Source organism: Hymenobacter taeanensis (genome assembly GCF_013137895.1).
GTDB lineage: Bacteria > Bacteroidota > Bacteroidia > Cytophagales > Hymenobacteraceae > Hymenobacter > Hymenobacter taeanensis.
Genome location: NZ_CP053538.1, coordinates 4,802,642 through 4,860,312, shown reverse-complemented (window position 1 = coordinate 4,860,312; position 57,671 = coordinate 4,802,642). Strand labels below are relative to the sequence as shown.

Below are 57,671 nucleotides of genomic sequence, written 5' to 3'. Positions count from 1 at the left end.
TGATTTCGCCGGCGCTGAATACGTCTTCTTTTGCCTATCCGCTGCTGTCGTTCTACAGCCGCGTGGCCTTCAGTGGTGCCCCGCTGCAGCTGAAAGTTTCCACAAACTATTCCGGTACCGGCAGCCCCAACGCCGCCGGCGTAACCTGGACAACCGTTGATGCCGCCTTCCCGGCTATTGGCTCCGACACCTGGACGCTGACGGACAACGTAGACCTGTCGGCTTTCAAGTCGGCTACGCTGTACGTGGCTTTCGTGTATAACTCTACTACTGATGAAGCCGCGCGCTGGACGCTGGATGACATTCGTGTGCGCAACTCTACCACTGCGCCGCCGCCATCGCTGGCAGTAAACACCTCTACACTGGCCTTTGGCTACCGCGCTCCTAACACGGTAACCACCCAAACGCTGAACGTAACCCTACGCGACCTGACGGCCGCCGCCACCATTACCTCCTCTAACCCAGTTTTTCAGCTGTCGAAGGATGGTACCGCTTTCAGCAACTCTATAAGCTTCGACGCTATTGAAGCCAGTAGTACCCCCAAAACAATTGCTGTCCGCTTCAGCCCCACGCAGGCCAGCACCAGCTACAGCAGCACCCTCACGGTGGCCAGCACAGGCGCAACTTCCCTCACCATTGATGCTACCGGCAACACCTACAACGTGGCTAACACGTTGGAAGTAGTAAGTTGGAACATTGAGTGGTTTGGCTCGCAGGCAGGCCTGGGTCCCCAAGACAAGGCTCTGCAGCAGGAGAACGTAAAAACCATGCTCACTAACCTCAACGCCGACATTTTTGCGCTGGCTGAGGTAGTTGATACGGTGCGTTTGGGTACGGTTGTGCGCCAGTTGGGTGGCTACCGCTACATGGTGTCGCCGGCCGCATCGGGCGGAAGCTCGGCCGGGAATAACTCCTTCTATGCCACGGCGCAGAAGCTGGTATTCGTGTACCGTACCAGCGTTATCAAGAACCCCACCTTCAAGGTGCTGCTGGAGTGTGATAACCAGGCAACCAACTGCGCGGCTTATTCCGATTGGTCGTCGGGCCGTTACCCTTATTCCATGGAGGCTGATGTGGAGCTGAACGGCACCACCAACCACATGCTGGTAGTATTGATTCACGCTAAAGCCAACACCAGCCCGGTAGTTGATGCCTATAACCGCCGGAAAGCGGGTGCTACGGCTCTGAAGGCTAAGCTTGATGCCGATTACCCCACCACCAAGTTTGTGATTGTGGGCGACTATAACGACGACCTCGACGAGACTATCACCGCTGGTGCTCCCACTACGGAGTCTTCGTATAAGGCGTTCGTAGATGATGCCGCCAACTACCAGGCACTCACATTGCCCCTGAGCTTGGCCAAGAAGAAGTCGACGGTGAGCTACAACGACGTAATTGACCACGCCGTGGCTTCAAACGAACTGGCTGCTAACTACCTGACCGGTTCGGCCGAAATTCAGACTAGCCTCGCTGCTCTGATTCCGAACTATGCCAACACTACTTCTGACCACTACCCAGTGCAAACCCGGTACGTGTTCGGCACGGTTACTTCAACTAAGTCGGCTCGTCTGGCGCAGCAGCTGTCCATCAGCCCCAACCCGGTGCACAATACCCTGAGCCTGCAGCTGCCTACGCAGGTAGGAGAGCTGACCCTGAACGTAACCTCTACCGATGGTCGGGTGGTGTTTGTGGGTACTGGCCGCGCTGAGCTGCTCACGCAGCAGCTCAGCCAGCGTGTAGGATCTCTCAAAGCTGGCATGTACCTGGTGCGCGCTACCAGCGCCCAGCAAGTTTACTTTGGCCGCTTTGTGAAGCAATAAGCGCTTTACCAGAGCTAAGCAAAAGGCCCCGCACTACTGTGCGGGGCCTTTTTGTTTGTCACATACTAAGGTGGCTGCTCTAGGCTTGCTGCATGTGTACCTGGCCTAAAGCCACTGGCTCTGCAAAATCAGGTTTGGGTCGGGGCAGAGAGCGGCCCATTTATCCCGCTCTGCAGGGAGGGCTACGCCGGGGAAGTCCCCCGTTAGCCCCAGCATATCACTGATAACCTGAAAGTGCAGGTGCGGGGGCCAGTCACCGTTTTCAGGGGCCGGACCTACTTCCGTAAATACTTCGCCTTTTTCAATGGCCATACCAGGGCGCAGCAACAGGGTTTCGCGGCGGGTAAGATGGCCATACAGGGTATAAAAAGTCGTGTCCTCGAGCTGGTGCTCCAGAATTACGGTGGGGCCGTAGTCGCCGAAGTTATCGTTGTCCTGCACGCTGTGTACCACGGCATCAAGCGGCGCCAGTACGGGGGTGCCAGCGCGGAGCCACACATCTACGCCCAGGTGGAGCGAGCGGGAAGGCACCGCCGGATCGGGCGCGCCAAACAAGCCGCTGCGGCGGTAAATAACCCGGTTCTCGAGGTAGCCGCCCACGCCAATGTGCGCATGTTGAGCTGCAAGCAGCTGGCTCACCAGCTCTTCAAAGGCGGCAGTATCGCGCAGGTTGGCATTCTGGAGCAACGGGTTGGCTGCCGTGAAATCAAGGCGGGCTACATCGGGGGCATTGAGGTCAACGGGCAGCACGGCGGCAAATTCGTGCTGATGAGTTTCCAGAATTTGAGCTAGCATAAAGTGGGAAAGAGATGAACAGACTGCCAAAGTGGCCTAGCGCGTAGCATGAAGCACCGGGGCCACTCCTCCAACGCAAGATTTTACACTCCGTTGAAGTCCGGCGCAAGCTAAGCTATCCGGCACAGAATCCCGTACTTTGCGTAGCAGGCCAACCCTAGGCCACCTTCATTGTTACTAGTTTCCCCATCTCCCGATTTCCAGTACCCGTACCACCCTATGAGCAGTCAGTACCTCACGCTAAACGTAGTCGAGCTCACCCAGGAAACCTCCGACGCCGTTACCATCCACTTTGAACGCCCAGACCGCCAGCCCGTGACTTGCGAGCCTGGCCAGTTTCTGACCCTTATTTTACCTTGCGGCCCCGGCGGGAAGAAGGAGCGCCGGGCGTATTCTCTGAGCAGCACCCCCGGTGAGGCGCCCCGGCTGGCCGTAACAGTAAAGCGGGTGCCGGGCGGGCTGATGAGCAATTACCTGCTTGATACGGTGCGCGTAGGCCAGCAGATGGAAGTGATGGCGCCCATTGGCAACTTTACCCTGAAGCCTGCTGCTAACTCCGCTCGCTCTTTTGTATTGGTAGGAGCCGGGTCAGGTATCACGCCTCTCATGAGCATGCTGAAGGCTGTATTACAAGAGGAGCCCAAGAGCTACGTACTCCTGATTTACGGTAACCGCAACGAAGAGTCGGTGATTTTTCGGGAGCAACTGCGCCGTTTGGAGCAGCAATACCCCAACCGTTTTCAGGTGGAGCACGTGTATAGCCAGCCCACGGGCCCGGTTGCGGCGCACCAACACACGGGCCGCCTTAACCGCACCATGCTTCTGCGTATTCTGGAGCAGCGCCACCAGTTTCCGGCCGAACAGGCAGACTACTATCTGTGCGGACCAGAAGGCTTAATGACGGAAGCAAAAGCTGCCCTGGAGCTGCTGGGAGTACCGGCCAGCCGCATCCGCCGCGAAAGTTTTGTGGCCGCCGCCGATACCGCCGAAGCCACGGCCGCCCAGCCTAATGGCCACGGTGATGTATCAACGGCAGACGACGAGGGCCAAAGCGTAGCCCGCACGGTAACTATCAACTATGAGGGCTCAGAATATAAGATTGAAGTAGAGCCCAACCAGACCATTCTGGAGGCGGCCCTCGATCAGGATATTGACCTGCCTTATTCCTGCCAAGCAGGCCTGTGCACCGCCTGTCGCGGCAAATGCCTGTCGGGTAAAGTACACCTGGATGAGCGCGAGGGCCTATCAGACCGGGAAATCAGCCAGGGCTACGTGCTCACCTGCGTAGGCCACCCCCTTACGAGCGATGTGGTGATTGAAATTGATTAGCAGGAAGTAGGCCACTGTAGTTGGCTTTTTCTAATCTGTTCCCCAAGTTTTCGCGTACAGAACCTTTCTATGATACCAACTTCTGACACTACTGCTGCCGACTTGGCTACCGACACGCAGCGTCCGCCCCGGCAGTACCTGCCCGAGTCGTTTACCGTGACCGACTGGGCCGCAATTGAACCATATTTCGTTGAGTTGCGCGACCGGACCATTGACTCAGGGCAGGGGCTGGAGCGCTGGCTGTTAGACCGCTCAGAGCTGGAGTCGGCGTTGAGTGAAGATCTGGCCTGGCGCTACATCCGCATGACCTGCGATACGCAGGAGCAGGCGCGGGCTGAGGCCTTCCAGTACTTTGTAAGTGAGATTGAGCCCCACGTGGCGCCCTATGATCATGCTCTGAACGAGAAACTGATAGCCTCTGCGTACCTGCCCGAACTAGATCCGGCGCAGTACCGGGTGTTTATTCGCTCAGTGCGCCAGGCGCTGGAAATCTACCGTTCTGAGAATATTCCTCTCAAAACCGAAACCAGCACCAAGCAGCAGCAATATGCCGCCACAGTAGGGGCCATGACGGTGACCCTGGATGGGGAGGAAATCACTTTGCCCCGCGCAGCTGATCGTCTGAAAAATACGGATAGAGCAGTGCGTGAAGAAGCCTGGCGGGCTATTCAGGCGCGCCGGCTGCAAGATGCAAAGCCCCTTGATGCCCTGTTCACGGAACTGATTGGGTTGCGTCATCAGATGGCTCTCAATGCCGGCTTCGCCAACTTCCGCGACTACATGTTCGCGGCCCTTGGCCGCTTCGACTACACTCCTCAGGACTGTTTTGACTTTCACCAGGCCATCAGGGAAACCGTGGTGCCTCTGATTGATGATATTGACTTGGAGCGCCGCCAAGATTTAAACCTGCCTGAGCTGCGCCCCTGGGACCTGGATGTAGACGTATCGGGCAAGGCCCCCTTGCGGCCCTTTGAAACGGGTGCAGAACTGCTGGAGAAGACCATTACGGTATTCCAGAACCTCGACCCCTTCTTAGGGGACTGCCTACGCACCATGCGTCAGATGGGCCACCTCGACCTGGAATCCCGGAAGGGGAAAGCTCCCGGCGGCTATAACTATCCGCTTGATGAAACCGGTGTACCGTTCATTTTCATGAACGCCACTAGCTCTCTGCGTGATGTAGTAACTATGTTGCACGAAGGAGGCCACGCTGTACACAGCTTCCTGACGCGCCGCTTGCCACTGTCAGCTGATAAGCACCCGCCATCTGAAGTAGCAGAGCTGGCTTCTATGAGCATGGAGCTGATGAGCATGGACCAATGGGATGTGTTCTTCACTGACCCCGATGAGCTGCGCCGGGCCAAGAAAACTCATTTAGAGAGTGTGCTGGAAACCTTCCCCTGGGTAGCCACTATCGATAAGTTTCAGCATTGGGTGTATGAGCACCCGCAGCACTCGGAGGAAGAACGCCACCAGCGCTGGACAGAGATTTTTGATGAGTTTAACCAGCGCACCGTGAGCTGGAAAGGCCTGGAAAACTTCAAACCGTATTTGTGGCAGAAGCAGCTGCACCTCTATGAGGTGCCGTTCTACTACATTGAGTACGCCATGGCTCAATTGGGCGCTATTGCGGTGTGGCGCAACTACCGCCAAAACCCACAAGAGGGTCTTGAGGCTTATAAGCGTGCTTTGGCGTTAGGCTATACTGCTCCGATTGGCGAGATCTATGCCGCGGCAGGTATCCGTTTCGATTTCTCAACCACGTACCTGCGCACCTTGGCCGACTTCGTGCACGAGGAAATGACCCGCCTCTAGGCCACTTAGCTTGCCTTAAAGCAATGAAAAAGGCGACCGATAAACCGGTCGCCTTTTTCTATAGCATAGCACATGCTCTGAGTAAAAACAGCTGGATAGGAATGATGGAAGGAGTAGGATTGTGGACTAATAGGTGAATGAGCAGGAAGTAGCCCAGAAGGTTGCATGGGGGATGGGGCTTTTCGCGAACCGCTGAGTACCAAGCAAAAAAAGATCCGACGTAGTTCGTCGGATCTACTGATGAAGGGGCAACCACGCAGGCTATTCCTGCAGAGTAAACAGCGGTAATGGTTTCAGTTTACTGTATTGGCCACCTAGTTGGTCAAGTTCAGCGGTGTGTACCTGCAGGTAGTTGTTGAGGCGCGTGGCAGCTTGGTCGTAGCGCACCCTGAACCCAACTAACTGGCCATCTGCATCCTGAATTTTATCGGTGAGGGCTTTAACAGATTCCGTTGGCTGACGATCGGTGGGTAGGGCAATGCGGTAAACAATCTGCAACAAGGAGTCCTGAGCGGAATCGTAAGCATCAATCCGCGCCGACTCGGCCATGGATTCCTGAGTGTAGCGCCGGTCCTTCAGCCGGGCCGTGGCGCGTTGCAGGCCTTCCAGCTGAGCGCGGTCGGTGCCGGGCTGTGCTTCGAGAGCCACTAGCACCTGTTGCACGTTCCGGATTTTATCGTCGTCGCTGGTCACCATTTCTGACCACCGGTCACGCACGGAGTCGCGCAGAATATTGACCTGCGTTTTTACCGCTTCCTTGGAAGCCGGATCAATAGCTTTGGGTTTGCGGTTACAACTAGTGGTTGCCATAACCAAGGCTACCAAAAGCCAGATAATGTTTTTCATACAAACGAAGTGAAGTTGCAGCAAGATGCCAACGAAAATCTTGGCAAAAACAATCAATCCACCAATAGTAATTCTACAAGAAATAGCGCAATAGGTAAGGCACTGAGTTCTACGCATAAACTAAGTTGGCAGGCTGAGGGTTGGAGGGCATAGTGTAGGCCTAACCTATAGGGCACACTCACAGCGTAGAGCTACATAGTGCATCACTATAGGCCACCGTTGTACCTTTGCTGCCCATTAGGTGGCCTACTGCTTGCCTCCTCAATTCCGCATCTTAAGCTTTCCAGCATGAGTGATATCACCCCTCTCAATAAACTAGGTGAATTTGGTTTGATTCGCCGAATTCAGAATACAATTACTCTCAATCAGCCCAGCACGGTGTTGGGCATCGGCGACGACGCCGCCATTCTCGCGCCCCCAGCCGGACAGGAAGTTGTTATCAGCACTGATTTGCTGGTAGAAGGCGTGCACTTCGACCTGACGTTCTGCCCACTCAAGCACCTGGGGTACAAGGCAGTGGCCGTAAACGTGTCTGACATTGCCGCCATGAATGCCATGCCCACCCAAATTGTGGTGGCGCTAAGCGTAGGGGCCCGGTTTTCAGTGGAAGCCGTGGAAGAACTGTATGATGGGATGCGCCTGGCCTGTGAAGCCTATAACGTGGACCTAGTAGGCGGCGACACCACTGCCAGCCGCGGAGGGCTCACCATCGGTATCACGGCGCTAGGCCAGGTTGAGGCCGGCAAAGCTGTGCGCCGCAGTGGTGCCCACCACAACGACCTCATCTGCGTAACCGGCGACTTGGGCGGTGCATTCCTGGGGTTACAGATTCTGGAGCGGGAAAAGCAAGCCTGGCAAGCCGACCCGGAAACGCAACCGGAGCTGGAAAAATACCCCTACGTGCTGCAGCGCCAGCTCCGTCCGGAAGCCCGCATGGACGTAATTCATGAGCTGCGCGACCTAGGCGTGACGCCCACCAGCATGATTGATATTTCGGATGGGCTGGCCTCCGAGGTACTGCACCTCTGCCAGGCCAGTGGTACAGGGGCCCGCATCTTCACCGAAAATCTGCCCATTGCCAACCCCACGCTGGAAGTAGCCGAGGAGTTTAACCTCGACCCCATTATGTGCATGCTCAACGGCGGCGAGGACTACGAACTGCTCTTCACCGTGCCGTTGTCTGCTCACGATAAGCTCAAAAACCACCCCGATATCACCATCATCGGACACATGGTGGACAAGAGCGAAGGCGCTAATCTTATCACGAAAGCTGGCCAGCCCGTACCGCTTCGCGCGCAGGGATTCCAGCACTTCGAGTAATCAACGAAACCGCCAGTGTGAGCCAAGCGAAGTAATCTATTCTATTCTTCTCGCGGTTAGCAAGCGTCAACAGAACAAAAGCCCTTACCTCCGCACGGGAGGTAAGGGCTTTTGTTCTGTTGACGGTTCGCGCTTTGAGAAGGGAACCTTGCTTCGTTTCACTCGCAATGACCCTAATCTTCCGGGTAGGGGATGTACACGAAGTTGGTGAATTCCTCATCGAGCACAAACAGGCAGCAATACTCATCCGCGTCGCGGTAAGTACTCTGGAAGGCCTCAATGCCCTCCTGACCTACGATGCCCTGCTGCACGAACAGCTCCAAGTAGCTGGCAAAAACGTGCCACTCCAGGTTAGCTTCATCGGCGTTAATCAACAGGCCACCTAGCGGCACCTCTTGGCGAGCAAAAACAAAAATGGGGTACTTTGAAATGTCCCGCTTGCGGATCTGGGAGGACGCTTCGCTGAGCGTATCAGAAACGGCCGCAAAGTCTTTGGTAATGGTGCCGAGATATTTGCCGTTGAGTTCGGGGTCGTTGGTGTAGTCCATAGGGGAGCAGAGTTAAGAAGCGTGCTGGATGCGCAAAGCTCGGGGGTAAGACGGTCAGAGAGCTTACGCCCCAACCGGATAGCCGGCCGCTCTACCAGCACATTGAACACTGTTGCGGTAAGAAGGGTGCTGACAACCGTAAGGCCAAGCATACCCCAAAAAGATTGAGTAGGGCCGGGAAGGTGAACCGTAAGTTTGTTCCAGTGGTCCATCACGTAGGCCACAAAGAACCAGTGTACTAAGTACACACTATACGAGATGCGCCCCAGAAATAGCAGCGGCCGGACCGTAAGCCAACGCTGTAGCTGCGGCCTGTTAATTATAAAGGCCAGCATGAGCGCCGACGCTAGGCCAGTGAAGTGAAACAAATCCAGCCTGAAAATGCCCATCCAGTAATTGCCAATGTCACCGATAGGGTAGATGCGAGTGATATGCCGGATGGAAAACAGCGCGAGTACGGCAATGTACACGAGGTAGCGGTACCGATACCAGGAGGCTTGCCGCATATCGTAGGCCTCTATCTGACGGAAAAAGTAGGCTAGGAGCATGCCTAAGCAAAAGTGTTGGATGCCCCAGAAGATCAGGCCTGAACCAATGAATAACACAGCCAACATAAGCCCCACAAACAACTGCCGGCTGTGGCGAAGCAGCAACGCCAGAAACGGTACAAACAGCGAAGCTGCCATTTCCACCTCTAGTGTCCAACCGGGGCCGTAAATGTCGTGCTTGCCCCGCACCAGCAACGCCTCCTCAAACCAATGGTAGGTGTTTTTGAGAAACTCAGTTACTAACTGCCGCAGAGGGTCATGGCGGTGGCCGTATACATAATACACCGTCAATGCAGCTAAAAACGGCAGGTACAACCGCACCACTCGGTTTATAACGTAGGGGCGGTAATGCGCGGCATTTATGGCCAATGACTCATCAGGGTGGAAGTACTTCCAGGAAAGCACCAGCCCACTCAGCACGAAGAACAGAGATACGGCGTCGGCGCCGTTAAACACGATGGCACCCAGTTTGAATTCCATCGTCTCGGCCCACCGCCAGCCAGTGAAGTGATAAATAACCACCGCAAAAGCAGCGAGTCCGCGGACACTATCGAGGTACTCAATTCTTCGCATGAAGCAAGATGGATAAAAGTCGGGCAGTATAGGGAGGTCTAGTAGGTAATGCTGCCGTTCAGATTAGAGGCGTTGGTGTAGCATTTTTAGAAATAGGCCGCTTCCAGAAACGTGGAAAGCAAAAGCCATATCCTAGGCCAATAAGTGCCGCATCTATATAAACTACCCAAAATTCAGTGCTTAGGAAAAGCCAGCCAATCAATGTGAAGAAGCATGCTATTGCATAAGTTACTGCGGCAAGTAAGAAGTTAAGTCGAGTATGTGAAAGACAGTACCGGCTAATGTATTTCTCTGGCCATTGAACGAAGAGCCCATTCGCCAGCATCATGAACAGGAATGACCAAAACGCTACAACAATAGTATCAGCACTTTCCAAACTGCCTCCTGTTACTACTGAAAACATGCCATGGAAAAGTATAGCTATACTCCAGCCTACTAGTAAAGCAATAGTAGATGCTAGAGTATAGCTCTTCATCCTGCTTAGCGTAGCTCCAGCAACACCACGTTCTCCACGTGGTGGGTATGCGGGAACATATCTACGGGCTGCACTTTCACCACTTTGTAGGCCTCATCCAGTAGCTCCAGGTCGCGGGCTTGGGTGCCGGGGTTGCAGCTGACGTACACGATGCGGGGCGCGCGCATTTCGAGCAGGCGAGCTATTACGTCGGGGTGCATGCCGGCGCGAGGTGGGTCGGTAATGATAACGTCGGGGCGGCCGTGCTTGGCAATGAACTCGGCGTTGAGCACGTCTTTCATGTCGCCGGCGTAGAACTCGGTGTTCGTTGTGCCGTTGATTTCGGAGTTGATGTAGGCATCCTTCACCGCTGACTCTACATACTCCACGCCTACTACGTGCTTGGCCTGCCGCGCCACAAAGTTGGCAATGGTGCCAGCGCCGGTATACAGGTCATACACCAGTTCTGAGCCCGTCAGCTGAGCAAACTCGCGCGTAATCTTGTATAGGTTGTAGGCCCCTTCAGAGTTCGTCTGGTAGAACGACTTTGGCCCCACGCGGAAGCGCAAGCCTTCCATCTCCTCATGTATGTACGGCTCGCCCTTGTAGCACACCACCTCCAAGTCGTGGAAGGTTTCATTGCCCTTGTCGTTGAGCACGTAGTTGAGTGAGGTGATTTGCGGAAACCGCTCGTAGATATAATCCAGCAACGGCAGCAACGCGTCGTGGGCGTAGTAGCACTGCAAAATCACCATCAGGTCACCAGAGTTGGTCGTACGGATGATGAGGTTGCGTAGGAAGCCTTCCTGCGTAACCAGGTTGTTAAAGGGCAGGTCATGCTCTAGGGCATAGTCGCGCACCGCCAGGCGGATCTGGTTGCTGGGGTCGGGCTGCAACCAGCAGTGGTTGATGTCGAGGATCTTATCGAAACGGGCCGGGGTGTGGAAGCCCAGCACGCGACGCTCGTAATTGTGGCCGCTGGCAATCTGCTCATTCGTAAGCCAGCCGTTGTGGCTGAACGTGTACTCTAGCTTGTTGCGGTAATACGTTTGGTCGGGCGAGGCCTGAATGGGCAGAATTTCGGGCAGGGCCACTTTGCCAATGCGCTGCAGCGTGTCGGCTACCTGCTGGTGCTTGAACTTAAGCTGGGTTTCGTAGGCTAGATGCTGCCACTTACAACCTCCGCAAGTACCAAAATGCTCGCAGAACGGCGTCACGCGCAGCTCCGAATACTTATGAAACTTAGTGGGTACGGCTTCCAGAAAGTTCTTCTTGGCCTTGGTTACGCGCAGGTCTACTACGTCGCCGGGGGCTACCTGTGTCACAAAAATGACCAGGTTCTCGCGGCGCACCAGGCATTTGCCTTCGGCCACCATGTCGGTGATTTCAACTTCGCGGAGCAGCTCCGCCGGGATGTTCTTTACTGATTTCCTCACAAACGCAAAGGTAATCACGGATTGAGACGGATTTCCCCGATTTTACGGATTTGTATCTGGCCCGCTGGGTGGCTTCTAGGCCAGTTAGCACTGGACTAGGGCACAGCCTGTAAGGGAGTAGAAACCGGAATGAATAGCAGGGCATCAAATTCTCGCCTGATCTCGTGGCGGAGGAAAGTGGAGGGAGTGGGCGAGTGGCCTACATCGCGCAACAGCAGGTTTTGGTAAAGCCACTGGGTACCGGGCAGGAGCGCAGGGGCACGAAGATCGAGGTAGGAGAGAGGTAGTTTGGCCGTTTGGAAATAGTACTCGTAGCTACCAGGCATGGCAGCCACTGCGGGTGTAACGGTTGGTTTCCCTCCAAATCCATTGTCAGTCAGGAAACTACCCGTGGCGAAGGCCGTGCCCAGCGTTACGTACTCGGGCCCGTACGTAGCGCGCAACAGCTGGGCTGTAGTGCCAGTAGCCGCTACTACATTGTTATGCGCCAACACAAGCAGCTTACCGCCCTGCTGTTGGCTGCGGCACCAGTAAATGTTCTCGGCTAAGCTAGCAGCCCGGTAGGCAGAGCTCAGGTCAGAGTCTAAGGTTTGGAAGGTGGCGTACTGGTCTAGCATCTGCAACAGCTGGTGCTGGATGGCGGCATCCGTTAGGGTAAACTCAGAAGCACCCCGCAGGCGGTTGCGCTCATCAACCCCCAGGCGAATTTGTCCGATGATGTTTCGCACTGCCTGCAGGCGTGGCTCTGTGGTACTTGGTGCAGTAAATGGGTTCAGGCGAATACCAGCGCTGGGTAGTTCTTGCAGTTGCACAACCAGCTGTTTTAGCAGAGCCTGCAGTACGGGCGCGCGTTGCGGCAAGAGTTGCCGCAGCCAGGCCACTACCTCGGCCGGGCGTTGGCATTCTAGGCCTCATACCTGCACCTTAGTAGTAGCTCGCTCATTATAGGTCCGCAGCCATTGTATCAGCGCCAGGGTTTCAGCAGAGTTGTAGGGGCCCAACTGGCTCAGGAGCTGGCGCGGGTTGCCTCGCCCGGTTTACACGTACTCGTTCAGGACTAAGCAGGCTCCCATATCAGCTTCCAGCATTAGGCTCCTGACGCCCTGTTGCTCAACCAGGTAGCGCGTAAGGCGGTGCCGAAGCTGAGCTACTTCCCGAGAGCCATGGGTCACTTCGCCCAGCGCTATAATTTGCGCTTTGCCAGTCAGGGCCCCAAAAGCGGCTAGGTCTTTTACGTCGCCACCGTCGGGGGCCGCGGTGCGCAGAGGCACGGCCGCCTGCCGGAGCCAAGCCAGCTCCGCGGCAGTAGGCAACGGTACGGCAGCAGCATCGGTGGGAGGGGTGTAAGGCTTGCCATCCATCAGTAGGCGCAGGTCATCAACCCACAGCTCGCCCGTGTTGCCTAGGTGTACCCCAAGCGCCAGTTGAGAGAAGTCCTGGTTCCAGGTAATGGGTATCGACACGCTGAATGCCCTCCACTCCGCAGGGGCGGCGGCGGCAGTGTGTAGCGGTAATTCCCGGAGTAAGCTTCGTGCACCGCGGCGCTGGCCCGTGCGGTTGTCCTCAATCAGGAGGGTATAATAAAAGGAGGCTACCGGAGATGTTGCCCCACGGAGGTACCCTTGCACCACCAGCGTTTTGCCACGCAGTGCCGTGTCAAGCGGCACCTGGCCCAGGTAGGCATAGGGCGCAACAGCGCCGGCGGTTGGCTTGAGATGCAAACTGCGGCGGCCGTGGTGGGCCGGAGTTACGGAGTCGGACAGGGCCAGATAACGTGGATCGGGAAGGAGTGGCCTAGGTTGCTCAAAATCCCAGTTGGGGCGGCGGGCGGCAGCAGTAAGCACCAATGGCTCAGTGCCGGGTAGGAGTTGATCATGGTAGCGCTGTCCGTTGCCCCATTCTACTCGCACATCATCGAGCCATACCTTGCCTTGGCCCTGAAACCGTAGGCCAAAGAGCAGGTTTGTTGTGGCAGTTGGAACGGGTAGCTGGATTTGAACCCGCTGCCATCCAGAGCTAACTGGTGGGGGCGGCGAGTTGAAGTTATCATTGCTGGCCAGGCTTTCTCCATTTTCTCCGATGGTTGCCGATTGGGCGTAGGCGTATAGGAATGCTTTACCCGTAAACCCTTCTGTGCGCAGGCCGGCGCTGATGGTTACTGTTTGGCCTCGCATAGAATCTGCGGGCGTGATGCTGGTATAAAAAGCCCCATTCACGGGCTCATCAAACCGGCTGGCATCAACAAGCAGGCTGCCCCGACCACTAGCCGCTTTAGCTACCGTATCTACCCTAAGTAGTTGAGCTTCCTGCGCACCCGTTCCATTGTAGCGACTTAGCCACAGTAGTAGGGGCTGATGGCGGTTCACCTCCGGCTCAAAGTTCAAATTGAGGCGAGCCTGGGCCAATACAGCGAAGGGTAAAATGACGAGCAGTAATAGTAGAAAAGGTACCCGCATAAACTAGATAACACAACAGCTGGTAGAGAATAAAAAAGGCGCCGCCCGGCTACTGCCGAACGGCGCCTGCCGGTAGGTTATTGCGGCTTACTTGGCTATTTCAAACCACCCTTTGTACGTAGTGCCATCTTGCAGTTTGAACAGATAGTAATACATACCAGCCCCCTGATCCTGCCCACCAAATGTGTTACGGTAGTTAGTTGCAGAATACACTTCTTTACCCCAGCGGTTGAAGATGGTGAGTGTGTTGCTGGGATACAGGGCTACGTTGTCGATGGTCAGAACATCGTTTTTGCCGTCGCCATTGGGCGTGATGATGTTGTAGAAAGCTAGCGGGTTAGCGAAGTTCACGCAAGCATCGTTGGAGTTAGAGGTGCGCGGTGTAGCGTCAGTACTAACGGCCTGCACCCGGAAGCACTGGTTGAACCCAACGGTGCTTGAAGGCAACGCAAACTGTAACGTAGTGGCCGGTACAGTAGCAATGAGTTCGGCGGAGCCATTATCTGCTGAGCGGAGTACGCGGTATTCCTTCACGCTGAAGCCTTGGTAAGCCGACCAGGTAACCTGTGCCTCGCCTACATCGCGGCCGCCCGTGCTTTGGGTGGCCGTGGCTTTAGCCAAGATGGTGGTATGTTCCTGGCTGTTGAGCACGGTGCCGCAGGCATTAACCAGGTCAATGCGGTACTGGTAGGCTTTGGCATCAGCATCTACCGCGTTATCAGTGAACGTGGTGGCGGTGTTAGCGGTATTGCCCACGTTGCTATACGCGCTGGTACTGCCCGCGTCGCGGCGCAAAATCTGCACCCGGTTGCCGTTGCCGGTAGTATTGGGCACGTTTAGAGCCAGCGTGATCTTGCGGTCGTCGCCTAACTCTACTGAGGCCGAGTTAAGGGCTACCGTTGCGTTATCTGGCCGAATGGTGAGCGTTGCGGCGCAGCTGGCACCGGTGGTTTCCGTCACGGAAAGGGTGGCGTTGGTTGAGCCCGCTGGTATATCAACCCGCACGGCGCTGGTTCCTTGGCCACTGGTAATGGTGCCGCCCGTAATCGTCCATTGGTAATTACCCCCAACTACTGCAGTCGCCGCGTAGGCCAGTCCGGTGCGCGCCTCAGGGCAGTAGCTGGGTGGCCCCGTAATGGCTAGGGGTGGTACTACCAGGAAAGTTTTAGTGCAAGGCTGGCCTACGCAGCCATTCGCATTCGTTTCCCGAATGGTTACGGTATAAGGCGTAGCGCTAACCGCCGGAGTAGGTAGGGTTATGGTATTGCCCGTGCCTGTAAGCACGGCTCCATTCAACGCAAAGGCATAAGTAGAAGTAGCCGCACCCGGCAGCGAGAAGCTGATTGTGCCGCTGCCCGCGCAAATGCGGCTGGGGCCAGCAATGGCCAGAGTAGTAGCGGGCGAAGGCAGCACATTAACGTACAATGTATCGCTCTGCCCGAAGCAGCGCCCCCCCGCCGGGTTGCTCGACTCCGTTACAACCAGCTTCACCAGGCCGGTACGGGTCCAGTTCACTAGCACCGAAGCCTGATTGGTGCTCACCTGTGTGCCTCCAAGTATCTGCCAGGCGTAGGTTGAGCCGTTGGTGTAGCTGGTTTGGTACGTGAAGGGGCCATCTCCCTGGCAGACCTGCAGCGGGCCCGTGGGCTTCTGAGTAGTCAGCTGCTGATTCACGCGTACGGGCAGCGTTACGGTGTCGGAGGAGCAACCTTGGGCATTTAGCCGGAATACCTTTACTGAGCCCGTTGTAGTAGCTGCTCCCCAGTTAACGGTGATGGCACTGCTGCCCTGCCCGCTGGCAATAGTGCCCCCCGTCACAAGCCACTGGTAAGCCGTGGCACGCGGGTTCTTGATGGCGTAGGCCACTCCCTGAATAGTAGGACACACTGATTGGCTACCTTGAATGCTATCTGCCTCGGGGCGCGGATTAACGGTAACAGTTACGGTGCTGGTAGCTGCACAGGTTTGAGCGGCGCTGGCCGTAAGCACAAAGGTGAAGGTTACAGGAGCCTGCGTGCGGTTAGTAGCCGTGAATACTGGTTGCGCCACTGAGGTGCTGCTGAGACCATTTGCTGAACTCCACTGATACGTATAGCCTGGCAGTGCCGGTGTGCCCAGCGTTACGCGCTGCCCGTCGCATACTGCCGCGTTTGGGCCGGCGTTGGCAATTGCGGGTGGGTTTACGGTAACTCGTACCGTCCCAGTTGCCGAGCACCCTTGAGCGGTAGTGGCCGTGAGCGTAAACGTGTAAACCTGTCCGGCCGTAGCGGTTGCCGGAATAGTGAATACTGGCTGGGCTGATGCAGTACTGCTCAGGCCAGGTGCCGGGCTCCATAGATACGTATAGCCCGGCAACGCTGCGGCACCCAGGGTAACCGAGCTACCGGGGCAAGCCGTTTGGTCTGTGCCCGTGTTAGCCAGGGCCGCAGGGTTTACAGTCACGGTAGTTTGGCGCGAGGCAGTGCACACGCCATCGGAAGTAGTAACGGTGTAGGTGGTGGTTTGGGCCGGCGAAACCGTAATGCTGGGCCCTGTAAAGGTTTGCCCCCCGCCCGTCCAGGTGTAGGTGGTGCCGCCGGTTGCCGTGAGGGTAGTGGCGCTGCCAGGGCAAACGCTCACTCCCGGCGATACAGCCAGCGCTCCGGCAGGCCGCAGGTCAATGTTTCGGACTACAGAATCAGAGGTGCAGCCGAAGGCCGATACCCCACGTAGTACTAAGCGCCCAACGCCGGTTGTGCCCCACACCACTTGCACTGCGGCTCCCGTGTTACCCCCCTGGATGGCGCCGCCGCGGATCGACCATAGGTAGCTATAGGCGCCAGGGCCGCCGACAGTATAAATTAATGTTTGGCTCCGGTCGCAGATAATTGTGTCGCCGATAATGCGATTTGGGCCAGCTGCTTTCGTAACATAAATCTGAAAGACATCAGCCACACTTTTCGCCCCACAAGCCACATCCGTGGCTGTAACAACTACATCATAAGGGGTAGTCCGGGCATTGCCGCAGCGCGTGTTAAACACAAACTGCGCATTTACGCGTCCGCCCGTGCCCTGAATGGTCGCGCTGCCGGTAGGGTTGCCCGGTACCACCGTGCCGGGGTTGCCCCCAAAGGTGGCATCATAGCCGCCAGAACCATCCAGCAGCACACTGGTTGCCTTCAGGTTGATGGGGTTGCCATCGGGGTCTGTGGCTGATAAGTTGAAATTTACGGGCTGGCCTTCCTGCACGGTGTATACATGCGTGGTTTGAGGGGCCGCTGTAAACACAGGGGCATTGTTCGCTGGGCAGGTTCTCACAACCAGTTGTATCTCGCGGCGGGTTGAGCCAATTAGCACCTCCTTGCCATTGATAGTGCGGTATTCTTTCACCTCCACAGCTACTACATAGGCTCCTAAGCGCGGAGCCGCGTAGCGGCTCAAGCCAGTGCTGGCATTTAAAAAGGCATAGCTGCCCGGGCCGGGACCAAATGGGTTGGTTTGGCTGTAGCCTGCGTTGTAAGGCACAACAGGCGGGTTTCCCTGAAAGATGTTGGGCAACGTAGCGCCCCCACCCGCTTGGGTGCCACCGTAGGGCCGGCTAAAGGAGTAGATGAGTCGGTCACCATCCGGGTCAACAGCGTTGTTAACGAGGAGGGTGGTGTCGCCCTGGCAGATTACAGCTACAGCGGTGTCTGAAAAAGTAGGAGAGGAGTTTGGCAGCAGAGGAGGGGCCATCTCCACGTAAATCTGCTGCGCATACTGTTCTGAGTTCAGCAGGTTGGTAATGCCCGCATTTCGGTTGCCGTCGCTATACACGGCATAGTACCCATCAAAGGAAATGGGCAGGTTCACGGTAGCTTCATACCGGCACAGCCGCACTACCAGCGACTGAGTGCCCGGCGTAGTGCACCCGCCGGGTTGAGTGGGCGTGACAATGGAATTGCTGCTGAGCGGCAGCGAAACCCGGGAAATAAGATTCCCACTCTGCGACTTGTTGTAAAAGCCCACATCTATGGAAGGGCGGCCATTGGGCACCTGAGAGGTAGCTGGGTCAGCATTCACGTAAATAAGCACCGTTACCCGGTACCGGTAGGGCGCATTGCTCGGGCCAGTGGCATCCAGATACCGGTAACTCATCTCACCCCCTAATAAGTGAGTAGCCATAGCGGGTAAGGCTCCTGCCACTACCCACAAAAACAAAAGCAGGCAGCTACGGAGTAAAGCTGTACGCATAAAATTAAAGAAAACGAATGGAGGGTAGGCCTGTAGCTGCCGGCCAAAACCGTCAGGAGCATTGAAGTTCAGAAGGAGCTAGAAAGGGTTAAAGCTTAATGGCGTACAAGGCGGCGCACAGTAGTGCGGCCAGCCGGCCCCTGCAGACGCACCATGTACACTCCCGCGGGTAAGCTCTGTATGTCCAATACCGCGTCTTGCGCTGGCTGTAGCCGCACAGTAGTTTTGAGTACCAGCGCACCCACCACATCCTCTACATGCACCGTGTACTGGCCGGCAGCTGTGGCGTCTGGCAGGCGCAGGTGCACTTGGTTGGAACTGGCTGGGTTAGGAAATACTTCTAGGCCTGTTAGCGCCTGTGCCGCAGCGGTGGCCGTTACTGCTGAAGATATAACTACCGTGTAGTCTTCGGTTTCAGAGTTGGCTTGGTTGGTCAGGCAGGCAGTGGCTTGGTTGGCATTTAAACGAGCCACTATGCGCATACGAGTGAACCCCACCAGGGCTGCCTGATTGGGCACCGTTAAAGAAACGGAAGTAGGGTTAGTGCCAGATGCAGAAGCCACTAACTCGCTGGAAGCAAACACGCCATCCCGGTTCCAGTCAATCCAGACCGAAGTATAACGCTGAAAGTTAATGCTCCCCGAAACGCTCAGTGTGGAGGTCTGGCCTAGTTTAAGGGGCACCTGCTGGCTGACGTAGTTCCCGTAGCCACTGGCATCAGCGCCCGAGGTATTACTGAATACTGTGGCGTTGGAGGTAGTTAGCGCCACATTGGTAATCCAGAAATTCTGGTTTTGACCCGTTGAGGTGCAGTACTGCAGGCAAGGCAACGACACAAGCGCGTAGTTCGCTACCGTTTTTGTCTGGGTGCCAAAAGCATTGGTAGAGGTCAGAGAAACCGCATAACTGCCTGAGGCGGAGTAGGTATGACTAGGGTTTTGCAGGGTGCTGGTGGTGCCATCACCAAAATTCCACAGCCAGCTGGTGGGCACATTCTGGCTCTGATCAGTGAAACGCACGGTGGTTTGGCAGGAGCCGGCCACGAAATCCGAAGAAAAATCAGCCGTAGGCGCGCTGGTATTGGCTTGTAGCGTTACTGTGTAGTCTTCAGCCTGCCCGTACTGCACGCCCCCACAGGCAGTGAAGGGTGAGCCTACATAGTCGGAAACCACCCGCAGCCGTAGCGGCTGGTTCAGCGCCGTAGCGTTGGAAATGAGGATGGTGCCGCTCGGGTTGGTGGTGTTTAGCGCCTGGTAAATTAATTCTGTTGTGGCAAACGCACCATCATTGTTTAGGTCCAGCCATACGCGGGTATCCTGGGCAGAGGTGGGGTTAGTGGTGATGCGTATTGGGTACCGGTTACCAACTGTTAGGCTGGTTTTGCTGACACACGTAAAATCCTCATAACCAGCCTGTCCATTGCTGGAGGTCTTCATGAGGGGACCTAGTTCAACTTGGGTAATACCATAGTTGCAGCAATACGCCAGAGTCTGGGGTGTACAAACTGCTGCTACCGGCACGGCACCATCCAGGGTGATGAAATTAAGACGAGTGCGGGTGCTGCTGCCAGAGCTGTTAGTAGCCGTTAACGTCACCGTGAAGGTGCCGCCACTGGTATACTGGTGGCTGGGGTTTTGCAGGGTGCTGGTGGTGCCATCACCAAAATTCCACAGCCAGCTGGTGGGCACATTTTGGCTCTGATCAGTGAATTGCACCATGCTGGAGCACGGCTGGACCGGAACCCCAGTAAACTCAGCAACCGGGGCCGCAAAGCTGGCACTGGCAAGTACCGAGTAATCCTCCGTTTGTGAATACTGCGGGGAAGAGCAAGGTGTGGGTATGGGAGAGTTGCTATAATCGGAGGCTACCCGCAAGCGCAGGCGTACCCCTGTAACCGTACCCGTGGGCAACCGGATGGTGCCCGTATGCGTCCGGAGGTTGTTAGAGCTGAATACCAGCTCCGTAGTGGCATTGAAAGTGCCATCGTTGTTTAAATCAATCCATACCCGTACGTTTTCATCGGCGTTTGAATTGGTTCTGATACTAATTGGCGCATCTGCGCCAACCACTAACGCGGCTGTTTGGGTACAGGAATAATCCTTGTAGCCTTCATTACCCCCCAGCGTGCTATTATTGATGCCGCCAAGTGTAACGTTGAAAATGCCCATACCAAACACCGCATTGGTAGGCAGCGCTGGACCCGGAGTGCAGGCACTAGGGGTAGGTGGGCACTGGGCAAAGGCACTGACCGGAACCAGACAAGTAAAGAGAAATGCCAAGGGCAAACACCGACTCAGTACGCTTCCGCGCGCGGGTAAAAGTGGGGGCATAGAAGGACAGTAGAGGTGCGAAATAGAAGCGCTGAAGGCGGTGAGCAAGCACGTGCAAAATACAGTTTTCTTGCATGTTAATTCAAGGTGCAGAGCAGTTCTTTTCCACGGGTAAAAGAATGGATGGAGTGGCTACTTCCCCCAATACACTGCGGATATTTACCGTAGTTTTGCGCCCTCTCAGGCCGATGAGTTAGTCACCAACCTTCCCCTCATGAAAGATAAAGTAGTACTCATTACGGGCGGTACTTCCGGAATTGGCCGGGCTACGGCCCTTGCTTTCGGTCAGGCCGGAGCTCACGTGGTAGTTACCGGCCGCAACGAGCTTCGTTTGCAGGAAACCGCTCAGGAACTGGCGCGCCTCAACATTAGCCACCACACTGTGCGCGCCGATGTTGGCGTGCAGGCCGAAGCCCAGCGGGCAGTAGAGGAGGCAGTGGCCGCATTTGGCCGCCTTGATGTACTGATAAATAACGCCGGCATTAGTATGCGGGCTCTGTTTCGTGATGCTGATCTGGCAGTAATTGAGCGCCTGATGCAAACAAACTTTTTTGGTACGGTTTACACCACCAAGTTCGCTTTGCCGCACATTACAAAAGCCAAGGGTTCTATTGTGGGCATTAGCAGCATTGCCGGGTATCGCGGGCTACCCGGGCGCACCGGATACTCTGCTTCTAAGTTTGCCATGCATGGCTTTCTGGAAGCGCTCCGTACTGAGTTGCTGCCACAAGGCGTGCACGTGCTCCTGGCCTGCCCTGGGTTTACGGCTTCAAATATTCGAAACACGGCCCTGGCTGCTGATGGCTCTCAGCAGGGTGAGTCTCCGCGCAATGAGCAGAAAATGATGAGTAGCGAGGAGGTAGCCGCTCATTTGGTGGAGGCCGTACGTCACCGCCGCCGCGACTTGGTGCTAACCGGGCAGGGCAAGCTCACGGTATTCTTAAACAAGTGGCTGCCGGGCCTTACCGATAAGCTGGTGCTAAACCACTTTCGTAAAGAGGAGCCCGACTTCAATGTGTAGAGTTCCTCCCGGTAAGCAAAATCCCCCGCAGAGGCCTTGGCTTCTGCGGGGGATTTTGCTTACCGGGTTATTGCACCAGCAGTAAATCGGGCCGCCTGATGTACGCATCCTGACCTTGCCATTTCACCCGGTACCAGATGTCTTGCTGGCCTTGTACCTCAAATCGGTCGCCAGCGGCGGCGGTGGTCAGCCAGGCTGCTCCAGCTGAGGGTCCCGCCATGAGCGCCGCATGCGGCCGAGCCACTAGGCCTATTCGGGCAGGAGCGAGCAAGTTCAGGAAAATACCAATTCCTACCAGATATAGGGCGTATAGGCCCCACCACACCTTGCCAGCCGTGCGTCGGCGTACGAGCAACAGTGTGCCTGCTATCACTGCTACCACTAATAAAGCCTGCAACAGCCGGTTGTAATAGCGCTGAAATGTGATGGCTAAATTTTGACGCCATGTATCAGGGTAGCCAGTTAAGCGATTAGCTTGAGCCAAGGCAACCATTTTGCGCCAGGTGGCCTGCCGTGGGTACCAGTTTTGAGCAACACTGAGGTAGTAGAGCGCTGCCGGATAGTGGCCCAGGCCCTCCTGCACGTACGCCATCCGAAGCAGCTGCCGCGCCGATTGTTGCTCCTGTTGCTCCCTTACTAGCCGGTATTGTTGAAAAGCAGGGCCAGCTTGCCCCGCTTCAAACAAAGAATCTGCTTTTTTTAACGCTGGAGTAACCGATTGTGCCTGAATAGATTGACAACACAAGGTCCAAAGTGTGATAAAAATGCAGAAAAAAATAGCGCGGGTTTTTTGCAAAACGTTTGGAGTATATAAAGTAGCCCACTACTTTTGTGCCACAATCAGCGAAAAACGTTCGCCAATTGCAAAGAAAACGATTCTGTAGCTCAGCTGGTAGAGCAATACACTTTTAATGTATGGGTCCTGGGTTCGAATCCCAGCGGGATCACTCAAGAAAGCCCCTGACACGCGTCAGGGGCTTTTTTTATGCTCAAAACTGTAAAGCATTACGCTAAAATAGAAAGCGGCCTCTGAACACCCAGTGCATGCGTTTCTCCTGCTAACTAGTCGACACCACAACAGAGAGTACAACCATCCATCAACTGACTATCTACTGGTAAGCGCAAGTCAATAGAAGATGGGGCTTGGAGCAAGTCCTTCAGTTAGCCTAATCACCCTGAAACACGCCTAATACCTGGCCAAGACTCTTGTTGAGATAAATATTTTCATTTTTTTTTCGGGCACCCGTAGCTTCTGTTTGTGAGGTTTTTATCTGGCCAAAAGATCAACCTGAAGCGTAACTTCAGGCAGGAAATATAATCGAGTACTTGCACAAACGAACTTGACCTTCTACTTTTGCCATCCCTTCCACGGAGAGCAACACCGAAAAGGGAAACGATTCTGTAGCTCAGCTGGTAGAGCAATACACTTTTAATGTATGGGTCCTGGGTTCGAATCCCAGCGGGATCACTCAAGAAAGCCCCTGACACGCGTCAGGGGCTTTTTTTATGGCTCAACATCGGGCTCCACAGAATGCCAGAGGCATTTATGGGCTTGCTATTGCCCGCAAAGCAAACCTGCAGCTAGCATCTTAATATACTGGAAGGAGTAAGCAGCATACATAGGAGAAACGGTAGTACTGGCCTGCTGCGGCAGAAGGGGGGAAGATGCACGTATGGCGGTTGAGTTGTCATGCAGCAACCAAGGCAGTTGGTATTTTCTTGTAACCAAGAGTTGCCGCACGCAGTCTAAGGACTTAGCCTTAATGTTTCTGCGAACAATGACTACTCTTGCATCTAATCAACGGTTGCGTAATCAAATTGCTCTTGTTACGGGCGGTAGCTCTGGTATTGGGGCGGGCGTATGCTTGGCCTTGGCTGCTGAAGGAGCTACTGTAATAGTAAATTATGCCCACAGCCCAGATGGGGCCAAAGAGGTGGTGGAGCAAATTGAGAAGGCAGGAGGGAAGGCCCTTGCCATTGAGTGCGACGTAAGCCACGAAGAGGACGTGCTAAGCATGTTTCAGCAAATCAGAGAGCAATTTGGAACTCTGCACATTTTGGTGAACAACTCCGGTATTCAGGAAGATGCTTCCTTCCTAGACATGACGCTCGAGCAGTGGAATAAAGTGCTAGCCGTAAACCTTACTGGGCAGTTCTTGTGCGCGCGGGAAGCAGCACGGGAGTTCATCCGGCGAGGGCCTCAGCCAGAAGTTTCAACTGCTACCGGCAAGATTATTTGCATGAGCTCAGTACATGAAGTCATTCCCTGGGCTGGTCACGTGAACTATGCCACCAGTAAGGGAGGCATTATGCTACTTATGAAAAGTATAGCGCAAGAGCTAGCTCCACATAAAATACGGGTCAACAGCATTGGGCCTGGCGCTATCAAAACGCCTATCAACAATGAAGCCTGGGAGACGCCTGAAGCCGCTGAAAAATTACTTACCCTAATTCCCTACGGGCGCATTGGTGAGCCAGCAGACATTGGTAAAGTAGCCGTATGGCTCGCTTCCGATGAATCAGACTATGTAACAGGAACTACGTTGTTTGCTGATGGAGGAATGACACTGTATCCTGGGTTTGCCTCCAACGGATAGCTCTAAATAATACCACTTTACGTATTCTCTTTTCTCCCGAAGGCCACTGCCCATGCTGTGGCCTTCAGCTTTATAGGAATAGGCAGACAGCTCAGCTGGGCCACCTTAGCGGCAAGCACTTACCTCAGTTTCTCCGTTGGATTATAAAACCTTACAGCTCAAGACTTGCAAATGAGTTGGAGAGGTTAGGTATAATTAGGCGTACTTAAGTTAGAATTTAAGAAGGTAACTAGATACACTGCAAGCATACTATATTCAGTGCATTAGCATAACCTAATTGAATGTTATGCATATCACGGTAATCCACTTAAAACACTGGTTTGCGACCCAAATGTGATTAATGTATCTACTTATATTATAGTTGTCTGAACATAAGCTAATTACATTATTAATCGCAGTTGGTCATTAAATGCACGATAATTATAAATATTCTAACATGGTTATTAAAAGCGCATTATAAGCAGGTAAGCTAGTTTTTAAGATTATACCGGAGTTCTCATTTGCTGCAAACATGTATTAACTGTGCTATATTGGAAATTCAATATCATAGAAAATTAATAAGTATATGAATTGTTGTAAAAATTATATTTAACAAGAGTGCCAGTGTGGCCATATGAACATATTATTACGGTAAAACCAGCTTATACGAGCTTATAAAGGGTTATTATATGGCTATTTGTAATAATTTTTAATTGCCCTGTTCTTGCGTTAGTACTTTTATATATCTTTGTGCAGAGGCTGGCCGATATTAATAGTTCAATATTTGGCTTGTCTGGTTCAGTTGAGATAAGGTGAAATAGTGCAAATGGTCACTATGTAGCCAAGCTTACTGAGTGATAAACCACTGCCATACTTTCTTATTGGCTTAAGTAGGTTACTTGCTCAAAATCAGAGTACTGCGCTTCAAGATAAATGACCTAAGTGCGCATTAGGGCATTTATCGCCTCGGTAGAGGCAGATCAAAAGGGAGGGAGAGAGAAAGAAGCCCGAGCCAAGCTCGGAAACAGCCTGACAACCAAAAGCTGCCTGAATACCAGTTATTTGCTCTAAAAGACGCAAGGAGAACTGTTCTCATACGCTGTTGAGCCGTGTATGCGCTACAAGTACTGCTACACGTGGCCTATAGCTACGCAATTGCACTTTTAGGGTAGCAGCTCAAACCACGCAATTCAAACAACCTACGCTCGAATCAGTGATTCGCAACCCCACTAGCTGGAGCTGCAGCGCTTTCGTGCCCCAACACCTAACCATTCACTAATGGCAAACCCGTTTAAGCGAATTTCACTGCTTGCCTACCTGGTAAGTTTTTTTCTGGGCTGTTACTACTAATGGTCAGCAAACAGCCTCCCGAGTTGCTATTACTTCAATTGCTCCCAGTGTTTTCACCGGTCAGGATTACTCGCCTTGGTTAAACGATGACTTGAGTAGCTTAGTCTCGGAAGTATGGATGCCAATTAACTCGCAGTACATTGATGTTACGCTTAAGTTAGATCGGCAAACAAACGTTACGCAAATCCGCCTTTATGATTATCAGGGCGTTTTTACGGATAATCCGGCCTCTATTTATGCCCTTTACGGTACACAGAAAGTGCTATTAGGGAAATTTACCGGTGAAAAATATCTGGAATGGGTGACGATGCCGGTTAGCCCTGCCGTTCCGGCCGATGCTATCATCGTACACAAGATCGGCAACAACATTCCGCAGAAGGTTCAGGTATATGGGCAGGCCACTGGCTCATTAGCGGCCCCAACTACTATTGCTCCTACGCTGGTTCAGTCGGTAATCAATTTTGGGGTTTTAGGTACTAAAACAATTGGGGTTGCTCCTTTTGAACTAACCGCAACCAGCAATAACACGGGGGCCCCCATCGTGTTTGCCTCCTCTAACCCGGGAGTAGTATCTGTGTCAAACAGCACAGGTAAATGGATGGCAACGGCGGTAGGTGTTGGTGCCGCTTCCATCACGGCCTCACAGGCAGCTAATGGCTACTTCACGACCGCTACGAATGTAGTGCAGCCTATTACGGTGCAGCCCGTTCCTGTTATTGCCCCAGTACCTACTCAAACCAATGGTATTGCTCGGGAGCGGAAGCTGAAGCAACAATTTGGGGTAAATGCCTTTGAATGGGACTTAGAAGATCCTAACCGCCCTTGGGAAGTAGATGCTACGCGTCTGCCGGCCGTGAAGAAATTCAATGGTATCCGTCATTATCTCGACTGGGAGCGGCTGGAAGCCAAGGAAGGCAGCTACACCTTCAGCCCAAGCTACAACGGCGGGTGGGGCTATGATGAAATGTACACTCGCCTGAAAGCAGAAGGAGTAGAAGTACTGGCTTGCATCAAAACGGTTCCTACCTGGATGCTCGCTTCTTGGCCTTCTACTGAACGCGACAGCGAAAACGTGCCGGTGCGCTATGGCAATGATTTCGGTAAGCCAAGCTCATATATTGAGCAGGCCAAGCTGGCCTTTCAGTTTGCAGCCCGCTACGGCAGCAACCGTAACGTAAACCCTAGCCTGCTTAGCGTAAACAGCACGCCCCGCTGGACGGGTGATGGTGTGAACCAAGTGAAAATTGGCCTTAACCTGATTCAGTACATGGAGTGCGATAATGAGCGCGACAAGTGGTGGAAAGGAGCTAAGGCTAATCAGAACCCAGCTCAATATGCTGCTAACCTTTCAGCTTACTACGATGGCCACAAAAACACGATGGGCCCCGGCGTAGGTGTAAAGAATGCTGACCCCAACATGCAGGTGGTGATGGCAGGCCTAGCCGCTCCAGACCCTAACTATGTGAAAGGGATGATTGAGTGGTGTAAGCAAAACCGGGGCTACAAGGCCGATGGTAGCGTGAACCTCTGCTGGGACGTGATTAACTACCACGTATATTCCAACAACGATAACTGCTCTCAAACGGGTACTTCTACCCGCGGTCAGGCTCCTGAAATTTCGGGTGCCGCAATAATTGGGCAAAGCTTCATGCAAATGGCCCGCGACTATGCCGGCAGCATGCCTGTGTGGGTCACGGAGACTGGCTTTGATACCAATCAGGGTAGCCCCCTCAAAGCAATTGCCATCGGCAACCGCTCTATTGTGGAAACGCAAGCCGACTGGACGCTACGGACTTCGCTTATGTACGCCCGCTTGGGTATTGAGCGCAACTTCTTCTACCAGCTCTACGACGACAACCCAGGTAACTCGCAGCAGTTTGCTACTATGGGCCTGACCAACGCCGACCGTACTCCCCGCCTGGCTACTCAGTTTCTCAACCAAGCCAACCAATTGCTGGGGGAGTATACCTTTAAAGAGACGCTGAATGCTGACCCCATTGTAGACCGTTACGAGCTGAATGGAGCTTCAGCCTATGCGCTGGTGGTACCGGATGAGAAAGGCCGCACGGCTCAATACGTGTTGAACCTAGGCGCTGCTACGTACGCCGATGTGTACCGCCCAACCAGCGGTGCGCAATCCATGACGCCGCAGCGAGTAACGTTGCAAAATGGGCAGCTGACCTTGCAGGTAACAGAGACGCCGCTGTTTGTAGTGGCCTCGGGCACTACCACTGCGCCAACCCCTACCACGCCCACTCCAACACCCACTCCGGTTCCAACGCCAACACCGACTCCTACGCCCACCCCAACACCTACCCCAGCTCCAGCGCCGATAGTTTGTTCGGCTACGGGTACTATTTTGCGGGAGCAGTGGAATAGCGTAGGGGGCAAAAACATCAGTACCATTCCGCTGCAGAACGTGCCTACCAGCACCAGCCAACTCACTATATTTGAGAGCGACCGGAAAGTTGGCAACAACTATGGTGCTCGTATTCGGGGGTATATCTGCGCTCCACAAACGGGCAACTATATCTTCTGGATTGCTGGTGATGAAGCCAGCGAGCTGTATATCAGCTCCGACGATGATCCAGCCAAGAAAAAGCGCATTGCCTACGCAAACGGTGCCACGGGCTGGCGAGTATGGAACAGGTATGCTTCGCAGCAGTCGGCCCCAGTAGCCCTCGTAGCCGGCCGTCGTTACTACGTTGAGGCACTGCACAAAGAGCAGGTTGGCGACGACTACGTATCAGTGGCATGGCAACTGCCCAGCGGTGCCATGGAAGGCCCGATTCCCGGACGTTACTTGTCGCCTTTCATCCCGGGTGCCAGCCTCACAGCCAACGGCTCATCTAATGCTACCTTATCTGGCATGCCAGAGCAGAAGGTGAGTATGGGCGCTGTCAAAACGGAGCTCGTGGCTTTCCCAATGCCTGTCACGTATGAGAGTGTAGTGGAGTTTACTCTGGCAACAGCCGGCACTGCAACGGTAGAAATCTTCGATATGCAGGGCCGTCGTTTGCAGCAGCTCTATACTGGTAGAATGGAAGCAGGTGCAAGCCGCCAGGCTCTCCTGAAGGCCGCTAGCTTGCCCACGGGTACCTACATCTTGCGTTTGACTACTGAAGCGGAAGTTCTTAACCAGCGCATAGTAGTAGCTAAGTAACTTACCCGGCTCCGCAGAGCTCTACATCCGAACCCCCGCTCCCTGCTCCGATATCCTGATCGGAGGCAGGGAGCGGGGGTTCTCATTTTACGCGAGTTGCCGGTAGCTGGAGGGTATGTGAGTGGCCTACCACATACAATAGGAGGCATTAGGGCAGCAGCTGATGTGTACTTGGCATCCTACTCAATACAACTACTGGCCTAGGTCAGTTGGATGAATTATGGGGGAGAGACATGGGGCATGGCATGGAGTAAGGAGCGGCACTTCTGCGGAAAATTCGTATACTCCTGATTCAAAGCCTGCCTTTCTCTTTTTTCGGAGCCTTTTTATAGGCTCTGCTGTTCTAGTTGCGTGATTGATTCTACTCCTACTGCCACCCCGCGGCCTGATCTGCTGCGCATTCCATACGATGATTACCGGGCGTTGCCGGCTATTGCCAATTCTGATCTTTCGCGGCTGCGCGATGCGCTGTATGGGCGTCCGCCGCGTCCGGTTACTTCCTCCTCTGGGGCGTTAGGCCTGGGCACGGCATTTCACACGGCGCTGCTAGAGCCCGACTTGTATGAGCCAGGTTTACCCGGTATCAACGACACCCTGATTTGGTGGATGGTGGATGGGGTAAAGCTGAACCCGGAGGTGAACAGGTTGCTGGAAATAGGTACGCCAGAGCCCAGCTGCATCTTTACGGAACCTGACACCGGTACGCTTTGCAAGCTCCGGGCAGACTTGGTTATTGAGCAGCCCGGTGAGCCGTACACCATCGTAGACTTCAAAACCACCTTGGCCCGCGATTACAGTCACTTTGTGGCGCAGTGCAGTGGCTACGACTACGACCGGCAGGCTGCTTTCTACGCCGATGCCCTGCGTGCTGACCGTTTCCTGTTGGTAGGAGTGCAAAAGGTAGAGCCATTTGAGTTGTTTGTATTTGAGGTGCCCCCCCACATGCTGGCCGAAGGCCGGGCCAAATACCAGCGCCTGTTACGCCTGCTGCAACCCGATGTGGTGGTACCCACCGCCGTAGCTGGAGCCGTGCGGGAAGTGCGCGAATCCTTGACCGGAGGCGAGCAAGCGGAGCTATAGGTTGGCACCATGCAAAATACTCTGGCCGTGTAGCTCCGTACTCAGCCGTTATGGCTTATTACTATAATAGTGACCTAAAAGGTAATGTGTAGCTTGCTTAGCAGGGGTAACAAAATAATTTTTATAAATTATTAGGATTAATAATTGGCTCCGTTTATACTTGCATACATCTGACAGAAATACAGACCTCAATAATGCGTCATTTCCGCAATAATCTCCAGAATAATAACTCGAATAATAATATTCGGGACTGGAAGGCTATTGCTCCTTTGGAGAACTGAAAAATCAGAAACTGATTTTCTTTTTAAGCCTTCCACCTGTTGGAAGGCTTTTTTTGTGCCTGCTGCGCTGGATAACCTTGTCGGTAGCCGGAACAGAACAGTAAGTATCACGTGTGGCCAAGTAGCCAATCATAAAAAAACTCCCGGCAGGGAGGAGGAAATTCGTGTGCCTTTTCGAAAATAAAAATCTTTCCAAAAACCATAAAAAAATAATTGCCATGACTGCGCAGGAATTATTAAAAACCGAAGAAGCCATCAGCTTTGTGAAGGAGGTATTTGCTAAAGAGTTGTCTTCACAATTGCAGCTCAGTAAAGTGTCGTCGCCGATTGCCGTGCTTGATGGTACCGGCATCAACGACGACCTGAACGGCATTGAGCGCCCGGTTGGCTTCCCGATTAAAGCGCTGGATGAGCGCCGGGCCGTGGTAGTGCATTCGCTGGCGAAGTGGAAGCGGGTGCGCCTGCAGGAACTTGGTATTGAAGCCGGCCGTGGCCTGCTGACCGACATGCGCGCCCTGCGTCCCGATGAGGATTACTCGCCTATTCACTCCATCTACGTTGATCAGTGGGACTGGGAAAAGCACATTCAGCGGGAGCAGCGCACGGTAGAGTTTCTGCAAGCCACGGTAGAGCGCATTTACGAGGCTCTGCGCACCACGGAGGCACGCATTGCTGCTGAATATCCGGAAATTACACCTGTGCTGCCCGGCCGCATCACGTTCCTGCACGCTGAGGATCTGCTCAGGCAGTACCCTACGCTCTCACCCAAAGAGCGCGAACATGAGGCCGTGAAGCAATACGGCGCCGTATTTCTGATGGGCATTGGCGGGGAGCTGAGCCACGGAGAGCCCCACGACGGCCGCGCCCCCGACTACGACGACTGGAGCACTGAAACCGCAGAGGGATACCGTGGCTTGAACGGCGACATTCTGCTTTGGCACCCGGTGTTGCAAACCTCCTTTGAGGTTTCCTCTATGGGCATTCGGGTTGATAAGCACGCTCTGGTACGCCAGTTGGCCCTGCGCGGCTGCGCGGATCGGCAGGAACTGTCGTTTCACTCGCGTCTGCTGAAGGATGAGCTGCCCCAGAGCATTGGGGGCGGCATTGGGCAGAGCCGGGTGTGCATGTTTATGCTGCGCAAAGGGCATATTGGCGAGGTGCAGGTAAGCATCTGGTCTGACTCAGTGCGCGAGGAAATGGCCGGCAGTGGGATAGGCCTGTTGTAAGCCAAAGATAGCTGCCCAGTGCAGCAGGGGCGGGGAAGCAGGTTTGGCGGCCGTAGCTTCTCCGCCCTTTTTTGACTTGAGGTTATGCAGACCTCAAATGCCAGCCCTACGGGTTAAGTGTAGACGTGTAAGCAACGACTGTTAGCGGTGGCCCAATACATTATCTAGGCTGAGGAGAAAGGCAAAAATGCTCCGGCTCGGTAGCTGGCATAAAACAGTTATGGGAGGAGAGATTTCGCCGCTTCCTGAAACACAGGTGGAGAAATGACTAGCAGGCGGAAAGGCATACCTGGTAGAGCTAAGATTTACTGCAAACTACTAGCTTAAAACTCTTTTTGCAGCATCTACTCCACTAACTAAGGCCGCTTCAACGGTGCCAGTGTGAGCCCCTTGGTAGAGGCCTTCGCCCGCAAAAAACAAGGTATTGTCAACGGGGTGGTTGAGCACTTCATGGGCAGCTGCAGCACTTACTGTGGCATACGCATAGGCCCCTCGCGCAAATGGGTCGGCTCCCCAGTTCACTACGCGGTGGGCGCGTAGGTGGCGGCGCAGAAAACTGGTAGTAGAGCCAAATACGTAGGCCAAGGTATTGAGGGCCAGTGTGAGCAACTCAGCATCGGCGGTTTCCCGGAGAGCGGCGGCAGCTGGGCCTGCCACCCAGCCGGTAAGCAAAGGCCGAGAATCGGGAAGCTGACTCCACCACGTAGGCACGGCAGCATCCGAGAAAAGGAAGCCCATGTTGGGCATAGGCTGGCCTACATCTGCAGATGGTTCCTGCCAGAAGCCCTCCTCAAATTCTAACAGAAATTTGATTACCGGGCCAACACCCAGCGCCGTAGCAGCCGCTCTATAAGCTGGCAGCTCGGGAGTAAAGCGCACGTGGCCAAGTGTTCCGGCTTCTGCTTGAAGCACGCCGAGGGGTAGCGTAAGTACTACTTTAGCGGCTGTAAAGGTGCTGCCACCCCGGCAAACTACTTCTACATGGCCTGCTTGCCACCTGACCTCTTCTACTACAGTTGAGAAATGCAGGACGCCAGCGGCCGCTTCTATTTCTTGCACCAGCCACGCTATCAATTTCCCGTAGCCCCCCTCGGGGCGGGGAGAATCTTCGGCGCCGTTGCCCGCCCACTCCTCGCGTAGAGCAAAGGAACTGGCCCGGCGGGCATCAGCCGCATCATACCCCTCCGCAAAGCGAGTAACGGTATCACGCAATGCGCGGTACTTCTCATCCGGAAATTGTTGTTCCAGAAACTCTGCCAGAGGTACATCATGCTCCAGTGCCTGCAGCTTTTGCAATAGTAAAGGCATGTCTTCCACAAAGAACCCTGCCGCAACCTGTGCCTTGCCCCCGGAGGCTTCGTAGTTCTTGCCGCTGGTGTCATGGGTGCTAATGCCAGCGGCCCGAAGCAGCTCTCGGGAATATGCTACGTCGCCGTGCAGAAATTCAGCGCCTCCTTCAGTAGGACCCGTAAAGCCAGCGTCAGCGAAGGTGTGAATGCGCCCTCCCGCACGGGTACGAGCTTCAAGAATGGCTATGCGTTGGCCGGCCTGGGCAAGAGTTCTGGCGGCTACCAAGCCGGCGGCACCGGCCCCAATAAGAAGAATATCGTAGGAAGGCATGAAGAAAGCAGCGCGCTTAAACTTGTATAAGCGGCAAATATGAAATCAAACCAATCCAATAAGGTTTGGTACTGCCTAATTCAGGTTATATTTTCTATACGCCCTGGTCTTCTTTTCAATCACAAACTCACCTCGGCAGCCAACCAGCAAACGGCTTCTCGGAGCTGTTAACTAGGTGGGGCCGATAAGGGACAAGCTCTGGAGAAGACTGTGAGAGTGGTCTAGCGAAGACTAACCCAACTAGGACTGGCGGGCAGGCTGGCAGGTGTGGCCCGTACAACCGGCGTTTTATGGATGACATTGCCCATACAGTCCAGGTATTGCACCATATAGTCATATATAACGCCTGAACTGGTAGCAGCACGATCAAGGTAGGGGCTGCAGGCATTTCGGGCTACGCACTGCCACACCTGGTTACGGCCGCGGCGGTATACGTATGCGAACTGCCCGGCAGGGGTAGGGAAATCTAGCCGACGACCAGCGGGTACAAGGTGTAACTCCAGGGTTGCAGGTGGGGTAAACGTAAGCATTGTTTTCAACAGGCAAGTAGTTTAGAGCGAGTGGCAGGCTTGGTGCCGATGGCCGATTAAACAAACTCCTGTTAAAAAATGCTCCCGAATTTATACGGAGTTTTTCAGCGTAAAATGCTGGTTTTATGTAAGTAATATACTGGGCTGTAGCTGTAATCTGCCTACGGTAGGTTGCTACGGAATTCGCGCTGGTGTAATTGCAACAGGTTGGTAATACTGCGCCGGATAGTAACTCGGCCCAGCTGCCGCACTACTTCGGGTTGGCTCCAGCAATAGAGCTGCGCTATCATGGCGGCCGCTGCCCGGGTACCCATAGATTGCCAAAGCAGATACGGAAGCTCAATCTCCGAAAGATCAGTTTCGCTGCGAGAATGCGTAACCAGAATCAGGCACACTATGGGCCCATCAGGTTCAGCATATGCGCGCAGCGTGCAGGACTTACTCACGGGTGGAGTTATTTTTAGCAGATAAGCTTTCTGCGAATTTACTGGGTAGTTCTACGAACTAAACTCAGTAACTATCAGTGAAAAAGCTACCGTATTTACCTCCTTTTTTACCCTGGTTATAAATACGCAGAAGCTTCTTGGGTGTTTCCCTTTGCTTAACTACTGAACTGTGCATTTTGCAAAGGGTAAACCTGCCCGTTGTTACAGGGTAATGAGGCCTGCTGTGAAGCCCTAATTGGCACTCGAGAACAAGGCGCGGGACTTTCTGGCAGATAGCAGCGGCACTGACTTACGCCGGGTTTCTTCCTGAAAAAGTACGACCTTCACTTCAGGGTACTGCTCCTGTATCTGACGTAATACACGTTTTTGATCCGGCACATCGTCCTGCATGAACAGCATAACGGGCTTGGTGTGCAAGGCCATATTCTTGGCTAGTTGGTGGCGGTAGGCCATATACGTAACCGACGTATTGCTTGCAGTATGGTTAGATGAGTAAGGCAGAGCTATCCAGTTCACTTTATCCTGCCCTGGAAAATAGGCTTGCAGAGCTGCAGGCGAGGGTGGGGTCCAGGCCCACAGCACGTTGTTAGCTCCACAGGCTTTAAACTCATTCGTTAATGCGAGCCAAGTTGCTCTGTAGGCCACTGGTGAAGTAGCCCGCAGGATAGGACGCAGCAAAACAGGCTGCCGCACCTTGCGCAGTGCCTGAGCTAGGGCCCGCCAGTTGGCCACCGAAGAATCAGCCTGCCACGTAAGCAGGGGAGTTGTACCCTGGTGTTGCAAAGTGAGTATAGCTGAGGTTGGCAACTTATCCTCCAGTGTTAAAGCCGCCACGTCAGTAACGTGGTCTGGATAGATATAAGCCAGAAGCTTAGAGTTCTGCAGAGAAGCGAACTGTACCGGTACGGTAGTATACGGATGGTTGAGTTGCGTGCCTACGCGCAACGGTTCATCTCCATTCTGCAGCCAAGCATAAGAGGCAGGATACGTCAAGCCCGACTGGATATACAAGGCGGAATCTGTGAGCCCCATAATGACTATACTGGCAGCTGCCAGAGAAATAGCTCCTGATTCTATGCGCAGGGTCATTCCCAACAGGAGGCGCTTGAAAGGGGAAAGCAGCCTGCGCATGAACTGCGACTCCAGATCGGTCATGATAGTACGCGCCCAAACGTGCTGGCCCATAACCACCGCCACCAGTAGTATAGCAGCATTAACCGTAGCCAGAAAAGCCATTAAGCGCGAATAGGGGCTCCAGTCAACGTAGCCGGCAAATTTAACTGCAATAGCACACGCAGCTATTGCAAAAATATTGGGCAGACAAATCCTGAGCTCGTTCTCATAATTTCCCTCTTTAGGGGTAGGGATATAAGGCACCCGCACCCGTAGGAATGTATATACCAGCCCGAGCAGATATACCCACCACGTACCAACCCTCAAAAAGCCACCCGCTAAATGCAAGCCTCTCTCAGAAGGGTCACGAAGCCAGCGCTGTGCTTTATAGCGAATCAACAAACCAATGCCTAGTAAAGGCGCTAAGTGTAGCACAAAAGCAGGCAGCGAGATATGCCAGGGATACACAGAAAAGGCCAACGAGTAGATTGGCACTGCCAGATCAATTAAGGTAATCAGGCCCGAAAGAAAGTACAACGGAAGGATGGCATAGTGTAGCCGTTGCCGCCAAGAGAATTGCCGGAACAACCGCGGATACACCACGAAAAGCAATTCAAAAGCTCCTCGGGCCCACTTTAGCTGCTGAGAGTAAAAGGCTCCTAAGGTGGATGGCACCAATCCTCGGCTCAGAACACGCGGTACGTATACTGATTGCCAGCCCGCCGCATGCAGCTGCATAGCTGTGTGCATATCTTCTGTTAAGCCGGCAGCATGCCCACCAATAGAGTCTAGAGCTGCTCGGCGAAACGTACAGTTGGCGCCAATAGCTTGAGCTGTGTTATAACTGTTCATGCCCATCATAAGCGGGCCATAGAAATGATACGTCTGCTCGGCTGCGCCCTTAGCCACCAGGCTTTCCTGCTGGTTTCCGTAAGCCTGTACTACTTGTACGTAGCCCACTTTTGAGTTGCTAAAAAAAGGAACTACGTGATCCAGGAAATCAGGAGCAGGCACATGGTCGGGGTCAAGCACAACGCATAGCTCACCAGTAGCCTGTTTAAGGGCGTGGTTTATGTTGCCCGCCTTCGCGTTGATTTTGACTTCACGTGTGACGTGTATCACTCCTAGTTGCTCACAAACAGCACGTAGGTATGGGTCATTGCCTTCATCACAGAGGTAGCTGGTATGCGGATACGTAACGGCTTGCATAGCCTCCAGCGTTTGCACCACCATGGCATGTGGCTCGCCGGGGCATGATGTGGTGAGGATATCCACCGTAAACAAAGGCATGTGCCCTGTAGGAGGTAAGGGCTCGGTCACGTTCACGTAGTGATACCACTCGTGAAGCATACGCAGAAGCTTAAACCCTAAAGAAAAAGTCAGCAACCAAAAGAGAGGGGCGTAACCAATCGGCTCCGCTGTAGCAAACCATACGAGGAAGTAGAGTAGGCTTATAACGCCCAAAGTCACCAGCACCCGCATCTGTGATACACCAGCCGCTTCCTTAAGCTGAATACCGACTTTGCTTAATCTGACTGCTTTACCACCAGGTGCCTGCTCTACTGCGCGATTCAGTGAATGTGCAACTGCCTCTTGACCAGATATTTGCATGCTAGCTCTTTTCTGCCTGCTATAATGTATGGTACAAGCAACCGGGCATGCGAAAAGTTCTTTTTTTAAATAATATTAATTTATAATTACACTATATTGATAAAAAGCCCCCGAGACTCGTATTAGGCCATTTTGGCCTTTACGCATTCTATGCATGATCTTTTGGACAAGTGACTTGGTAAAGGGGCTGCAACGGTGGCTGCTGGCAGGGGTAATTAGCAGTTGTGCTACGGTTTTAGTAGGGGCGTGTACACCGCAGCAAGAAGAAAATCCACCAGCACAAATTCCGGCCGGAGTGGTTCCGGTGCACTTGGTGCATACAGCGCAGGGCTATCTATTACAACGCGCTGGCAAACCTTACTTCGTCAAAGGAGGAGCAGGCCTAGAGCATTACGACAAGCTTAAAGCTGCCGGTGCCAATTCTGTACGCTTGTGGTCCGGCGACTATGCTGATGACCGATTAGACGAGGCAAACCGTCAAGGATTAACAGTATTGCTAGGCCTATGGATGGTGCATGAATCCAAAAAATTCGACTATTATAATAATGGCGAGGTTGAGAGGCAGAAAGCGAGGCTTCGCCAACAGGTTCTTCGTTATCGGCACCACCCTGCGCTACTGGGTTGGTCAGTTGGTAACGAGATTAACTACGAGTCTGCGAATCCTCAACTTTACCGCGCCATAAATGATGTGGCTCGCATGATACATGAGCTAGATCCTTATCATCCGGTTACTACTACCCTTACTAGTACATTAGAAAACTTAAATCGGGTGAAGCGCTTGTGCCCTGATCTGGATTTTATAAGCATTAACGCTTTTGGTAACCTAATATCACTGCCTCAACGACTTAAGGCGCAGGACTGGGAAGGACCGTATCTGGTAACTGAATTTGGAGCAAGGGGCTATTGGGAGTCACCTAAAACAGTATGGGGTGCTTCAAAAGAACAAACAAGCACGCAAAAAGCGCAATTCACCCGTGAGAGATATAAACGCTCCATTCTAGGCAATCCTCGGGAATGCCTGGGTAGTTATGCCTTCTACTGGGGCAATAAGTTTGAATACACTGCTACTTGGTTTAGTTTATTCACTCCCACGGGAGAAAAGACGGCGACAGTTGATGCCCTCCAGGAACTCTGGACTGGAACCCCACCCATTAATTTATCGCCTGAAATTCAAGAAATAAGAAGGAACGGGCGGTTGGCCTATTCCGAGCAGCTTCGGCCTAATGCAGAATACGGATTTGAGTTAGTAGCTTCTGATCCTGAAAATGATTTGTTGCAGGCTACTTGGCAAGTAGCTCCCGAAGTTAAGTTCGAAAAAGAGGGGGAGACTGTGCCTATTGAGCACTGTATACTAAAGGCTCGAGGGCTTAAAGTAATTCTCAAGACTCCAGAGAAAATAGGAGCTTATAGGCTATCAGCCACTGTGCGCGATGGCAAAGGAAGTGCTGCTACCGCTAGCTTGCCATTTCTGGTGAAATAGGCCAGCAACTAAACTACTACATCACACAAACCCTGTTGCTCTTAAGATCAGCCTCGTCTCCGGTGTACTGAGAGGAGCGAGGCTTTCTGTTAATTAAGTATGATTATAGATATGGTTTTACTGCGAAAACATAAAGTCTAAAAACGATTATAATGCTATTTTTATCTGCTCATTTCGTCCTTTCCTTAATTTATATAATTACCACTTGTGAAAGTATGCTTTTCCTAATACATGTTTGCTGTTCAGCGTTTTGGGATTTGCACTATTAAGGATGTCATCAAGCTTATAACAGTTATAGTTCTTTAAAAAACGTTTATATTTTTATATTTATCCTATTTATATAGTATTGCATTGTCGAACCAAAGCCTTTGACGATGCGCTTGAAACTTGTACTCTTATCATTTGTATTTGTGTCTCTTCTGGCGAATGCTTCGTCAGCTTTAGCTACAACGTACTATATAAGTTCAGCGGGTGACGATGCTAATAATGGCACTTCTGTAACATCTGCCTGGAAAACCATAGAGCAGGTGAATAATTCCAGCTTTAAGCCCGGTGACCGGATCTTGTTCGAAGCTGGCGAGACCTTCACTGGCTCCCTGTGGTTTCAGAGTAAGGGGACTGATACCGCTCCAATTATTATAAGCTCATATGGGCAAGGCATGGCTACTATTGGTAGTGGTAATAACTACGCATTCTATTCTCCAGACGCAGGGGGAATAGAACTACGTCGGTTAAAGTTTGTAGGCTCCGGTCGTACGTCTACAAATAACTCGGGAGTAATATTCTCTGCGGAGTTAGCCGATGAGCACTTATCGCATCTCATCCTGGATAGCCTTGATGTGAGTGGGTACCTTAAAATGGGTATCCTGATTGGAAGCTCATTTGCTTCCAGTGGCTATAATGATGTGCGCATTACAAACTGCTTAGCCCATGACAATGGTGAGGCTGGAATTTTCTCTTATGGCTCTTATCCGAATATTTGCCATAAAAATTGGTACGTAGCAGATTGCAAGGCTTACAACAATGCTGGGCGCTCAGAAATAACTACCACCAATACTGGCAGCGGCATCGTCTTGTCAAGTGTTGATGGTGCTGTAATCGAACACTGCGAAGCCTACAACAATGGCTGGCTAAATAATAACCCCAATGGTGGTCCGGTTGGTATCTGGGGCTGGGTGTGTAATAATCTGGTTATACAGGAGTGTGAGTCGCACCATAATCGCTCAGGCATTGCGCATGATGGAGGTGGCTTTGACTTAGATGGTGGTTGCACTAACTCTGTAATGCAGTACAACTACTCTCACGATAACGATGGAGCGGGTTATTTGCTGGCTCAGTTTAACGGAGCGCCCCCCATGCACGACCTTACCGTTCGCTACAACATCAGCGAAAATGATGCTCGTCGTTTTGGCCAGGGCGCCATTATGGTGTGGTCTTCCGGAGATAATGGCGGCATTCAAACGGCTGCAATTCACAATAATACTGTGTACCTGACGCCTTCGGCAGATGGCTCTGAGGCTAAAGCCTTTTATTTGATGAGCAATGGAGTTAGCGGGATTACGGTACGCAACAATATTTTCCAGACCACCTCTGGCGTGCCACAAGTCAAGTCGGTTTCTACGACGGGTATCGTGTTGCAGAGTAATTGCTATTGGGGCACTGGTAAGCCGCTTAACATTACCTGGGGCTCGTCTTCATTTAGTAATCTCGATGATTGGCGTACCGCTACCCAACAGGAAATGGTGGGCAGTCGCACGGTAGGTGTAAGTTTAGACCCTGCTTTCGTGCGCGCCGGACAGGGTGGAGACCTGAACACTTCAAGTGGTAATCGGCGTCTGCTGACCTCTTGGGATGCGTATAAACTACAGCCTAGCTCAGCTGCTATTGGTAGTGGGTTGAACTTGGATAAAGAGTTTAATCTGACACCAGGCTCCCGCGACTTTTTCGGATCGGCAACTCCAGCTCCGGGCGTGTCTGGTAACCTGGGGGCCAGTGAATCAGAAACCAAAGTTGCCCCTTTGCCCGTTGAGCTAGTATCGTTTACTGCCGAGCGGCAGGGCAACAAGGCTATCCTGCGTTGGAACACTGCTTCGGAATTGCAAAACGACCGGTTTGAGGTAGAGGCCAGCACTGACGGACGGATGTTTAACCGTATTGCCACAGTGAAGGGTAAAGGCACAACCACCCAAACCAGCACATATTTCTGGCAGGATGCTCTAACCAGCTACACGGGTTCAATTGTTTACTATCGCTTGATGCAGGTTGACCTATCTGGTAAAGCTTCGTACTCATCAGTTAAAACAGTAGCTATTAGTGGTGCTGCTACCTTAGCAATGCAAGCGTGGCCAAACCCCTTTGTTGGTGAGCTGAGTATGCAAATTCAGAGCCCTGAAGCAGGCAAAGCCATTGTTATCTGCACTGATGCCATGGGCCGGAATGTGCTTACTCGCTCAGTGGAAGTAAGCAAAGGTGCCTCAACCATCACATTGCCAGAAGTGGCACAATTACCTCTGGGAGTATATAGCCTGACCGTGCAGCAAGGCGCCTCCCGGGTTATAACCAAGCTACTGCATCAGTAGAAGAAGAAATTAGAATATAGTTACGCCTCCCGGTAAGCTTTGCGTTTATATAGTGCGGCTTTCTGGGAGGCGTTATTTTTTGTCAAAAGCTGTGTGCAGTTGACCTGCAATGGTGCTAGGCCTATATAGTAGTAGCCTATTGAACAGGCCTAGCGTCACTGCAGAAACAAATAAGATACCTGGGTTTGGAGTAGAGAGAGGCGTTAGCTGCTTTCGGCGGTGATATTCTGCACCGAGTAGCCAGCAGATTCCAGCGCCGCCCGGATGCCTTCAGGGCCTGGGTTAGCAGCGGCTGCAACGGCAACTTCTGCCTCGCCAGCTTCAATCCGGTCTACTAATAGGCCTAGGCCAGTAAGCACTTGGCGCACCTGCCCAATACTTTCGGCATCGGTGAGGCCCGCAATCTGCAGCAGGTAGCGCAGTAATTGGGTCGGGTTGGTGTCGGGGGCTGCTTCAGTCATGAGTGAGGTATGGTAGGAGGTGAGTGGCCAATAAGGAGCCCGTGTTTTGTATGTACTGCATTAGCGCAAGCGAGTTACGGTAAGTTTAACAAGCAATTGCGGAAAAGTATAGGCTGTACACCGCTAGGCCAGTGCCGCGCATAAGTGAGAACGAATACATAGTTTCGTGAGACGGGCGCAACCGGCCATCAGATTGCGCGTCAGTAGCCCACTCTCATAAATCAGTATTTACTCCGAATGACATCACTCTTCCGCTCGGCTGCGCTGGCAGCCTTGCTCGCTACTGCCGCCCCTACTCTTGCTAAAGCTCCACGTGAGCTGACTTACACCGTTACCATGGATCCGGCGGCCAACAGCAATGCCTTCCAGGTAAAACTGGAGTTGCCAAAGCTTAAAAAAGACCAAGCTATTTACCAGTTTGCGGCCACGGCACCGGGCACCTATCAGGTAATGGATATGGGGCGCTACGTGAGTAACTTTCAGGCTTTTGATAGCAAGGGCAAGCCTTTGGAGGTAAAGCAGCTGTCCACCAACCAATGGCAGTTGTCGCGGCCTGATAAGACCAGCGAAATCCGATATACCATTGCCGAAACCTGGGATACGCCCGTTAAGGAGCATAATATTTACCGGATGTGTGGCTCCTCGCTGGAAACCGACCACGCCCTGCTGAATGGCCAGACCTTGTTCGGCTACCCCCAAGGGATGCAGGATAAGCCTTTGCGAATCAAGTTGCAGTACCCCACTGATTGGAAAGCCGGGTCGGTACTGGTGCCCGATGCTCAGGGCTTCTATCACCTGGACGACTACGATCATGCCGTAGATTCGCCCATCATTCTGGGCCGCCTCACGGAGGCGCACACGAAGCTAGGCAATGCCGATGTAGCCTTGTACTGCTATTCGGCCACTGATAAAGTGCAGGCCGAGCCCCTGCTAGGCTACATGCAAAAGATGCTTAATGCCGCCCAGTCGTTCTTCGGAGGTCAACTGCCAGTGAAGCGCTATGCCTTCCTGTACCATTTTGCCGATAAGTCGGCTGGTGCTTGGGAACACTCCTATAGCTCTGAGTATGTGCTACCCGAAATGGCCCTGACCCCCCAAACGGCGCAAGGTGTGGTGGATATTGCTGCGCATGAGTTTTTTCACGTAATGACGCCACTCAATATCCACTCTGAGATTATTGAGCACTTTAATTTTGTACAGCCAACGGGCTCCGAGCATTTGTGGCTCTACGAAGGCACTACCGAGTGGGCCTCACACATGATGCAGCTGCGGGGTGGGTTGGTGCCGCTAGATGATTACCTGAGCATGCTGCATGATAAGGTAACCTACGACCGTACCCGCGCCGACACAACGTACAGTCTCAGCCGCCTCGGGCTCAACTCGTTCAGTGATGAGGGCCAGCGGCAGTATGGCAACATCTACCAGCGTGGCGCCCTCACGGCAGGCCTGCTAGATCTGCGCCTGTTGGAGCTGAGCGACGGTAAGCGCGGCCTGCGCGATGTGTTGCTGGAACTGGCCAAGAATTATGGTCCTAACAAGCCCATCAGTGAGAAAAACTTCTTCGAGGATTTCACCAAGATGACTTATCCCGAAATAGGTGATTTCTTCCAGCGCTACGTGAAAAATGCGGAGCCACTGCCGCTACAGGAGTATTACTCCAAAATAGGAGTGCGCTACCAAAAAGCAATGCCCACGGGTAAGCAGATTGCCACACTAGGCCCTATAGGCCTGGAGGCCCGCGAGACCAGTGTTTACTTCACCAAAGCAGGTGGCCCATTGCAGGCCGCTGGTATTAAGGAGGGAGATAAACTGCTTGCCATTGATGGAGCCCGCACCAACATTGGATCCGTGCTACGACAAATTCCAACCCGTGAGCCAGGCACTGTAGTGCCCTTCGTGATCAGCCGTAACGGGCAAGAGCAAACGGTGCAGGTAAAGCTAGGCAGCACGGAAGAGGTGAAGCGCTACGTTTTCACGCAAGATCCGGCGGCTACTCCAGCGCAACTAGCTTTGCGTGAGGCTTGGTTGAAGAACCTATAATTAGCTGACGTAGCTTAAAAAGCAACAACCCCGCCGGTGTTCCACCCGGCGGGGTTGTTGCTTTTTAGTGTATCATGATGCTAGGCCAGGTCCTTTACTCCGGCAGGCAAAACCGGACTGTTACTCACGGCTGCGCACAAAAGCCCGGACCGTACGACGGCGGCCCGCTACTATTTCCAGCCGGTATAAGCCGGGCCGTAAGCTCTCCACATTGATGCTCTGCCCAGCAGCAACCCAACCGATGAGCAGCACAGTACCTTGTTCATTAAGCACCCGGTATTGAGCGTCATTAGCGGAGCCTGTCAGGTTGAGCTGGCGAATGGCCGGGTTCGGGTAGAGAGAAATCTGCAATGGCTGCTCGGGAACAAGTACAGCAGCAACACTGGAATAAGTGGCTGTGCCATTGGCGTCTACCTGGCGGAGGCGATAGTACACCACGCCCGGTACGGGTGCGTTATCTGAATAGCTATACTCAGCAGGCGTGGTACTTGAGCCTTTGCCCGCTACCTGGCCTAGGGCCCGGAAAGGCTGCCCGGCTACCTGCCGCTCCACCTCAAAATAGGCATTCTGCTTCTCACTGGCCGTTGCCCAGCGCAACACCACGCCATTGGGTTGGTGACTGCCACTGAAACTTGTGAGCGATACCGGCAACGGGTTCTGATTGGGTTCGGTGCTGCCCAGGGCAAAGTCGCCTAAGCTATTGAGGCTATTAGAAGTAAGCGCACTGGTTGAGTTGGTTAGGTGCCCCAAATTGTTCCAGCCGGCTCCGGTGCTTCTCGCTATTACAAAGCTGGCCATGTTAGGATCAGCAACCCGATCATCGGACCCGAAGCTTAGCGCAATGTTGCCAGCAAACGTGCCGGCGGCTGGCGCTGGGCTAGAAGTGAGACTGTAATATCGGATGGAGGAAACCCGCCGTAAGTCGTCCAGCATGTTCTGGTCGGAGGGCCGGCCTTCTTGCTGCTCAGCTATGTATGCAGTAGTGCCAGCTGGAGCAGTCGTGACGTTGAGGGTCAGGGGCCGGTATATAGTGCCTTTACCAATGGGGAAGAATAGTGCTCCCGTAGTGCTCGACTGCCGTACCAGCGGCCCCTGAACAAAGCTGCTGGCCGAACCAGAGATACTGGCAACCGGACCTAGAGTAAGGCGGTTTGTGCTGCTGGTTGAAAGCAGACCCTGAGAAAGAGTAACCGGGCCATTGGCTACCACCGGCCTTTCCAGTGTCAGGCCGGCCGCGTTGTTGAGGGCCAGCGTCGTGTTGGAAGGCAGCGTGAGCGAGCCAGCTGCAGTACCGCCAATGCGCTGGGCTGCCGTGCCATTAAGCGTTAGAGCCAGCGCGTTGTTGTTCGCATCTTGGTTGAAAACCAGGCTACCGCCATTAATCAACAGATTACCTCGCAGCTCCACGTTGCTGGTGTTGATTGTCACTACGCCGGCCGTAATAATAAGATCAGACTGAATGATAGACGGATTGGTGGAGTACGTGCTGATTGTGAGGGTGCGGTTCGTGTTGATTTCCAGCTTGCCATACGTACGCCCCGACAGGCCTACGGTATTCCCGGTAGCAGTATACAGAAAGTAGCTGTTGGGCTCAAAGTTGGTAACCTGATACGTAGTCACGGAGCCAAAAGGAGTAGAGCCCGTGGCCTGCTCATAGGTAGAGCCATTACGAAAAATGACGCTGTTCTTGTTGGCCGTAGCAGAGCCAAACAAGAAGCCCGTAAACCGGGTGCCGGGCTGCACGTAGCTGCCACTCAGAAATTCAATAGCACCCACTGTAGTCGAGAGCAATTGATGGGCACTGTTAGCAGTGGCAGAACCTTTGAGCTCTAACCTACCGGCCAGGCGAGCCGGCACGTTGGCCGCTAACCGAATTATCAGGTCGCCACTGCCGCTGGCCTGGGTGCCTACTATTGCCAACGTGGTGCCGGCTTCAGTGGTTAAACCAACTGCATTCGGGTTCCCATTGATTAATAATTCCCGGGCTGAGTTGGTAGTCAGAGTGGCCTTAATGGCATTGCTGAAACGCACCTGTCCTACGGTTTGGGTGGTGCTATAGTCGAGCGCAACGGTTGTGGAGGGTGTTACTGCGCCGTCAAAAATGAGTACATCGGTCGTGGCAGGGATAAGGCGAGCCGGAGACCAGTTTAACGGGTCATTCCAACTTGTAGAAGTGCCTTGCCAGAGGTACGTGTTCTGGGCAATTGAGGCGAATGGCAAACACAGCAGTAGGCACCAGATCAGCCAAAGATGCTTCCGAGTCAGCAGGGCTGAAATAGAAAATAAACCAGTGTGTAGAAGTGAATTCATCATCAGGATACAGTAGAAAATAGAGGGCCAGATGTATAGGTTTTATACAGAATTGTGCCTCGCAGCTATGACTCGTGAAATAGGATGATTGTGTAAATGTCTATATTCAGGTTGGTTGTTCGGGTGCATGGTTTGCCCTTTGCAGGCAGAAACATTCGTTTCCTCGGTCAATAAATCATAATTGACGTTGAAGGAAAGCTTTGTGTAGATATTGTAATAGTTGTATTTGCCTAAAAGCAACGGAGGCCATGAGCAGTATACTCATGGCCTCCGTTGCTTTTATTAGAATTCTTATTCTCCACCGTATCTGCTTTTGCCACTGTTACCTGCATCCATGCGTACAATACGAGGAGTAAAAGAGCCTAGCACATCTATCAGGTCCTGCTGGTGGGCCATTACCTGATGAATGTCTTTGTAGGCCATGGGCGCTTCATCTAGGCCGCCGCCAATCAGCTCAATGCCTGCAGTTCTATGTTTATTTGATGCCATAGTGCACAAATCGCCTTATTACGTTGTGGGCCTGTCTGTCAAGTGTGATTGAGTAGCAACTCAACGAATGAATAGAAGTCGGTTCTGTAGCTTGGCCGCGAATTAGCGCTTGTAGATATCCGGAATGGTTCTCTCTAACTCAACACACTATGAAAGCACCTTGTGGTAGAATTCTCCTAGCAATACTTCTGCTGCTCAGTACCGTTATCAGCGGGCTTGCGCAAAAGAAGCCGTCCTTCCGGGTTATTGCCTTTTACACGGCTAAACATGACCAAGCGCACATCAGCTACGTGCACGAGGCTAACACCTGGTTTCCAACGGTGGCCAAACAGCATCACTTCGCCTACGACACTACCTCTAACTGGAACAACCTGAATGCGGCTTTTTTAGCCAATTACCAAGTGGTGCTTTTTCTGGATACGCGCCCCGATGACCCGGCCCAACGGGGGGCTTTTCAGCAGTATATGGAGCACGGCGGTGCCTGGATGGGGTTCCACTTCGCTGGGTTTGCCCTTACGCCGTCCGGTTATCCGCAGAACTGGGACTGGTACCATAATACCTTTCTTGGGGCCGGCTCTTACGTGGGCAATACCTGGCGGCCCACGGCAGCGGTGTTGCGAGTAGAAGACCGGCGGCATCCTGCTACCCAGCATCTGCCTTCAACCTTCACTTCTGCGCCCAACGAGTGGTATAAGTGGAGCAACGACTTGCGCGCTAACCCCGCCATTGATATTCTGCTCGCCATTGACCCAAAAAGCTTTCCGCTTGGTACGGGCCCCAAGCCCCACGAAATCTGGCACAGCGGCTATTACCCAGTGGCCTGGACGAACAAGAACTTTCGGATGATCTATGTAAACATGGGTCACAACGACATCGACTACGAGCACGGCACTAACAAAGAGCTTTCGTTCACCTTCCAGAACAAACTACAGAACCAGTTTATTGTAAATGGGTTGTTGTGGCTGGGGAGCAGAAAGAAACATAGCTCTGCGCGCGACTAAACCAGGTGAATCAGTACATCCCGCAGGGGGGCGCGCCGTAAATAGGGATGAGTGTTGCTTGCAGTTTTAGCTACAACAGCTAGAGCAGAGGTAGTTAAAACAGTGGCCTAGAAGTGCTGTTAAATCGCTCAGGCGGCCGAGCAGGTATCGCTCTTAACCCATAACTTTTCTCTATGTCGATACAAACTGAAACCCAGGCTAAGCCCCTGGAAGAAGCTGTTTTTCAGAACTCCTTCGTAGACGAGCTGAAGGGCGAAGCTTCTATGAATAAGAACCCGCGCCAGGTGCCGGGCTACCACTTCTCGCGGGTTACGCCTACCGCGGTCAACGCCCCCAAGTTGCTGGCATGGTCAGAGGAGCTAGGCCAGTACCTGGGTTTGGTGCGGCCGCCGGAGCAGGGGCCAGCAGTGGAGATGTTAGCCGGCAACCGGGTGGCGGAAAGCATGAAGCCCTTTGCGGCCCGCTACGGTGGCCATCAGTTCGGAAATTGGGCCGGGCAGCTCGGCGACGGCCGGGCCATGTCGCTGGGTGAGCTTACAGCCGTTGATGGCAGCGTGTGGGAAGTTCAACTCAAGGGAGCCGGCCCCACGCCGTACTCGCGCCGCGCTGATGGGCGGGCGGTGCTGCGTTCTTCTATCCGCGAGTTTCTTTGCAGCGAGGCCATGTATCATTTGGGCGTACCTACAACCCGCGCGCTGAGCCTCGTAGCCACCGGCGACCAGGTGGTGCGCGACATGTTCTACGATGGCAACGCCCGGCCCGAGCCGGGAGCTATTGTGGCCCGGGTAGCGCCTACGTTCGTGCGGTTCGGCAATTTCCAGATTCTGCTGGCTACCGGCGAAATGGATAACCTGCGCGCCCTGGCCGACTACGTCATCCGCCACCAGTACCCCGAGCTAGGTGAGCCCTCCCCAGCCGTGTACGTGCGCTGGTTTGAGGAAATCTGTCGCCGCACAGCCGTGATGATTGCGCACTGGCAGTCAGTAGGGTTTGTGCACGGCGTGATGAACACCGATAACATGTCGATTCTCGGCCTGACCATTGACTATGGCCCTTACGGCTGGCTGGAGCCGTACGACCTCGACTGGACGCCCAACACTACCGACTTTGGCGGGCGGCGCTACGCCTTTGGGCAACAGCCGCGCGTGGCCCTCTGGAACCTGATGCAGCTCGGTCAGGCTATTTCCCCGCTTGTGGAGGATGTGCAGTTGCTCAACCCCGCGCTTGACGTGTACATCAAGACACTGGAAGGCACCCGCCATAGCATAATGCTGGCCAAGCTTGGCCTAACTTCTCAGAACCCAGAAGAAGACAAAGCGCTAATTGAAGCCCTGGAACCAGCGTTGGCAGAGTCGGAAATCGATATGACTATCTTCTTCCGTCGTCTCTCACACACTGGCCCGGAGCTACTCACCAACCCTAACAACGAAGAAGCCAAATTGCGTGAATTCCTGCAACTGGCTGCTTACTCCATGGCGCCAGCAGAAGAGGCAGAGCTCATGCAGTGGCTGAAGCGTTACCTACAGCGCCTGCGCCAGGAAAGCGCCAGCCCGAAGGCAATCAAGGAGAGTATGCTGCGCGCCAACCCCAAGTACGTGCTGCGCAACTACCTCGCGCAACAGGCCATTGAAGCTGCTGAAACGGGTGACCTGTCGTTGCTGAACCGCCTGATGCAGGTGCTCAAAACGCCCTTCGATGAGCAGCCTGAACACGAGGAGCTAGCCGCCAAACGTCCCGATTGGGCCCGCGAGAAGCCCGGCAGCGCCACACTGTCGTGCAGCTCGTAGACCTCTCTGGGTAAGGGAGACCTGTAATTCATATGTCATCCTGAGTGCAGCAAAGAATCCTCTCACGCAGTAACGACAGGCCTAGCGCCTCATGCTGATGTGAAAAGATCCTTCGCTGCACTCAGGATGACGTGCTACTATGATAGGCCACCCCTGTGAGGACTAACTGAATAGATCCAGCAGCTCCTGTTGGGTGAGGGCTTTTAGCAGCGCGGCTTCAGTCTTGACAAGGTCGTAGGCCAGTTCTCGCTTGGTTTCCTGGAGCTTCATGATTTTCTCCTCGATGGTATCGGGGCATACGAGGCGCACGGCTACCACTTTCTTGTCTTGGCCCAGGCGGTGGCTGCGGTCAATGGCTTGATTTTCCACGGCGGGGTTCCACCACGGGTCTACCAGATACACGTAGTCGGCGGCGGTGAGGTTGAGGCCTACGCCGCCCGCCTTCAGGGAAATCAGGAATACGCGCACCGAGTCATCTTCCTGAAACCGGGCTACGGCCGCGGCGCGGTCCTTGGTCTGGCCAGTGAGGTAGGCGAAGGGTATCTCATCGGCCTGCAGTTCTCGCCTGATCAGGTTTAGCATGGAAACGAACTGCGAGAAGATGAGAATTTTATGCTGAGAAGCTTTGCTGCGGATTTCATCCAGGAGCACCGCCAGCTTGGCTGAGTCCTGCCCGTAGTCTTCCTCGTTGCGGAGCAGGGCGGGCGAGTCACAGATCTGGCGCAGCTTGGTGAGGCCCTGCAGCACGTGCAGGCTGTGTACGCGGGGCGTGTCGGGGTGCTGGCCGAGGAGCAGGGCGCGGTAGTCGTCTTTGCAGGCCTCGTACACACGGCGCTGCTCCGGGCCCATCTCGCAGTAGAGTACCATCTCGGTTTTATCAGGCAGTTCGGCGGCTACCTGGGCTTTGGTGCGGCGCAGCATAAACGGGTTGATTTTGCGCTGCAGCTCCCGCGCCCGTTTGCTCTCCTTAAACTTATCAATGGGCGTGGCGAAGTGACCGGCAAACTGCTGCTTGCTGCCCAGCAGGCCAGGGCAGGCAAACGACAGCAGCCCGTATAAATCAAACGTATTGTTCTCTACGGGCGTACCCGTGAGTACTACCCGGTTGCGGGCCTGCAGCAAACAAGCCGCCTTGTAACGCTGCGACTCCGGATTTTTAATAGCCTGGGCCTCATCCAGAAACGCGTAGTTGAACCGGTATCCTTTCAGCGCCTTAACATCCGAAACCAGCGTGTTATACGTCGTCAGGACGATATCGTAGCCGTCGAAGTTCAGCGGCTCGCGGGGGCGCCCAGTGCCATAGAACGTGTGCACACGCAGGCTGGGGGCAAATCGGGCGGCTTCAGCCTGCCAGTTGAAGACGAGGGAAGTAGGCACCACCACCAAATTGGCAGCGGAGTGGCCTAGAGCCTGCTGGTGCAGCAAAAAGGCCAGCACCTGAATGGTTTTGCCGAGGCCCATATCATCGGCTAGGCAGCCCCCGAAGTTGAACTGGTCGAGAAAGTTCAGCCAGTTGAGCCCCTGGCGCTGGTACTCACGCAAGGTGGCCTGCAGCTCCGGGGGCACCGGCACGGGCGCGATGCCGGTGAAGTTGGCGGCGGCGGCCTGGAACGCGGCCAATTGAGTCTGAGCTTCGGCCGTTAGCTCTTCCGGGTTGTAGAGCTCCTCAATGGCCGAGAAGTTGCTGTGCGGCGTGCGAATACGCTCTTCTACTACCTCGCCGGCCGCGAAGTAGCGCGCAAACTTCTCTACCCATTCCAGGGGCAGCAAGCCGCGGGTGCCATCATCAAGACGCACGTAGTGGCTGCGGTTGCGCACGGCCTGGTAGAGGTGGCGCAGGGTAGCGTGCTGCTGGCCAAATTTTACTTTTAGCTCGGTGTCAAACCAGTTGGTTTCGGCCGTCACCTGCACGGTGATGTTGGCCCGGTGGGGGTTGAGAGTGTTGCCCTTGAGCTGATTAAAACCGAGAATGGTAATCTGCTGGCTCTGCCACTCCTCAAACGCCATCGGAAACCACTCCTCGCGCAGGAACAGCGCCTTGGAAACGTAAAACGACTCCTGCTGCAGCTGCTCCTCAAATGGCGGGTGCTGCCGAACCAAGGCTGCAATAAAGCGGGTTTCGGCCGTCACATCCCGCTCCACCATAAAGGGCTGCCCCGCTTCATCCAGAGAGTATAATTGCCGCCGCGAGAGTACCGACACCTCCTTGGGGCCGTAGCGCATCACGGGCAGCACCTCCACGTGGGGCCCGGCGTCGGAGAGATACAGCAGCTTCTGGGGCTCCTCATCGTAGCCGCTGGCGGCGCGCTGGCGTTTGGTGGCGGGGCGCACGTAGGTGTAGGCAATGTGGAGCTTGTCTTCCAGATTAGCCAGTACATCCTGCTGGAACTCCGCGAATTTCGACTGGTGAATAAGCAGGGTGTTGTTGCGCTTCTTAAAAAACTCAATCACCCGCCACACCTCCAGGTCTTCCACCAAATACAGCGCCTTATCAACCGCAATAAAGTACTCAAAGGCTACGGTTACCGTCTGCAGGTCTACCGGCTGGTCGTGAAGCATCAGGCGTCCTGATACCTCGAAAAACTCGCCTTTCTCCTCCACAGTCAGGCGCAAATCGGTGCGGGCGGTGCGCAGCAGCAGGGGCACCAGAGAAGGGCCGGTAAGCTTGTCGGATACGGTGGGGTTGTGGGCGAAGAAGGGGAGGCCCGCCGGGTTGTGCAAAATGGCCCGCAGCGCCGCAATGGCCGCGGCGGAGCGGGTGTCATCGTAGTTGTTCTGGAAGCGGCCCAGGCCAGTGTAGAACTTCAGCTCCTGCGCATCCTCCGTCTGCCAGATGCTATCCAACGGGTTCAGCACCGAAACGGGGTTCTTAACTTTGCCGGCGGCGGTCAGAGCCGCTTCAGCCAGCTGAATGGTGAGGTGGCCGTAGTATTTATGCCGACTGAATATTACCAGCCGGTGGGTGGTGTCGGGGGCCGGGGTGGGCAGGCGCTTAGGGGGCAGCAGCTGGCTTATCAGTTCCTGCTTGGTGGTGGCCGTGACGGGGTAAAGCTCAGGCTGCCGGGGCTCAACCTCCACGCCCTGCCGGGTGTAGGTCAGCTGGAAATAGGTATCAAGGTTTTGGGCCTGCTCCAGGCCATAGTCGCGGGCTGCGGCGCGCAGCAACTCGTGGCGCGGTTTGGGGTCGAAGAACACGCGCAGCTCCTTGCGCTGCAGCAGGCTCAGGAGCACCAGGCCCTGGTGCTCACACAGCGCGGCCTTGGGGGTGGGGCAGGTGCAGGATACCGCTAGGCCACCCGGGAGTTGCTCAATGGTTACGGTGGGCGCGGGACCGGCACCCGCGGCGGGGCCTAGGCCAGTAAACGTGCCCTGGTTTACCGCCAGTGTGGTAGGCTGCACCGCCGCCAGCAGCCGCGTATCCAGTAGTGGCAGGGTGGGGCACAGGTTCTCAATCTCAAACCGGGTTAAGTCAGCCAACGCCCCCGACTCGAAGACGTGTTGGTGAGAGGAGGGAGCGTCCTCCGGGAGCGGCGGGAGTTCCGATTTTCTGGGCATGGGACTGAGCTGGCGGCACGGCAAGTTAGGCGTAAGCACGTATGTTTCGCGACCTTTGCCTCATGCATACCCTTGAACAACTACGGGCCGGGGAGCTGGCCGGCATCCAGCGGCTTGATCTTTCATGCGGACTAACAGAATTCCCCCAGGAAATTTTCGACCTCGCCGACTCCCTGGAAATCCTCAACCTCTCGGGAAATGCTCTATCCTCGTTGCCCGCTGATCTGGGCCGACTGCACAAGCTGCGCATCCTGTTCTGCTCCGATAACCAGTTTACCGAGGTGCCCTCAGTGCTAGGCCAGTGCCCGCAGCTGAGCATGGTAGGGTTCAAGGCTAACGAGATTCACACCCTCCCCGCCGAGGCCCTGACGCCCGCCCTGCGCTGGCTTATCCTCACCGATAATGAGCTACGCGCCCTGCCCCCGGAGCTAGGCCAGTGTACCCAGCTCCAGAAGCTCATGCTGGCCGGCAACCACCTCACGCACCTGCCCGAAACCATGCGGGCCTGCACGCGCCTGGAGCTGCTCCGCATTGCCGACAACGATTTCACGGAGCTACCCAGTTGGTTGCTCACGCTGCCCCGGCTCTCGTGGCTGGCCTACGCCGGCAACCCCTTCTGCGACCCCCTGGAAACGTCCATCGTAGGCCAGCACCCCATCAGCCTCATCAACTGGCAGGAGCTCGAAATTCAGCAGCAACTGGGCGAAGGAGCCTCGGGGGTAATCTATAAAGCCCGTTGGCAGCGCGCTGAGGCAGTGCAAGATGTGGCGGTGAAGCTGTTCAAGGGAGCCGTGACCAGTGACGGCCTGCCCCATAGCGAGATGGCAGCGTGCATTAGCGCCGGCCCGCACCCCAACCTAATAGCCGTAGAGGGCAAGATCACTCAGCACCCCGCCCACACCGAAGGGCTGGTACTGGAGCTTATTGACCCTGCGTTTGGCAACCTGGCCGGGCCGCCCAGCCTGGCATCCTGCACCCGTGATGTGTACGCGCCCGGCACCACGTTCACGCCAGAAGCGGCCCTGCGCATTACCACGGGCATTGCCGCTGCCGCCCAGCACCTGCACACCCGCGGCATTATGCACGGCGACCTGTACGCCCACAACATTCTTAACACTACCGCCGGCGAAAGCCTGCTCGGCGACTTCGGGGCGGCCTGCTTTTTCGATGTAAACGAGCCGCAAGTGGCCTACGCCCTACAGCGCCTGGAAGTGCGGGCGTTTGGCTGTTTGCTGGAAGAGCTGTTGGCGCACTGTCCGGCTGCTCCCGATACAGCCGCGTTTCAGGCCCTGCGCAATTTGCAGCAGCGTTGTGTGCAGCCACAGGTGGAGGCCCGCCCACTGTTCGCGGAAATTCAGCACGCCTTGGTGGAAGTGTTACAGAACGCTTGATCTAAGCAAATGCAAGTGGTAGGTAACGCTTTGGTGCTTATTGCTGCCGTTGCAGCCAGGCATACGCGGTGGCCAGGTCGTCGAAGAGGATGACGGTGGGTTTGGTTACGAAATGCATGGCCGTTTCCATGGATTTTCTGGCCGACCAGTGCGGGGGGCACACCCAGGCCACGTAGCGCATACCGCGGTCTGCCAGCATGGCGTAATACTGGTCACCTACCCAGCGGGCCCCAGCTTCCCAGTCACTGGTTACCAGGCTATTGTCGTTGAGCATCTTGCTGCAGGGACGGGCATCCAGGTAAGATAACACCAGCTCTCCGCCCGTTTTGGCCGAGTCAGCGTTGTGCATGCCTTTCCACTCCACGTACAGCCATTTGTGCATGGGGTCGTAGGAGATCGAGAGAGGAGACGTATCGTAGAGGTGCTCCATGCAAGGGCCGGAGGGCAGAACAACTGGTTGTGTTGGCTCCAAAAGTTACTAGTTTCATCTTTACCCTATGCTACGTTGGAGTGATATCGTCAAATTTGCCAAGTACAGCAACCCCGAGCCACCCCGCCGAATGGAGCAGTCAGAGGAGGCGTGGGCGGCACAGCTGACTCCGGCCCAATTCCATATCATGCGCCAAAAGGGCACTGAGTCGCCCTACCGAAATGCCTATTGCCGCTCCTACGAGCCCGGCATCTACGCCTGCGTGGGGTGTGGCAGCAAGCTTTTTGATTCCACTACAAAGTATCATGCCATCTCGGGGTGGCCTAGCTTCACGCAGCCCCTTACCAAAAGCGCCATCCGCTACGCCTTCGACGACAGCCACCACATGCAGCGCATAGAAGCCCAGTGCAACGTCTGCGGCAGTCACCTAGGCCACGTCTTCCCCGACGGCCCTGAGCCCAGCGGCTTACGCTACTGTATGAACTCAGAGAGCTTGGTGCGGCTGAGTTTGGAGGAGATATAAGCGTAGGCTAACTTATTGTAAGGATTTTATAATGAAGAGATAATGGCGCTTTTGCGGAGCAAGGTTAGATGCCGCCGCGCCAGATACGTATGCTTGCGAACCACCTTCTGTTCCTGTTTCCTGGCTGCTTCCCTCTATGGCAAAACCGTCTGCCTCAACTTTCGCCACTGATTTTACCGGCTTCGTGCACGTTCGGGGAGCCCGCGAGCATAATCTTAAAAACGTTGAAGTAGACATCCCGCGTGATGCCCTAGTGGTGTTTACCGGCGTATCTGGCTCCGGTAAGTCCAGCCTGGCTTTCGGCACGCTCTACGCCGAGGCTCAGCGTCGGTACCTGGAGTCGGTGTCGCCGTATGCGCGACGGCTGTTTCACCAGATGGCGGTGCCGGAAGTTGATTCCATTGAAGGCCTGCCGCCGGCCGTGGCCTTGCAGCAGCAGCGCGGCACGCCTACTACGCGCTCTTCGGTAGGCAGCGTGACTACGCTCTCCAACCTGGTGCGCATGCTCTACTCCCGAGCCGGCGACTACCCCGTAGGCCAGTCGATTGTGTACGCCGAGGGCTTTTCGCCCAACACACCGGAAGGCGCTTGCCCCACCTGCCACGGCCTGGGCCGAATTTATGAAGTAACGGAGCAAAGCATGGTGCCCGACCCATCCCTGACTATCCGGGAGCGGGCCATTGCGGCCTGGCCCCTGGCCTGGGGCGGCCAAAACCAGCGCGATATCCTCGTGACCATAGGCTATAACGTGGACATTCCGTGGCGTGACCTGCCCCAGAAGGACCGCGACTGGATTCTGTTTACTGAAGAACAACCCGTAGTGCCCGTGTACCCCGGCTACTCACCCGAGGAAACCCAGCGGGCCCTTAAGCGAAAGGAGCCGCCAAACTACATGGGCACCTTCACCAGCGCCAAGCGCCACGTGCTGCACACCTTTGCCAACACCCAGAGCCCCCTCATGAAAAAGCGGGCCCTGCAGTACATGCTCAGCACCGAGTGCCCCACCTGCCACGGCAAGCGCCTCCGCCCCGAGTCGCTGGCCGTGAAGTTCGCTGGCCTCGATATTGCCGACCTTTCGGGCTTGCCCCTGAAGCGCGTGGCGGCTCTCCTGAAGCCCTACGCCGACAGCACGGCCCCCGGCCGCAAAAAGCACGACGCCGAGCACCCTGAGCAGGCCATTGTAGCCCAGCGCATCGCCGCCGATCTGTGCGCCCGTTTGGAGGTGCTGCTTGATCTGGGTCTCGGCTATTTGTCCCTGGAGCGCAGCACGCCCACGTTGTCGCCGGGGGAGCTGCAGCGGCTGCGGTTAGCTACGCAATTGTATTCTAATCTATTTGGAGTGGTGTACGTGCTGGATGAGCCCTCCGCTGGCTTACACCCTTCCGACACGGAGGCCTTGCTGGCGGCGTTGGCTAGCCTGAAGCAGGCCGGTAATTCTCTGTTTGTAGTCGAGCATAATTTGGATGTAATTCGGAAGGCCGATTGGTTGGTGGACGTGGGCCCGGCGGCCGGGGAGCAGGGCGGTAAAATTCTGTACAGTGGCCCGCCAAGTGGCCTAGCCGACGTGCCAGCTTCTCAAACGCGCCGCTTCCTGTACGGGAAGGAAGAGCAAGAAACTCGCACCCCGCGCAAACCCAGCGGCTGGCTGCGCCTGCAGGGTGTCACACGCAACAACCTGCAGCAGTTGGAGGTGGAGTTCCCACTGGGTGTTTTCACTACTGTCACGGGTGTGTCGGGCTCCGGTAAATCGAGCCTTGTAAGCCAAGTACTGGTAGAACTGGTGGCCGAACATTTGGGACAGGAAGTAGCCGCCGAGCAAGAAGAGGGAGACCCGCTGGAGCAATCGGCGCCGCTGGAACTAGGCGGGCAGATTGTGAGTGGCCTGGAGCACATCAAGCGTCTGGTGCGCGTCGATCAGAAGCCGATTGGCCGCACGCCACGCTCTAACATGGCCACCTATACTGGCCTCTTCGACCACGTGCGCAAGCTGTTTGCCGCCACGCCCGCCGCCCGCAAGCGCCGCTACGATGCTGGCCGCTTCTCCTTCAACGTGGCCAAAGGTCGTTGCGAAAATTGCCAGGGTGAAGGCTTTGTGATGGTGGAGCTGCTGTTTCTGCCCAGCGTGTACGCACCCTGCCCGGTGTGCCATGGCGCCCGCTACAACGCTAAAACCCTGGAAATAACCTACCGCGACAAGAACGTTGCCGAGGTACTGGGCCTGACCGTTGATGCCGCCTGGGAGTTCTTTGATGAAGAGCCTACCGTGCAGCGCGCCCTCACGGTACTGCGTGAAGTAGGCCTCGGCTACCTGCGCCTGGGCCAGCCCGCCACTGAGCTGTCCGGCGGCGAAGCCCAGCGCATCAAACTTGCCACTGAGCTCCAACGAGCCCAGCGCGGCAACTCCCTCTACGTCCTCGACGAGCCCACCACTGGCCTACACCCCTCCGATGTAGAAAAGCTATTGGTGCAGCTAGATGGCTTGGTAGAAGCTGGTAACACTGTCATCGTAGTAGAGCACGATATGCGCGTAGTAGCCAACAGCGACTGGGTGATGGACATCGGCCCCGGGGCCGGCGACGAGGGTGGCCGGGTAGTAGCCGCCGGCACGCCCGCGCAAATCATCAAGTCCAAGGAAAGCCGCACTGCGCCCTACCTGGCCCGCTTCATGAAGTAAGGTGAGAACCATGGTCAAATGAACAGTGCCCATCTAGCTCCCCCTTGCCTTAACGTAGGAGAGCCTGATGGGCACTGTCATAGTAGCCGGATATGATCTGCTGCGTATTGTGGGGGTTACTTCGCGGCGGGTACTTGCTTGATAACTTGACCACCTTTCATCACGAAGCGGACCTTTTCGAGGGCCGTAATATCGGCCAGTGGGTCGCCGTCTACAGCAATGAGGTCAGCGGCTAGGCCAGGTTCCAGAGCCCCGATCATGTCTTTTAAGCCTAGTAACTCAGCCCCATTCAAGGTGGCCGCTTGAATAATTTCCAGCGGCTTCATGCCCGCCGCCGCGTATGCGCGCAACATGATCAGGCTGGCTTGGCCACGGGTTTTGCCAGCCATTTGGACGTAAGCGTCCGACCCCGCAGCAATACGCACCCCGGCTTTTACAGCTCGCGCCAGACG

Annotated in this window: 36 protein-coding genes and 2 tRNA genes (2 of these 38 running past the window's edge); 19 read left to right on the top strand and 19 right to left on the bottom strand. The window is 54.6% G+C overall.

Features of this window, described 5'->3' with window-relative positions:
• Window positions 1-1,820 carry the 3' portion of a T9SS-dependent choice-of-anchor J family protein gene (locus HMJ29_RS20235; RefSeq protein ID WP_171593195.1) on the top strand. It extends 1,228 nt beyond the left edge of the window, so the window shows 1,820 of its 3,048 coding nt (coding positions 1,229-3,048); its start codon lies off the left edge, out of view; its stop codon occupies window positions 1,818-1,820.
• A 105-nt stretch (window positions 1,821-1,925) separates the two neighbouring features.
• Here the strand turns inward: HMJ29_RS20235 and HMJ29_RS20230 are convergent, their stop codons facing one another.
• Complete coding sequence (locus HMJ29_RS20230; RefSeq protein ID WP_171593194.1) at window positions 1,926-2,615, bottom strand: peptidoglycan DD-metalloendopeptidase family protein; 690 nt, start codon at window positions 2,613-2,615, stop codon at window positions 1,926-1,928.
• A 219-nt stretch (window positions 2,616-2,834) separates the two neighbouring features.
• On the opposite strand from HMJ29_RS20230, the gene HMJ29_RS20225 reads away from it, so the two are divergent.
• A complete protein-coding gene (locus HMJ29_RS20225) occupies window positions 2,835-3,944 on the top strand; it encodes a ferredoxin--NADP reductase (protein ID WP_171593193.1) in 1,110 nt (369 codons plus the stop codon).
• 69 nt (window positions 3,945-4,013) lie between these two features.
• Window positions 4,014-5,759, top strand: coding sequence for a M3 family oligoendopeptidase (locus HMJ29_RS20220; RefSeq protein ID WP_171593192.1), 1,746 nt, complete (start codon window positions 4,014-4,016; stop codon window positions 5,757-5,759).
• Between the two features lie 261 nt (window positions 5,760-6,020).
• On the opposite strand, the gene HMJ29_RS20215 is transcribed toward HMJ29_RS20220, so the two are convergent.
• Complete coding sequence (locus HMJ29_RS20215) at window positions 6,021-6,605, bottom strand: hypothetical protein (RefSeq protein WP_171593191.1); 585 nt, start codon at window positions 6,603-6,605, stop codon at window positions 6,021-6,023.
• Between the two features lie 288 nt (window positions 6,606-6,893).
• Between HMJ29_RS20215 and thiL the strand changes: the two genes are divergently transcribed.
• Window positions 6,894-7,925: a thiamine-phosphate kinase gene (gene thiL / locus HMJ29_RS20210; RefSeq protein ID WP_171593190.1), complete on the top strand. Its 1,032-nt coding sequence runs from the start codon at window positions 6,894-6,896 to the stop codon at window positions 7,923-7,925.
• Between the two features lie 173 nt (window positions 7,926-8,098).
• Here thiL and HMJ29_RS20770 read toward each other — a convergent pair whose 3' ends face one another.
• The 7 genes from HMJ29_RS20770 to HMJ29_RS20180 form a co-directional block, all read right to left on the bottom strand.
• The gene (locus HMJ29_RS20770; RefSeq protein ID WP_366670850.1) at window positions 8,099-8,299 is read right to left on the bottom strand and encodes a hypothetical protein; all 201 of its coding nucleotides are present in this window, start codon (window positions 8,297-8,299) and stop codon (window positions 8,099-8,101) included.
• Window positions 8,300-8,307: 8 nt separating this feature from the next.
• Window positions 8,308-9,594 carry an acyltransferase family protein gene (locus tag HMJ29_RS20575; RefSeq protein ID WP_253805660.1) on the bottom strand — a complete coding sequence of 429 codons (1,287 nt, stop codon included), beginning with the start codon at window positions 9,592-9,594 and terminating at the stop codon, window positions 8,308-8,310.
• Between the two features lie 480 nt (window positions 9,595-10,074).
• Complete coding sequence (gene rlmD, locus HMJ29_RS20200; protein WP_171593188.1) at window positions 10,075-11,484, bottom strand: 23S rRNA (uracil(1939)-C(5))-methyltransferase RlmD; 1,410 nt, start codon at window positions 11,482-11,484, stop codon at window positions 10,075-10,077.
• Window positions 11,485-11,579: 95 nt separating this feature from the next.
• A complete protein-coding gene (locus tag HMJ29_RS20195; RefSeq protein ID WP_244678988.1) occupies window positions 11,580-12,365 on the bottom strand; it encodes an erythromycin esterase family protein in 786 nt (261 codons plus the stop codon).
• Between the two features lie 156 nt (window positions 12,366-12,521).
• Window positions 12,522-13,940: a TraB/GumN family protein gene (locus tag HMJ29_RS20190; RefSeq protein ID WP_171593186.1), complete on the bottom strand. Its 1,419-nt coding sequence runs from the start codon at window positions 13,938-13,940 to the stop codon at window positions 12,522-12,524.
• 87 nt (window positions 13,941-14,027) lie between these two features.
• On the bottom strand, window positions 14,028-18,152 hold the full coding sequence (locus HMJ29_RS20185) for a T9SS type B sorting domain-containing protein (RefSeq protein WP_171593185.1): 4,125 nt from the start codon (window positions 18,150-18,152) through the stop codon (window positions 14,028-14,030).
• Between the two features lie 95 nt (window positions 18,153-18,247).
• The gene (locus HMJ29_RS20180) at window positions 18,248-20,320 is read right to left on the bottom strand and encodes a GEVED domain-containing protein (RefSeq protein WP_171593184.1); all 2,073 of its coding nucleotides are present in this window, start codon (window positions 20,318-20,320) and stop codon (window positions 18,248-18,250) included.
• Window positions 20,321-20,696: 376 nt separating this feature from the next.
• Between HMJ29_RS20180 and HMJ29_RS20175 the strand changes: the two genes are divergently transcribed.
• Window positions 20,697-21,503: an SDR family oxidoreductase gene (locus HMJ29_RS20175; RefSeq protein ID WP_171593183.1), complete on the top strand. Its 807-nt coding sequence runs from the start codon at window positions 20,697-20,699 to the stop codon at window positions 21,501-21,503.
• A gap of 67 nt (window positions 21,504-21,570) precedes the next feature.
• On the opposite strand, the gene HMJ29_RS20170 is transcribed toward HMJ29_RS20175, so the two are convergent.
• Window positions 21,571-22,095, bottom strand: coding sequence for an SH3 domain-containing protein (locus tag HMJ29_RS20170; RefSeq protein ID WP_171593182.1), 525 nt, complete (start codon window positions 22,093-22,095; stop codon window positions 21,571-21,573).
• Between the two features lie 282 nt (window positions 22,096-22,377).
• Between HMJ29_RS20170 and HMJ29_RS20165 the strand changes: the two genes are divergently transcribed.
• The 6 genes from HMJ29_RS20165 (at window position 22,378) to asnA (ending at window position 31,179) form a co-directional block, all read left to right on the top strand.
• Window positions 22,378-22,450 (top strand) — tRNA-Lys (locus HMJ29_RS20165).
• A 448-nt stretch (window positions 22,451-22,898) separates the two neighbouring features.
• Window positions 22,899-22,971: transfer RNA gene (locus HMJ29_RS20160), tRNA-Lys, on the top strand.
• Between the two features lie 310 nt (window positions 22,972-23,281).
• Complete coding sequence (locus HMJ29_RS20155; protein ID WP_171593181.1) at window positions 23,282-24,100, top strand: SDR family oxidoreductase; 819 nt, start codon at window positions 23,282-23,284, stop codon at window positions 24,098-24,100.
• A gap of 1,420 nt (window positions 24,101-25,520) precedes the next feature.
• Window positions 25,521-28,592, top strand: a complete 3,072-nt coding sequence (locus HMJ29_RS20150) for a T9SS type A sorting domain-containing protein (RefSeq protein WP_171593180.1) — start codon at window positions 25,521-25,523, stop codon at window positions 28,590-28,592.
• Window positions 28,593-28,943: 351 nt separating this feature from the next.
• Complete coding sequence (locus HMJ29_RS20145) at window positions 28,944-29,672, top strand: PD-(D/E)XK nuclease-like domain-containing protein (RefSeq protein ID WP_171593179.1); 729 nt, start codon at window positions 28,944-28,946, stop codon at window positions 29,670-29,672.
• Window positions 29,673-30,171: 499 nt separating this feature from the next.
• On the top strand, window positions 30,172-31,179 hold the full coding sequence (asnA, locus tag HMJ29_RS20140; RefSeq protein WP_171593178.1) for an aspartate--ammonia ligase: 1,008 nt from the start codon (window positions 30,172-30,174) through the stop codon (window positions 31,177-31,179).
• A 318-nt stretch (window positions 31,180-31,497) separates the two neighbouring features.
• On the opposite strand, the gene HMJ29_RS20135 is transcribed toward asnA, so the two are convergent.
• The 3 genes from HMJ29_RS20135 to HMJ29_RS20125 all read right to left on the bottom strand — a co-directional run bounded on the left by HMJ29_RS20135 (window position 31,498) and on the right by HMJ29_RS20125 (window position 36,178).
• Complete coding sequence (locus HMJ29_RS20135; protein ID WP_171593177.1) at window positions 31,498-32,799, bottom strand: flavin monoamine oxidase family protein; 1,302 nt, start codon at window positions 32,797-32,799, stop codon at window positions 31,498-31,500.
• A 691-nt stretch (window positions 32,800-33,490) separates the two neighbouring features.
• Window positions 33,491-33,775, bottom strand: coding sequence for a hypothetical protein (locus tag HMJ29_RS20130; protein WP_171593176.1), 285 nt, complete (start codon window positions 33,773-33,775; stop codon window positions 33,491-33,493).
• 231 nt (window positions 33,776-34,006) lie between these two features.
• Entirely contained in the window at window positions 34,007-36,178 is a 2,172-nt protein-coding gene (locus tag HMJ29_RS20125; protein WP_253805659.1) for a glycosyltransferase family 2 protein, read from the bottom strand.
• A 475-nt stretch (window positions 36,179-36,653) separates the two neighbouring features.
• Here HMJ29_RS20125 and HMJ29_RS20120 point away from each other — a divergent pair, with 475 nt between their 5' ends.
• On the top strand, window positions 36,654-37,979 hold the full coding sequence (locus HMJ29_RS20120; RefSeq protein ID WP_171593175.1) for a glycoside hydrolase family 2 TIM barrel-domain containing protein: 1,326 nt from the start codon (window positions 36,654-36,656) through the stop codon (window positions 37,977-37,979).
• Window positions 37,980-38,353: 374 nt separating this feature from the next.
• Complete coding sequence (locus tag HMJ29_RS20115) at window positions 38,354-40,558, top strand: right-handed parallel beta-helix repeat-containing protein (RefSeq protein ID WP_171593174.1); 2,205 nt, start codon at window positions 38,354-38,356, stop codon at window positions 40,556-40,558.
• Between the two features lie 203 nt (window positions 40,559-40,761).
• Here HMJ29_RS20115 and HMJ29_RS20110 read toward each other — a convergent pair whose 3' ends face one another.
• Window positions 40,762-41,019 (bottom strand): hypothetical protein, encoded by a 258-nt coding sequence (locus HMJ29_RS20110; RefSeq protein WP_171593173.1) that lies wholly within the window; start codon window positions 41,017-41,019, stop codon window positions 40,762-40,764.
• A 237-nt stretch (window positions 41,020-41,256) separates the two neighbouring features.
• Here HMJ29_RS20110 and HMJ29_RS20105 point away from each other — a divergent pair, with 237 nt between their 5' ends.
• Window positions 41,257-43,059: a M61 family metallopeptidase gene (locus HMJ29_RS20105; RefSeq protein ID WP_171593172.1), complete on the top strand. Its 1,803-nt coding sequence runs from the start codon at window positions 41,257-41,259 to the stop codon at window positions 43,057-43,059.
• 120 nt (window positions 43,060-43,179) lie between these two features.
• Here the strand turns inward: HMJ29_RS20105 and HMJ29_RS20100 are convergent, their stop codons facing one another.
• Window positions 43,180-45,279 (bottom strand): T9SS type A sorting domain-containing protein, encoded by a 2,100-nt coding sequence (locus tag HMJ29_RS20100; protein WP_171593171.1) that lies wholly within the window; start codon window positions 45,277-45,279, stop codon window positions 43,180-43,182.
• 381 nt (window positions 45,280-45,660) lie between these two features.
• Window positions 45,661-45,858, bottom strand: a complete 198-nt coding sequence (locus HMJ29_RS20095; RefSeq protein WP_171593170.1) for an RtcB family protein — start codon at window positions 45,856-45,858, stop codon at window positions 45,661-45,663.
• Window positions 45,859-46,007: 149 nt separating this feature from the next.
• Here HMJ29_RS20095 and HMJ29_RS20090 point away from each other — a divergent pair, with 149 nt between their 5' ends.
• Both HMJ29_RS20090 and HMJ29_RS20085 read left to right on the top strand, forming a co-directional pair.
• On the top strand, window positions 46,008-46,859 hold the full coding sequence (locus HMJ29_RS20090) for a ThuA domain-containing protein (protein WP_171593169.1): 852 nt from the start codon (window positions 46,008-46,010) through the stop codon (window positions 46,857-46,859).
• A gap of 173 nt (window positions 46,860-47,032) precedes the next feature.
• Complete coding sequence (locus HMJ29_RS20085; protein ID WP_171593168.1) at window positions 47,033-48,646, top strand: protein adenylyltransferase SelO; 1,614 nt, start codon at window positions 47,033-47,035, stop codon at window positions 48,644-48,646.
• Between the two features lie 162 nt (window positions 48,647-48,808).
• Here the strand turns inward: HMJ29_RS20085 and HMJ29_RS20080 are convergent, their stop codons facing one another.
• Window positions 48,809-52,201: a DEAD/DEAH box helicase gene (locus tag HMJ29_RS20080; protein WP_171593167.1), complete on the bottom strand. Its 3,393-nt coding sequence runs from the start codon at window positions 52,199-52,201 to the stop codon at window positions 48,809-48,811.
• A 62-nt stretch (window positions 52,202-52,263) separates the two neighbouring features.
• Here HMJ29_RS20080 and HMJ29_RS20075 point away from each other — a divergent pair, with 62 nt between their 5' ends.
• Entirely contained in the window at window positions 52,264-53,592 is a 1,329-nt protein-coding gene (locus HMJ29_RS20075; RefSeq protein WP_171593166.1) for a leucine-rich repeat-containing protein kinase family protein, read from the top strand.
• A 37-nt stretch (window positions 53,593-53,629) separates the two neighbouring features.
• Here the strand turns inward: HMJ29_RS20075 and HMJ29_RS20070 are convergent, their stop codons facing one another.
• Complete coding sequence (locus HMJ29_RS20070) at window positions 53,630-54,022, bottom strand: SpoIIAA family protein (protein WP_171593165.1); 393 nt, start codon at window positions 54,020-54,022, stop codon at window positions 53,630-53,632.
• Between the two features lie 67 nt (window positions 54,023-54,089).
• On the opposite strand from HMJ29_RS20070, the gene msrB reads away from it, so the two are divergent.
• Both msrB and uvrA read left to right on the top strand, forming a co-directional pair.
• Complete coding sequence (msrB, locus tag HMJ29_RS20065; RefSeq protein ID WP_171593164.1) at window positions 54,090-54,545, top strand: peptide-methionine (R)-S-oxide reductase MsrB; 456 nt, start codon at window positions 54,090-54,092, stop codon at window positions 54,543-54,545.
• A 136-nt stretch (window positions 54,546-54,681) separates the two neighbouring features.
• Window positions 54,682-57,219 carry an excinuclease ABC subunit UvrA gene (gene uvrA / locus HMJ29_RS20060; RefSeq protein ID WP_171593163.1) on the top strand — a complete coding sequence of 846 codons (2,538 nt, stop codon included), beginning with the start codon at window positions 54,682-54,684 and terminating at the stop codon, window positions 57,217-57,219.
• Window positions 57,220-57,335: 116 nt separating this feature from the next.
• Here uvrA and HMJ29_RS20055 read toward each other — a convergent pair whose 3' ends face one another.
• Window positions 57,336-57,671 carry the 3' portion of an amidohydrolase family protein gene (locus HMJ29_RS20055; protein ID WP_171593162.1) on the bottom strand. Its footprint extends 1,020 nt past the window's final position, so the window shows 336 of its 1,356 coding nt (coding positions 1,021-1,356); the start codon falls outside the window, past its right edge — the gene reads right to left on this strand; it ends in the stop codon at window positions 57,336-57,338.

What these genes read in the sequence shown, in the direction of transcription:
- HMJ29_RS20230 (WP_171593194.1), bottom strand. Translation starts at nt 2,615, where the DNA reads ATGCTAGCTCAAATTCTGGAAACTCATCAGCACGAATTTGCCGCCGTG.
- HMJ29_RS20225 (WP_171593193.1), top strand. Translation starts at nt 2,835, where the DNA reads ATGAGCAGTCAGTACCTCACGCTAAACGTAGTCGAGCTCACCCAGGAA.
- HMJ29_RS20220 (WP_171593192.1), top strand. Translation starts at nt 4,014, where the DNA reads ATGATACCAACTTCTGACACTACTGCTGCCGACTTGGCTACCGACACG.
- HMJ29_RS20215 (WP_171593191.1), bottom strand. Translation starts at nt 6,605, where the DNA reads ATGAAAAACATTATCTGGCTTTTGGTAGCCTTGGTTATGGCAACCACT.
- thiL (WP_171593190.1), top strand. Translation starts at nt 6,894, where the DNA reads ATGAGTGATATCACCCCTCTCAATAAACTAGGTGAATTTGGTTTGATT.
- HMJ29_RS20575 (WP_253805660.1), bottom strand. Translation starts at nt 9,594, where the DNA reads ATGCGAAGAATTGAGTACCTCGATAGTGTCCGCGGACTCGCTGCTTTT.
- HMJ29_RS20190 (WP_171593186.1), bottom strand. Translation starts at nt 13,940, where the DNA reads ATGCGGGTACCTTTTCTACTATTACTGCTCGTCATTTTACCCTTCGCT.
- HMJ29_RS20185 (WP_171593185.1), bottom strand. Translation starts at nt 18,152, where the DNA reads ATGCGTACAGCTTTACTCCGTAGCTGCCTGCTTTTGTTTTTGTGGGTA.
- HMJ29_RS20180 (WP_171593184.1), bottom strand. Translation starts at nt 20,320, where the DNA reads ATGGGCATTTTCAACGTTACACTTGGCGGCATCAATAATAGCACGCTG.
- HMJ29_RS20175 (WP_171593183.1), top strand. Translation starts at nt 20,697, where the DNA reads ATGAAAGATAAAGTAGTACTCATTACGGGCGGTACTTCCGGAATTGGC.
- HMJ29_RS20170 (WP_171593182.1), bottom strand. Translation starts at nt 22,095, where the DNA reads ATGGCGTACGTGCAGGAGGGCCTGGGCCACTATCCGGCAGCGCTCTAC.
- HMJ29_RS20155 (WP_171593181.1), top strand. Translation starts at nt 23,282, where the DNA reads ATGACTACTCTTGCATCTAATCAACGGTTGCGTAATCAAATTGCTCTT.
- asnA (WP_171593178.1), top strand. Translation starts at nt 30,172, where the DNA reads ATGACTGCGCAGGAATTATTAAAAACCGAAGAAGCCATCAGCTTTGTG.
- HMJ29_RS20135 (WP_171593177.1), bottom strand. Translation starts at nt 32,799, where the DNA reads ATGCCTTCCTACGATATTCTTCTTATTGGGGCCGGTGCCGCCGGCTTG.
- HMJ29_RS20125 (WP_253805659.1), bottom strand. Translation starts at nt 36,178, where the DNA reads ATGCCTTTGTTTACGGTGGATATCCTCACCACATCATGCCCCGGCGAG.
- HMJ29_RS20120 (WP_171593175.1), top strand. Translation starts at nt 36,654, where the DNA reads ATGATCTTTTGGACAAGTGACTTGGTAAAGGGGCTGCAACGGTGGCTG.
- HMJ29_RS20115 (WP_171593174.1), top strand. Translation starts at nt 38,354, where the DNA reads ATGCGCTTGAAACTTGTACTCTTATCATTTGTATTTGTGTCTCTTCTG.
- HMJ29_RS20110 (WP_171593173.1), bottom strand. Translation starts at nt 41,019, where the DNA reads ATGACTGAAGCAGCCCCCGACACCAACCCGACCCAATTACTGCGCTAC.
- HMJ29_RS20105 (WP_171593172.1), top strand. Translation starts at nt 41,257, where the DNA reads ATGACATCACTCTTCCGCTCGGCTGCGCTGGCAGCCTTGCTCGCTACT.
- HMJ29_RS20095 (WP_171593170.1), bottom strand. Translation starts at nt 45,858, where the DNA reads ATGGCATCAAATAAACATAGAACTGCAGGCATTGAGCTGATTGGCGGC.
- HMJ29_RS20090 (WP_171593169.1), top strand. Translation starts at nt 46,008, where the DNA reads ATGAAAGCACCTTGTGGTAGAATTCTCCTAGCAATACTTCTGCTGCTC.
- HMJ29_RS20085 (WP_171593168.1), top strand. Translation starts at nt 47,033, where the DNA reads ATGTCGATACAAACTGAAACCCAGGCTAAGCCCCTGGAAGAAGCTGTT.
- HMJ29_RS20080 (WP_171593167.1), bottom strand. Translation starts at nt 52,201, where the DNA reads ATGCCCAGAAAATCGGAACTCCCGCCGCTCCCGGAGGACGCTCCCTCC.
- HMJ29_RS20075 (WP_171593166.1), top strand. Translation starts at nt 52,264, where the DNA reads ATGCATACCCTTGAACAACTACGGGCCGGGGAGCTGGCCGGCATCCAG.
- HMJ29_RS20070 (WP_171593165.1), bottom strand. Translation starts at nt 54,022, where the DNA reads ATGGAGCACCTCTACGATACGTCTCCTCTCTCGATCTCCTACGACCCC.
- msrB (WP_171593164.1), top strand. Translation starts at nt 54,090, where the DNA reads ATGCTACGTTGGAGTGATATCGTCAAATTTGCCAAGTACAGCAACCCC.
- uvrA (WP_171593163.1), top strand. Translation starts at nt 54,682, where the DNA reads ATGGCAAAACCGTCTGCCTCAACTTTCGCCACTGATTTTACCGGCTTC.